Below are 56,295 nucleotides of genomic sequence, written 5' to 3' on the forward strand. Positions count from 1 at the left end.
CTACCCGCAGACATACTGGGACGAGATCATCGACACCAACCTGACCGGCGTCATGCTGACCAGCCAGGTCGTCGGCAGCCTGATGGCGGCGGAACGGCGCGGCTCGATCATCAATGTCGGCTCGATCTACGGCATGGTCTCGCCCAACCAGGCGCTCTACGCCTATCGCGAGAAGCGCGACGGCGTGCCCTTCATCAAGGCGGTCTCCTATGCCGCCTCGAAGTCGGGCCTGGTCAACCTGACCCGCTACCTCGCCACCTACTGGGCGCCCAAGAAGGTGCGCGTCAACCTGATCTCCTTCGGCGGCGTCAAGACCGCGGCCTTCGACAAGGAGTTCGTCGACGCCTTCCTGGAGCGCGTGCCGATGGGCCGGCAGGCGGAAATCGACGAATACAACGGCGTGATCCGCTTCCTTGCCGCCGACGCCTCGTCCTATATGACCGGCTCCAACGTCGTGGTCGACGGCGGCTTCACCGCCTGGTGAGCCCGCCGCGCCGCCCCGTTCCGGGGCGGCGGCCTCTCCGGCCGGGCGCGGCGTCACCAGCCCGGCCGGACGTCCGGCGAAAGGAGCGGCATGTCGACGAGCGGCCCCGCCGATGCGGCGATCGCGATCCACCCCTTCGCGCCCGGCGACCGCCAGGGCGTCATCGACGTGATCGTGCCGATCCAGCGCGAGGAATTCGGCATCGCCATCAGCGCCGAGGAGCAGCCCGACCTTGCCGCCATCCCCGACTTCTACCAGACCGGCCGCGGCGGCTTCTGGGTCGCCCGGGCCGGCGGGCGGGTGGTCGGCACCATCGGCCTGAAGGACATCGGATCGGCGCAGGCGGCGCTGCGCAAGATGTTCGTCGCCGCGCCCTTCCGCGGCCGCGAGCTCGGCGTCGCCGCACGGCTGCTGCAGCATGTCCTTGCCGAGGCACGCGGAGCCGGCGTCACCGAAATCTTCCTCGGCACCACCGCCAAGTTCCTGGCAGCCCATCGCTTCTACGAGAAGAACGGCTTTGCGGAGATCCCCAGGGGCGCCCTGCCGGCGAGCTTCCCGGTGATGGCGGTGGACACGAAGTTCTATGCGCTGCGCCTCTCCCCGCGGACGGGCGCGGCCGCCTGATCCGCCGCAGGGAGGCTCCGGACCCGTGACCGACACGCTCTATCCGCCGATCGAACCCTACGAGCACGGTCTGCTCCCGGTCGCCGGCGGGGCGGCCATCCACTGGGAAGTCTCGGGCAATCCGGCCGGCAGGCCGGCACTCTACCTGCATGGCGGCCCCGGCAGCACCCTCGGTTCCGGCAGCTATCGCCGCCGCTTCGATCCCGGGCGCTACCGGATCGTCGGCATCGACCAGCGCGGCTGCGGCGGCAGCCGTCCCCTCGCCACCGAGGCCCTCGCCACGCTGGCGCGCAACACCACAGCGACGCTGATCGAGGATATCGAGGCGGTGCGGGCTCATCTGGGCATCGGGACATGGCTGGTGTCCGGCGTGTCCTGGGGCTCGACGCTCGCCCTCGCCTACGCCCTGGAACATCCCGACAGGGTGAGCGCGCTGGTGCTGGCCGCGGTCACCACCACCAGCCGCGAGGAGGTCGACTGGATCACCGAGGGCGTCGGCCGCATCTTTCCGGAGGCCTGGCAGCGTTTCGAGCAGGCGTCCGGCCGGCGCCCCGGCGAGCGGGTGGTCGAGGCCTATGCCCGGCGGCTCGCCGCTGGCGAGGCCGCGGACCGGCGGCAGGCCGCCCGGGACTGGACGGCATGGGAGACGACCCATATCTCCCTCGATCCGAACTGGGCGCCCCTCGGCCAGCGCTTCGATGACACGCAGAGCCTGATCTTCGCCACGCTGGTCACGCATGACTGGGCCCATGACGGCTTCCTGCCGGGGAGCAAGGCGATCCTCGGCCGCATCGCCGCGATCGGTCATATCCCCGCCATGCTCATCCATGGCCGCCGCGACGTCAGCGGCCCGGCGATCACCGCCTGGCGGCTGCACGGCGCCTGGCCGACGAGCCGCCTGGTGATCATCGAATCGGAGGGCCATGGCGGCCCGCTGTCGATGGCGCGGATGCGCAGCGCCCTCGATGCCTTCGCCTCAACCGGCTGAGCGGCGCGAGGCCCGTCACCGCGGCGTGTCCGACAGCGTCCGCAGATAGTCCTCGAAGCGCCGGCCGCGCACCGGCCGGAAGCGGGTGCCGGTGAGCTCCAGCCTCTCGATCCGGTCGAGCCGGAAATTGCGAAAACCCTGCCGCAGCTCGCACCACGCCGTCAGCAGCCACACCGCGTCGTAGACGGTGAGGCCGAGCGGACGGCAGGTGCGCTCGCTCACCCGCTCCTCGGCGTCGAGATAGCGCAGGGCAACGATCGTCCGGCTGCGCAACGCCCGCCTGAGGGTCCCCAGATGGGCGGCCGCCCTGCGGCGATCCTCGCCCTCGCGCGAGACGGCCCGCAGCGGCAGCGCGGCGTAGAGCTCGCCCTGGTCGCCCTCCAGCACCGCGCCGATCTTGGCCGACACCCGTCCGGCGGCATCCGCCAGATCCGCGTCGCCGCGGGCCGCCACGAGGCGCATGCCGAGCATCACCGCCTCCAGCTCGTCCGGATCGAAGCGCAGCGGCGGCAGGAAATAGCCCTTCTCGATGCGATAGCCGATCCCCGCCTCGCCGCGCACCGGTGCGCCCATGGCCTGGAGGCTGGCCATGTCGCGATAGATCGTCCGCACCGAGACGTCGAGAACGCGCGCCAGGCTCTCGGCCGGGATCGGGTCCCGGGCGCCGCGCAGGTGGTCGAGCAGCGAGAACAGGCGGAGCGTGCGCATGGCCGCCATCCTATGCCACGCTCCTGACGGAATCTGTCAGGAGCGATGACGTATCGGATCGGCCTCGTTCCCTCCGGAGGTTTCCATGACCACCCCCGTCCACGAAATCGTCACCTACACCGTCGTCGACCCTCGGGCGGGCGATGCCGCGCGGACCGAGGCGCTGCAGCACCTGCAGTCCTTCCCCGGCTTCGTCGCCTGGACCGCTTTTGCCGGCGAATCCGATCCGGCGCTGCGGGCCGATCTCCTGACCTGGCGCAGCCTGGAGGAGGCCCGCGCCGCCGGCGAACGGGTCGGCACGGCGCCGGAGTTCTTGGGCTTCCGTGCTTCGATCGCCGGGATTTCGAGCATGGCGCATTACGAGGCCACGCTTGCCGCGGCCGATCCGCTCCAGGCCGGCCGGGGCGTCGAGATCGGCCGCTTCCGCCTGAAGCCGGGCGTCGGCGAAGAGGAGGCGCGCCGCGCCCATGCCGCCATGATCGAGGGGCATCTTGCCCGCCAGCCGGGTTGGCGGGAGCAGTACATGGTGAAGCTGGAGGACGGCGTCTTCCTCGACATCGCCTTTGCCGACGACCGCGCCCAGGCCAAGGCCATCTGCGCCGGCTGGCATGGACACGCACTGTGCGAAGCTTTCCTCGCGCTGATCGAACCGGACGGCATGGCGTTCGGCACCGTGCTGTGACGGACGCCTGCCCGCCGTCGAAAACGCAGCGCATCCGATCCGTCTTCCCGCTGTGCATCGAACAGCGCCGTCGCTGGAGCGTCTTGCGATCTGACGGATCGCGTCAGGTCGCAAAGGCGCGTCGAAACAAGGAGTTGGAGCAAAGCACGTTTCCTCCCACACGCGCTTTGCTCTAGACATGCCGGATTCGGAGGGTCTCGTGCGGAACGATTTGAACGGCACTGCGGGCGGGGTGCCTGCCTCGCAGGCCGGCCTGGCGGCGCTCATGACGGTGGGCGGGATGGTCTCGGTCCAGCTGGGCGCGGCCCTGGCCCGGCCGGTCATCGACACCTACGGCCCCGTCTCCACCAACTGGGGGCGGCTGGCCTGGGCGGCGATCATCATGGGGCTGGCGGTGCGCCCGAGCCTGCGCGCCTATCGGCGCGGGGACCTCCTGACCGCCCTGGCGCTCGGGGCGACCATCGCCCTGATGACGATCGCCTTCTTCATGGCCATCGAGCGGGTGCCGCTCGGCCTCGTCGTCGCCATCGAGTTCCTTGGGCCCCTCGGCGTGGCGGCCCTCGGCTTCGCCCGCAGCTGGCGCCTGGTCTGGCTGGTGCTGGCCCTTGCCGGCGTCCTCGCGCTGGTGCTGGATCGGAACGGCTGGAGCGTCGATCCGTTCGGCGTCGCCTGCGCGCTCGCGGCGGGCGCGGGATGGGGCGCCTACATCCTGCTGAGCAAGAGCATCGGCAAGACCTTCAAGGGGCTGGACGGCCTGGCCATCTCCTTCGTCGTCGCGGCGCTGGTCGCGGCCCCCTTCGCCCTGGCCGAAACCCGCCTGACCCTGCCGGCCGGCCTCGTCGTCCACACCGTCGGCCTGGCCGTCCTGACGCCGCTGCTGCCGTTCGCCCTGGAGATGCTGGCGCTCAAGCGACTGCCGGCGGCGACCTTCGGTATCCTGATGAGCGCCGAGCCCGGCATCGGCGCCCTCGCCGGCTACCTGATCCTCCACGAGCCGCTCAGCCTGCAGCAGGTCGCCGGCATCGCCGCAGTGATCTCGGCCAGCGCCGGCGCGGTCCTCTCGGCACGGGAGTGACGGGGCCGGACATTGTGCCGGGCGCGCGGCGAGCATGTCCCGGGGCCGGGCCGAGTCCCGCGACAAGCCGCTCGCCCCTGTCCCCGCCGGGCGGCCCGTGCCATGCTGCACGCGATGCGGCCCGGCTCCCCGGCCGCGGGGACCGAATCGATGATCTGCGCCTTCGTCGAATTGCCGGACGGGCTGGAGCCGGAAGGACCGCTCTGGGATGGGCTGCGCCGCGGCGTCGACGCCGCCCGGCCGGACATCCTCGTCGTCAACGAGATGCCGTTCGGACCCTGGCTCGCCGGCGCGGCACGCTATAACGCGGCGGCGGCCGAGCGCAGCCTCGCCCTCCATGAGCGCGGGCTCGCCGCCCTCGCCGGCCTCGGCGTTCCGGCAGTGCTCGGCTCCCGGCCGGTGCGGCACGGCGACCGCCTGGCGAACGAAGCCTTCGCGCTGGAGGGCGGCATTGCCCGGCCGCTGCACCGCAAGCAGTGCTTTCCCGAGGAGGACGGCTGGTACGAGGCGACCTGGTTCGAGGCCGACGGCAGCGGCTTCGCCGTCCACACGGTCGCCGGCCTTCAAGTCGGCGTCCTGCTCTGCACCGAGCTGATGTTCAACGAGCATGCCCGCCGCTACGGGCGCGCCGGGGCCGACCTGATCGTCGCCCCGCGGGCGACGGGGCTGGAACAGCACTCCTGGGGCGTTGCCGGCGCCATGGCCGCCCTCGTCTCCGGCGCCTATGTCGTCAGCTCGAACCGCGCCGGCAGCACGCCCGGCGCGCCGGTGTTCGGCGGCCGCGGCTTTGCCGTCGCACCGGACGGCACGCTGCTCGGCGAGACGTCGCGACAGGCCCCGCTCGCGGCCTTCGCCCTCGATCCCGACCGCGCCCGGCGGCAGAAGCGCGAATATCCCTGCTATGTCGAGGAAGCGCCGCAGCGTCGCTGACGGAGTTCATTCGGCAAAGGCGATGTCGAGCGCTCGCGCCGCCAGCACCGCCTGGGTGCGGTTCTGCACGTTCATCTTGCGCATGATCGCGGTCATGTGGCCCTTCACCGTCGCCTCGGAGATGCCGAGGTCGTAGGCGATCTGCTTGTTGAGGCGGCCGGCCAGGACCCCGACCAGCACCTTGATCTCGGCCGGCGTGAGCCGGGCGATCCGCTGGGCCATCTCGGCCACCGCCGGGTCGCGCTCGGCCTGGGGCTTGCCGTCGCGCTCGCCGGCGAGCGCCCGGCGGATCGCCGCCTCGATGCTGGACAGGTCCGCGGTCTTCGGCACGAAGCCGATCGCGCCATAGGCGCGCGCGCGGGCCGCCGCGTCCGACTGGTCGGCGGAGGAGATCACCAGGATCGGCGTCTCCGGCCGCTCCGCATGCAGCAGGGCGACGCCGGAGAAGCCCTCCGCGCCCGGCATCCTCAGGTCGAGCAGGACCAGGTCGAGCTGTGCGGCATGGCGCGCCGCATCGGCGGCCTCGCCGAGCTGGCCGGCCTCCAGAACGCGCGCGCCGGGTGCGGCCCGCATCACCGCGATCTTCAGGGCCTCGCGGAAGACCGGGTGGTCGTCGGCGACCAGGATGACGGGCGCGGTCATGGCGAACGGCCGCCGCCGCGCCACGCAGCCGGCTCCGCGTTCCCCGAGACGCTCCGATGCCCCATGCGTCCGCGCGCTCCAGACCGCGGCGGCACGGCGCCGCTCGTCCGTCCCGCCATGCCGCCCTCCCCGTTTGCGCCAGCATAGGCGTGATTCCCCCCGGCACCCAAGACGAAAGTCGGGTGGGGAGCCGACCAAGGTCGCATGGACGACGCGGCGGCCGGAGCCGATGCTGGCGCCAATCGGGAAGCCGCCGCAGCACGGCCCCGGGACCAGGGAGGGGATCGGCGACCGGCAATCGCAGGCGACGGGCACGGCCGCCGTGGCGCGGCAACGGATCGGAGCGCGGGCGCGGCCCCGGGCTCCCGTCGCCGCAGTGACGCTCCCGGCGGACAGGCCGGCCGCGAGAGCCCGACGTCGCCCCCCACCCGGCCCGGACCGGCGGCCGAGCGCCGCTTCCGGACGTCGTTCGTCATGCAACCAGGCTCCCCGCCGAAGGGAGCGGCCCGCGACAGGGCCGAAGAGGAGGAAACCATGGTCACCATACCCTCAGAGCTGCCGAGGCATCACGAGGCGACGCAGAGCGAGAAGCTCGTCATCGCCGCCTCCTCGCTCGGCACCGTGTTCGAATGGTACGACTTCTATCTCTACGGCCTCCTGGCCACGGTCATCACCGCCCAGTTCTTCTCCGGCGTCAACGAGACCACCGGCTTCATCTTCGCGCTGGCCGCCTTCGCGGCCGGCTTTGCCGTGCGGCCCTTCGGCGCCATCGTCTTCGGCCGCATCGGCGACCTGGTCGGCCGCAAGAACACCTTCCTCGTCACCATGGGCATCATGGGCCTGTCGACCTTCCTGGTCGGCATGCTGCCGAACTATGCCTCGATCGGCGTCGCGGCGCCGGTGGCGCTGGTGCTGCTGCGCCTGCTGCAGGGCCTGGCGCTGGGCGGCGAATATGGCGGCGCGGCCACCTATGTCGCCGAGCACGCCCCCAACAACAAGCGCGGCCTCTACACCAGCTTCATCCAGACCACGGCGACGCTCGGCCTGTTCGCGGCCCTGCTCGTCGTCATCGGCGTGCGCACCGCCCTGGGCGAAGAGGCCTTCGCCAGCTGGGGCTGGCGCGTGCCGTTCCTGGTCTCGATCATCCTGCTGGCGGTGTCGATGTGGATCCGCATGCAGCTCAACGAGAGCCCGGTCTTCAGGAAGATGAAGGAGGAGGGCAAGGCCTCCAAGGCGCCGCTGACCGAAGCCTTCGGCCGGTGGAGCAACCTGAAGATCGTCATCATCGCCCTGGTCGGCGCCGTCGCCGGGCAGGCCGTGGTCTGGTACACCGGCCAGTTCTACGCCCTGTTCTTCCTCGAGAAGACCCTGAAGGTCGACGGGGCCACCACCAACATCCTGACCGCGGTCGCCCTCGCCCTCGCCACCCCGGCCTTCGTGTTCTTCGGCTGGCTCTCCGACCGGATCGGCCGCAAGCCGATCATCCTGGCCGGCTGCCTGCTGGCGGCGCTGACCTACTTCCCGCTGTTCCAGGCCCTGGCGAAGGCCGCCAACCCGGCGCTCTATGCGGCGCAGCAGGCCTCGCCCGCCAGCGTCACCGCCTTCCCCGGCGAATGCTCGGTGCAGTTCGACCCGATCGGCAAGAACAAGTTCGACTCCACCTCCTGCGACATCGCCAAGGCCTACCTCGCCAAGGCCGGCATCCCCTACTCCAACATCGCGGCGCCGGCCGGCTCGGTGGCGGAGATCGAGATCGGCGGCACCAGGATCCCCGGCGTCAACCCGGCCGCGCTCGACGGCGATGCCCGCAAGGCCGCGATCAAGGCCTTCCAGGACCAGGTCAAGGCGGCGCTCACCGCGGCCGGCTACCCGGCCAAGGCCGATCCGGCGGCGATGGACAAGCCGATGGTGGTGCTGATCCTGTTCGTGCTGGTGCTCTACGTCACCATGGTCTACGGCCCGATCGCCGCCCTGCTGGTGGAGCTGTTCCCGACGAAGATCCGCTACACCTCGATGTCCCTGCCCTATCACATCGGCAATGGCTGGTTCGGCGGCTTCCTGCCCACCACCGCCTTCGCCATGGTGGCGGCCACCGGCGACATCTATTACGGCCTCTGGTACCCGATCGTCGTCGCCGTGATCACGGTGATCGCCGGCCTGCTGTTCCTGCCCGAGACCTTCAGGCGCCGCATCGACGACTGAGGCGCCCCCGGCCCGCCGATGCGCCGGCACCGGCGGGCTGTCGGGAACTTCCACGGGGTCGGGTGGCGGAGGCCGCCCGGCCCCGTGCCGTTGTCGTCATCCATCGCCATAGCCTCATTCCGGAGCGGACACCGCCTTCGACATCCTGCGGCGTTCGGGCGTCTCCGCCTCGACGACGAAACCTTCACGCCGATAAAACCTGTCGGCAGGGTTGGTGGTCAGAACGCTCAGCTTCGTAGGAAGCCCTTTGTGCGCGGCCTCATCGACCTTGCGCTTCAGCGCGACTGCCCCCAGTCCGCGCCCCTGGAAGTCAGGCCCGATATAGAGCTTCTCGATGAACAGATGGTCCGGATGCCAGACGACCGCGATGCAGCCGACCGCATCGCCATCCAACTCGATGATCTCATGCCCGGCAATGTCCAGCGTCTCAGCCGTTTCCGATGGCTCCCAACGGCCCCAGAGAGCTTCGGCGTAGCCACGCATGCAAGATTCCTCCAGTTCCAAAAGATATCTTCCATCTGAATGTCCGGCGGGGCGCAGCGTAATCGGCATGTTCGCTCATCCTTCGGTGTGCAGTGCTCGCGATGCCGACTTCTGATCGGTGATCGAAACAGCCAGGCTCCGGGCTGCAAGGTGCCGCAAAATCGGCCCGGAAGCTCAGGAGTTCTGCCATATGAGAGTCTTGAACTGCTTAAATCGTCCTTTCATCGTCAACCCATCCCGCATGGACAACCCCAGCAGGACCAGATTGACGGCCCCGGCGACGATCTCGACCGCCTGCACGGCATAGAAGATGGCGTCGAACGCAGCATTCTGCGCCTTCCAGCTCAGGAACAGGGCTGCCGGCACCAGGACGAGAAGTCCGTTCGGGGCAATGATCTTCATGCGCCGGTGTTTCTTCGCCGCAAGTCCCTTCGGCTTCCCGCCGGACAGGACGAAGCCTGTCGCTCCGACGATGATGAAGGACACGACGAGCGGAGGCAGGCGCGTCACGATCCAGCCTTTGGCCGTGGCGATCTCCGCCGCGGAACCGGCCAGCTCGGCCGCTATCGTCAACCCGAGAAAGCAGGCGATCGTGATGAACGCGACAAGGCCCGCAACGACGTGGAATATCCGTAGCACCGACCGCATCGCCATGGCATCTTGCCTCCGTGCGTCACATAGCCAACTATATAGCATACGATACAAATAGCAGACCGTGACCTCCATGTTCGATCGCACGCAATCGCCGGGATACATGACCAACTGGGCCGCGCGCCTGTTCGCGCGGGCGATCGACCGCAGGCTCCGGTCGATCGGGATTTCCTCCGGGCAACTCCCCGTGTTCTTCGCGCTGGGCAATGGCGACGCCCTGTCGCAAAAGGCGCTCACGCGCGCGGCGGCGATCGAACAGCCGACGATGGCGGCGACCTTGTCCAGGATGGAACGGGACGGGCTGATCGAACGCAGGCCCGACCCGTCGGACAAGAGAAGCGCCCTGATCTCCCTCACCCCGGCCGCGCTGGCAAAAGTCCCGGCCCTGCGCGAGGCCATCGCCGGCGTCAATTCAGCCGCCGTCGCCGGCCTCGCCCCGGACCAGCAAAGAGCTTACCTCGCGACCCTCGGGAGCATCATCGCCGCGCTGGATGCAATCGCAGAGGATGAGTAATCGCGAGAGCCCCCGACCTGCGGCACATTTTGCGATCGACCTATGGGACATGGCGTTTTGGGAGCTTCGGGGCGATCCAGAGGGATGCGGAAGGCGAGGAAGTTCGAATCTCCTCCGGCCCGCCAAACACCGCCGATTACCGCACAAATTGGTCAGTTATCTGTTTAATTATCAATTAGATAGCGCTGTATGGGGTGTTCAACCTGCTTACAGGGGTTCTCGCATGCCCTACCAGTCACATGCCCCTTCGCTATACCCGCCGATAGCACGCTATGGCGCGAACAGCGGCTCGCTCATTGGGTTCGTCCCCAACACGACAACCCAGTACCTATCAAGCGTAGTGCTTCCCCTCCAAGGCCGATACTAAGTCGTGTCCCATCTAGTCGTGGGTCTTGATTTATCCGGCCATTGGCCGTACATTGCCCTCTGATTTTGGAGGCGACTATGCCTGAAGCAGCAAAGAGACCCACGTCTGGTCGTATTCGAGGCGAGCGCCTTGAAACACGCGTAACCGTTGACCAGAAGCGCCTGATCGAACACGCCGCAGCCTTGCAGGGCCGCTCTGTGACGGATTTCGTTCTGTCGAGCCTTCAGGATGCGGCGCGGCGCGCCATCGATGAATATCAGCGTCTTGAGCTTTCGATTCGGGACAGCCAGGCCTTTGTGAAGGCCTTGATCGAGCCGCAGCCCGTCAACGAAAGGCTGAGTGATACGGTTCGCCGTTATCGTGAGAGAACAGGCGTCTGACGCGTGGGAGAGGCGGATGACATTCTGCGGGTCGAGCTTCTCGGCCCGCAACATGACCGTTCAGGGTTCGGAAGTGGTGTGGAACCACTCGACCGATATTTTCAGACGCAGGCTGGACAGGACGCCAGAAAGAAGTTGGCAGCGCCATTCGTCCTTGTGCTGAAGGACGGCAGCATTGCCGGATATTATACGCTTTCGTCAACGGCGGTGCGGCTTCCGGAGCTGCCGGAGGCCGCTGTCCGAAAGCTGCCACGCTACCCGCTTATCCCAGCGACCTTGTTGGGGCGTCTTGCTGTAGATCAGCGCTACCAGGGAAAAGGGTACGGGCGCTTTCTTCTCGCGGATGCACTCTATCGGGCTGTGCGTAGCGAGATCGCGTCCTTTGCGGTGATCGTGGACGCCAAGGACGAAAACGCCAAACACTTCTATAAGCGCGAGAGCTTTTTGCCGTTTCCGGATCAGCCGATGAAATTGTTTCGGCCGATGGTGGATATTGAAGCGTTGTTCAAATGAGCGCTACAGCTGGCTAAAGAGATTTCCAAGTATTCCGTATATTATCATGCCAGCCAGTGGCTTCTCAAACAACGCAAGCAGAGGTTACTTCGGTTATGGGCAGGACAACAACGAGCGTTGAACAGCAGCAAGCGATGCGGTCAGCATGGAAATGGCCCGTCTAAGGGTTAGGAGGGGTGGAATGGCCGGCGAGGAGCATGTATCCGTTGCGGTAAGAGATGATTTCGTCGCGCGGCAGACCAAGGCGAAGCCGGTGCCTGCTCTTGCAGAGCTGTTGTGGAACAGCCTTGACGGAGATGCCACCGAGGTATCGGTCGAGTTCGCGCACGACGATCTTGCAGGCGGGATGTCGAAAATCGTCGTCTATGATAATGGCGACGGATTCTCCCGTGGTGATGCCCGTGCTCTGTTCGGCAATCTCGGCGGCTCTTGGAAGCGCCACATCCGACAGACAAAGCGGAATCACCGCCTGATCCACGGTCAGGAAGGGCGCGGGCGTTACAAGGCATTCGCTCTCGGGCAGTCCGTCACTTGGAAGGTATGCTACGATGAGCCGTCCGGACGAAAGGCGTTCGAAGTCCGGCTCTTGGAAGCCGATCTCACCGACGTCATTATTAGCGAGGAAGTGCTAGCGCCCGAACGTTCCACAGGCGTCATCGTCGAAATTAATGACCTCCGGCGTGATTTTAGAACCTTCGAGAGCGAAGACGGCATTCAGGATCTGAATGAGATTTTCGCGCTCTATCTGATGAACTATCGGAGCGTCTCGATCTCCGTCGCTGGCCAAAGGCTGGACCCCGAGAAGGTGATCGCCAGCCATCACAAAACGTCACTGCCACCGATCGAAAAAGATGACGGCACGCTTCACGATGTCGAGCTTGAAGTTATCGAATGGCGGACAGATGCACGGCGCGTCCTCTATCTCTGCTCCGCAAGCGGCTTTCCATTCGATCAGGTCGAGACGCGCTTCCATGTTCCCGGCTTCTCTTTCTCCGCATATCTGAAATCCAGCTACGTCGATGAATTGCACAACGAGGAACGTGTTGCGCTCTCGGAGATGGACCCTTTACTGAGCGCGGCCGTCGAAAATGCCCGCACCTCGATTAAGGACTATTTTCGCGAAAAATCGGCGGAAAAGGCCCGGTCTCTAGTAGATGAGTGGATTGCCGAGGACGTTTATCCCTATCGGGGTGTACCCCAAAACGCGGTCGAAAAGGTCGAACGCCAGGTTTTCGATATCGTAGCGGTTCAGGTTCAGGAACTTGCACCCGATCTTGGTATCAGCTCGGCAAAGGCCAAAGCGCTGCACCTACGTATGTTGCGCAACGCAATTGAACGCGGACCGGAGGAGTTGCAGCTCATCCTGAAGGAAGTGCTGGACCTTCCGGCGCGCAAGCAGAAGGAACTTGCGAACCTACTCCAGGAAACGACGCTGTCAGCGATTATCACCACCGCTAAGACCGTTGCCGATCGGCTGAAATTTATATCCGCGCTAGAGTCGATCGTATTCGATCCCGAAACCAAAGGCCGCTTGAAGGAGCGCGCCCAGCTTCACAAAATCCTCGCCGAAAACACCTGGGTATTTGGCGAAGAGTATAACCTATGGGTGAGCGACAAGGATCTTCGTCGCGTCCTCGAGAAGCATCGGGACCATCTCGATCCGAACATCTCGATTGATGAGCCCGTGAAAGTGATTGGCAAAGCGCGCGGCATCATTGACCTGATGTTCTCGCGCTCAACGCGACGGCATCGCGCCAACGACATCGAGCACATGATCGTCGAACTCAAGGCGCCGAAGGTGAAGATCGGCGCTGACGAAATCACGCAAGCAAAAAAATACGCAATCGCCGTCACATCAGACGAACGGTTTTCGACCGTCGACGGTGTGCGCTGGCACTTCTGGCTGGTCTCCAACGCCTATGACGACTTCGCAAAGCATGAGATGGAAAGTGGTCCGGATCGCGAGCGCCGCCTGATCGCGCGGGGGCCGCGACATATCGTCGGCATCAAGACGTGGGGCGAACTCATCGAGGAAAATCGGGCTCGGCTTCAGTTCTTCCAAGAGCACTTGCAGCATTCCGCTGACGAGAGCACCGCGATCAAGTATTTGCAAGAAAAGCACAGCCAATTTTTGGAAGGCGTCATCGTCGAAGACGCCGACGAAAATAGTGACGAGCAGCCGGAGGCTTTGGCAGCGGCTAAAGGGCAGGCTTAGGCATGCACACCTGCCCCCCTCCAAAGGAAGCGTTGGCGCTTTGGCTGAAAGCTTACGGTTCTATCCGTAACGGCAATTACGGTCATCTGCTTCTTGAACAGCACGGCGAAGCGGCGGAACCGCTGCTCGATGCTCTCCGTCCCTATTTCGAATCTGCACATCTCGACGCTCGGGAACACTTCCACAAGAAGGTTGGGATCAACTTGCACCCCGACGCAGCCGGGACAACAGATATAACCTACCCGACTAGCCTGTCGAAAAAAGCAAAGCGTGGACTGTTCGGCGAAGTTCTGGCCGGTCTCGTGACCGAAGCTTATCAAGAGCACTATGTAGGCGGCCACGCATGGAGCGTCCCGATCTTTCTATTTCGAGAGCATGACGACGTAGAGAAGTTTCTTTGGGCACTGAAATTCGATCCCGGCCGGGTCCGCGAAATCTACGGAAGGCACGGAACCGACTTCGTAGGTATTGCCCTCGGCGAAGGCGGCGAAGTGGTCCGGGTGATCGCCGGCGAAGCGAAGTGGCGAAAAACCCTTAATGACTCAACGGTGGCCGCGCTCATGTATGGGCCCAAGGTGCGGAATAAAGAAACGCAGGAACTGGAGCATACAGATCGCGGCATCTGGTTTGAGGTCAATCGGGATACTCCGATCCCTCATGGGCTACGCCAGCTCCAGTTCCTACTCGAGCAATGCGATCCAGATAGCTATGCGGCGGCAATCTTATCGATCGATCGCGCCGTACTGGAATTGGGGGTGCCACCGCCCCGCACCGATCTTATCGTCATCGCGGGCAATGGTGCGGCCAATCGTGGCGACGCCGAGAGCGTACTCGATTGGGAGAATAGGCCCGCCGACTATAAGGCAGCGCGCGATCTCCAGGTCGTTGAAGTCATCCTGACGAAGGGGGACGCCTTGATTGACGCGCTGTATGACTCGCTTTGGAGTGATGCCTAATGGCTGAGCGGGATGGCGAGCGTCTAGCCTTGGCGCAGCAGGTTCGCGCAGCGCTGGCGATCGAGAACGAACTTACCCGGCCGCAAGCTCGCGCCTATGTGCGATGCCTACAGACGACGTGGCAGGTGCCGGCAATTGCCTGGAGTAATCGTGATTCGGCGCGGCAACTCGATGACAGTCGTCGACTTCTGCACGCGGCCCATATCTTCCGGACAATCGAAGGCGTTTCATCGACTCGCGCGATCGATTGCTATCGTCGCGTCGGGGAGATCTTGGAGTGGCTTTCGCGGGCGGACGACAACGTCCGGACCGTTGTACCGATCGAGCTATTGTCTGCGGCAGCCTATCAGCTTGGCGGCCTTCCGGCCATGGCCGCAGGACTGCTTGGTCAGGTCCAGTCCGAGTTTGACGGTGTACAACTCTATACAGCGTTTCTTCAGGCTAACTTCGACGAGGTCGTTCGACATGCAGCGCGATTCTGGGCGGAGAATGGGGAGCTGACCGGCGCAGACGGCAATCAGGCGATTCTGAGGGCATTGGCGGACGAGGATGGCGGTGCCGGTCCCACTTGGGCGGTAACCATTGAGCTTGTGCGGTGCCTTGGTCTAATTGGCGACAGCCTCCGCCGGGGTGACGAAGATCGGCTCGCTACTGCTATGACGAAACTGCACGCACTCGATGAACTGGCGAACCGAGTATTTAGCCACGATGCGGCGCTTGTCATCAACCTCATGCGCCAGGTCGCTGACCGCTATGCGGACGCTACGATCTACAAGCCACTCCGAGCACTGGCGCGCATGCGCCCCGATCGCACGGACCGGTTGCTTGCCTATGGCCGGGACCAATATAGCCGCGGTCGCGGTGTGCTATGGACTTCGCAGCTCCATGGGCTGGACCGTTTGCTGCGCGACTCCAATTTCGCGCTCTGCACGCCGACCGGGTCGGGCAAGACACTTGTCGCGAACTTGGCGCTGATCAAGGAATTGCTCCTGCGCGAGCGCGATAATGCCCTCGGGCCGATTGCGCTCTACATCGTGCCGTCCCGCGCGCTGGCTGGCGAAGTGGAGGCAAAGCTGGTGGCCGAGCTGCGTGGCGATGTGATCGTCACAGGGCTCTATGGCGGCGCCGATTGGGGCATCACGGACTATTGGCTCACGAGCGAAGAGCCTGTGGTGCTGATCGTCACGGTGGAAAAAGCAGACGCCCTGCTAAGATATTTGGGGTCATTGCTCATCGCGCGGCTCGTCCTCTTGATCATCGACGAGGCGCACCAGGTGGTACCGGAGGCGACGGAAGCTACGGCTGTGAGCTTTTCAGATCATAGCAATCGGTCGATCCGACTGGAAAATCTCGTCTCCCGGATTTTATCGCAACGACCCGATGTCATCCGTATCGCGTTGACAGCCGTTGCAGGCGGTGCGTCAGAGCCAGTCGCACGCTGGATCGAGGGGCGCGCCGATGCCGAAGCCGTGGGCGTGCGGTATCGAAGCACACGACAAGTAATTGGCGTTCTAGAGACGGCACCGGGCAGCTCTGGTCAGATTTTGCTCGACCTTATGAACGGGCGGCCCCTGTACCTCCGAAACGAAGAGGCCCCAGTCTATCTGCCGTTGCGGATAGCGCCGATGCCGGCACTTCCTGCGCAATGGCGAAACAGCCTCAACAGATTCAACTGCCTGTCTGTTCTGTGGACCGCGTTGCACCTCGCTCAGGAGGATCAGCGCATTCTGATCTCGGTGACCCAAGAGCCAGAGCAAACCATGCGCTGGTTTAAGGAAGCGATGGAGCACGGTGCTTGGCAGGAACTCGGTGCTTTCACGGTGCCCGAGGGTTATCTCGGTGCCCGTTTCATGGAAGCGCGGGCCGCCTGTCTCGATTACTGCGGTGCGGATTCGTTCGAGCTGTTCCTGCTCGAACATGGAATCGCAACGAGCCATGGCCAGATGCCGCAACGTCTCCGCCGCCTCATGGTCGAGATGATCGATCGAAAGATTTGCCCGATCACGGTCGCAACCGCTACGTTGACGGAAGGTGTAAATCTCCCGTTTGATTTAATCTTTCTGACGTCGCTCAAGCGGCGATCCTGGGACCCTGTCGCCGAAGCGCCGATCATCGCACCGCTGACGACAGCCGAATTTCGAAACCTCGCGGGCCGGGCGGGCCGGCCTGGTGCAGCCAAAGGGATAGAGGGCATGACATTGATTGCCCTGCCCACGCGGATTTCGGCGACCGCAGCGGGGCAGCGCAACGTGCAGGATCGGCAGCGAGGCGAGTTGGTCGAGGACTACGAGAGGCTGCGGCGGTCTCTCATCGTGGAGGAACAAGATGCTGACGCGGTGCCGAGTCCGCTGGCGCTCCTGCTCAACTACATTTGGCAGCAAGCGAACCGGCTTCTCGGTGTTCAACCCGACGCCTTCATGGATTGGTTGGAAAGTACTGCGCCAGCCACGGTCAGCCCGGACGTGGGAATGGGGGCGGCCCGCCCACAACCCCGACTGGCGGATGCGATGGACGAACTCGACAGTGTGTTGCTGACGGCGCTTGCGGAAAGCGAACGCACGACCGACGCGCCGATGGACGCGGCGCGGGCGGAAATGGAGTTGAAGGGGCTTTGGGCTAGGACCTTCACCGTTGTAGCCGCCGCGCAGGAGGCATGGCTTGAAGCGGCCTTTATCAAGCGGGGCACGGGCATCGTTACGCAGTTGTACCCCGACCCGGCGGAGCGACGACGCCTTTATCAATATGGATTCCCGCCAGTGGTGGGGCGCCGATTTGAACCGATCGCGAAAAAAATCCGCGCGCTTATCGCCGGGGCTGTTGGCTATGGGGCGATGGACGCCATCGCACGCATCGACGTCTTCGAGTCAATCGGAAATCTTCTCGAAACGGATCGTGGATTTGGGTTTCGTATCCGGGCGACGCAAGGTGACGAAGCTCTGCTTGAACGCTGGAACGACGTGCTCGGCTGGTGGATGAACGAACCTGGCGCCGCTGGGCCGGACGCGCAAAATCTGCGATCGTGGCAACGTTTCGTAGCCGACAACCTGGAGTTTCGACTAGGAGTCGCTATTGGTGCCGTGGTGGCGCTGGCGTGGGCGGACGGGGCACCCAATGCAACCGCGATACCGAATTTGGCGACTTGGAAAGAGACGACGGGATTGCCCTGGTTCGGCTTCTGGGCGCGAGAACTGCTTCGTTGGGGTACGCATGATCCCTTCGTCGCATTCTGTTTATCACAGGGCCTCGCGCAAACCCGCGAAGTGGCTGCTGCGCGCCGCGCCGAGTTCGAGACATGGCTTGATGATCAGTTGGTCGCTGACGATACGGACAACCTCATCGACCCACAGCTTTTCCAGCAATGGCGAGCCAGCTTGCCGAAACCGGAGTCCACGGCGACAGCACAGGTGTCATTCGACACCGATCTGACTGGCACGGATGGCCGCCGGAGCCGCTATGCTGTTATTCCCGTGCAGGCGGAAGGAGAGACGCGTTGGCTCGATCCAGCGGGTTTCGAGCTTGCCGTCTCACAAGGTGGCGGTCCAGAGGGCTACGACCCATTTCGATGTGACTACGAGCTTCGAACTGCCGGAAAGCGGGCTGGCGTCATGCGAACGTTCCGACCAAATTGAGTAAAGGCCTATTTGCGCAAGTTTTTCTGGACAATGACAATACTCTGCTTTCAAGAGGATTGTGGAGATGAGCGTTGAAGCGGGCACGCCCCAACAAAGGCACTTCGCGTAGCTTGATAGCTGACTCACCCCCCAAAAGGGCCGATATGAGCGTAGAGCAAACAGGTCCTCGTGGTCGACGGCGATAAGCAAATTCGCCGATTCCCTTGGTGACTATTTTGGAGGGGTATAGAGGGCTATGGAGTAGATATAGTTCTCATCGCTATCCCGCATGGCCCGCCATAAGCCGCCGATTGCCGCACAAATTGACCGGATATCTCTTTAATTATCAATCGGATAGCGGCTTTCGGACAGCGGCCCTATGGGCAAGGGTTCTCGCACGCCCTACCAGTTAGCATCCTCGTACCATCTAGACTGGCAACCAGCATCCGAACTGTCTCTAACCGATATGAAAACGGGCCTGTCTCAGATGAGGTTGATGTTCCGCTGGGAGCGAGGGGTGCGCAGACATTGCGGTAATGAAAGCCGAGGGCGACTTCAGATATTGTTCCAGCTTGTCTTCACGCATCAGAGAAACGAACAAAGCGCACGACTTCGCCTGACAGTTTACCGATTTACCGGGGTTAAACTCAATGTCGGTGAAACCATCATACCGCATCTCACCGTCCATTCGATTTTTCAGCCAAGTGCGGTGCGGAAAGATCGCATTGAGATAGAGCCAGTCATAGAACACAGTTGTCGGCTTCAGTGGAAAGTCAAATCCGCCAAACTTGAAGCCCGTGAGAGCGCCAGAGCCGCGAAGGCGTGGGTCGCGCTTTGCCTCCCTTGGCTCGACATCATAGAGGTCGGTATACGGACCACCGTGCTCGAAAACCTTGCTCCCCTGAAAGGCATTCTCCAGCGGCATATCCCCCACATTTGTCATGATACGAAGATGAAAGGCGCTCAGATGACGCCCAGCTACCTCATCTGACTTGCTCGAAACCTCCAGGAGAGGTTCGTATCCGGCCTGCTTTGCGGCGTCATGAAGCGCCCGAATGTTCTTCTTTTTCTGAACCTCTGCGAAACCGCCCGCCCATGGAATCTCGAAATCGACTCGCCTGACGTAGCCGTTCTCTTCGGTCGTGGGAATGAAGATCGGTCTCTCTGCCAAACTAGATGTTCCTTATGTAGGCGAGCGGGATGACGTGCGGGACAAGCACCTCGTACTTCTCCGCCTGGGCCAGACGCGCTTTGATCGCCGGCTCCCTCCAATCCGTCCAAGTGTACAGAATTTCGAAGTCGATGAGAGCTTCGGCTTCTGCAATAGCAACCGACTCGACGCCAGCCTTGTTGGCTACGTCATTTGTAAAGCGGACACCTTCGAGCTGCATGACGGAAGGGTTGATCTGCAGGAATATAGTGTCCGTAATCCGTCCTTCCTGCCGCGCGATAAACTCCATCGGATGGGTGTCTCGGAAACAGAGATGAACGTAGTTTCCCATTCCCTTCAAAGCGTCCGCGTCACGGCTCCACTCATTGCCGCCAGGTGCAGGTATTTTTACCTTCTTCTGATCAAGCTGTGACAGCGGATGGAGACCTCCCATTTCCTTGATCACCGAAAGGTTCCGCCGATCCGTGAAGTGATAGAGTAGTGGCACCTTTTCCAGTTTATCGATTGCCATGTTGCCCCCCAAGTAGACGTAGTTCTCCGTTTTGTCGGCTTCGGCCCGCCAAACACCGCCAATTGCCCTCCACGGCGCGATTTCCCCGCCGATCACCGCATCGTCCCCAAGCGGTACTGAGAACCGCCGATTGTACGGTACAGCCCGATATATCTTGAAGCAAGCGACCTAATCTTACTGAGTCAGAAAGCCGCGGATTGGATCGGTATTTTGGGGCGAGCCGCCGGCGTATGGTGTTGGACTGATTTGGCCGGCATCATCGGAGGGTGGGATGGACGGTTTGGCGAGCCGGGAGAGTGAAGCGCGCTTTTCGAGCTATGTCGAGGGTCTTGTCGGGGTGATCGGCCACCCAGATCTGATCGATCCCGGTGGGGATGAGCGAGCGGATGAGGTTGGGCGCGATGCGAAAGCCGTGATTGCTGTCGGTGGTTCGGGGCACGAAGGCCCTGGTGCGCAGGACGAGCAGATTGTCCTCGCGCATCAGGCGCAGCACCCGTTTGGCGTTCACCTCGATGCCCTGGCGTTTGAGCTCCCTGGTCATGGGGCGATAGCCGTAGTGCTTGTGCTGGAGGGCGATGCGGTGAATGGCATCGCGCAGATCGGTGTCGGCTCTGGCCGGGGCCTTGCGCTCGAGAAAGCGATAGTAGCCGGCGCGCGACACGCCGGCGAGGCGGCAGAGCTGGTCGACGGCGGGGGCGCCTTGCAGGGTGCCGCTCCCGGTCATCGCTTGGACGACCGCGTAGAGCCGGGCACGGACGGATCGGGCGTCTTGCCCGCGTCCAAGGCCTGCAAGGCACGTTGAAAAAAATCGAGGCCCGCCTGCTGGCGGCCGATGATGCGTTCGAGTTCGCCGATCCGCACCTCGGCCTTGGCCAGGGCCTCGGCCGGATCCGGTGCGGCCGGCTCCGGCGGTGGCGCCAGAGCCGCCGCCAGGCGCCGCTCGCGCAGGCCCGGCTTCGGGCCGCGCTTGTGGCAGAGCCCGGCGGCTCCTTCCGCCCGCCAGAGCGCGCGCCAGCCATAGAGCACCTTGCGGCTGATACCGAGGTCGCGGGCAACCGCCGCCAGCACCGCGCCGGCGTCCAGGCGCGCCATCGCCGCCTGCTTGAATGAGGGGGAGAAACTCCGGGGCGGAGTCCTGGGCTTGTCGGACATTCTGCCTCCGATAAGCCCTGTCACCCTAATTCCTGTGTCTCACAAGAGGGGGGCAGTCCACTGCGAGTTGGTGAAGACCTGCCACCGTATCATCGCCATCCCAATCCGGCTCAGGTCAACGGTCGCATTGGTAAGACGGCGGCCTCTTGAACAGCCGATTGACTGAACTAAATCGTATTTTGCCGGGCGCCCATTTGGGACCGGCATGCCGAGCGGATGCAACAGCATCCGGCGGCAGGAAAGCTTGTATCCATGTTGCTCAAAGGAGGATGTGGCTATGAGAACCACTTTCGACTTTTCTCCCCTGTTTCGGTCGAGCATCGGTTTCGACCGAATGCTGAACGCGCTCGAAGCTGCGAGCCGCGTCGAGACCAGCGACAACTGGCCTCCCTATGACATCGCCAGGACCGGCGAGGACGACTACCGCATCACCATGGCGGTGGCCGGCTTCAGCCAGGACGCGTTGAGCATCACCCAGAAGCAGAGCATGCTCATGGTGTCCGGTCAGAAGGCTGGCGACGACAAGGCTGAATACCTGCATCGCGGCATCGCCGGGCACGCTTTCCAGCGCCGCTTCGAGCTGGCCGACCATGTGAAGGTCGTCAATGCCAGCCTCGTCAACGGTCTGCTGACGATCGATCTCAAGCGCGAGATTCCCGAGGAGATGAAACCGCGCAAGATCGAGATCGCGGCCGGCAGGGCGCTGCCCAAGGTCGAGACGAAGCAGATCGAAACCGGGAAGCAGGTCGCCTGACCTTTCCCGCGAGCGCGCTTCGCGTATGGCGTCGGCCCTGTCCGGCGCCACCGGGAAAGTATTGCCAATCGAACGAAAGGAGGAGAACGATGAGTGTCCGTGATCTGATTCCGTGGGGCCGCAGCAACGGCAACCAGATTCCGACTGTCTTCCGCGACAGCGATCGTGATCCGTTTCTGTCGCTGCATCGCGAGGTGAACCGGCTGTTCGACGACGTCTTACGTGGCTTCGGTTCGCACCTGCCTTCTTTCAATGGCGCTTCCGCCTTCGGCGGCGGCTGGCCGAGCGTCGAGATTTCCGACGGCGAGAAGGCGGTCAAGGTGACGGCCGAGGTGCCCGGTCTTGAGGAGAAGGACGTCGAGGTCCTGCTCGATGACGGCGTGCTGACGCTGAAGGGCGAGAAGCGTTCCGAGACGGAGGATAAAGACAAGCAGTTCTCCGAGCGCTTCTATGGCCGCTTCGAGCGCCGCATTCCACTCGGCTACGAGGTCAAGGGAGACGAGGTCGACGCGCGCTGCAAGAACGGCGTGCTGACCGTGACCTTGCCCAAGAGCGAGAAGGCGCAGTCGCAGGTCAAGCGCATTGCCATCAAGAGCTGACGCATAGCAGGCGCCGGCGACGGGCGATCCGGCCGCCGCCGGCAGCATCCTTCGCCGAACAGGGGAAAATGCCCTTCTCGACCGGGATGCGTGTGCATCTCGTGCAGAAAGTAAGATAAAGGAGCGCGATCACCTTATTCTCTCAATTACTGGCAGATCGTCGTGCCACCGCTCCCGTGGCAGGCTACTCGTAGCGATCGTGGCGGCGCACCCAATCCATTTCCTCGGCCTCGTTGCGGCCCTTCGGAGCGAGATCGAGCATGTTGTAGGTGCCCATCTGAAGTGGCTCCCGGGCTTGGGACCAGGGCTCGCAGTTCACCTCGACCGCCTTCACCGGCACGCTCGCCGCCGGCGGCATCCGGATCTCGATGGACGGGCGCGGGCGCTGGATGGACAACGTGTTCATCGAGCGGCTGTGGCGCTCGCTCAAGTATGAGGACATCCACCTGAAGGGCTGTGCCGACGGCCGCGAAGCCAAGGCGGGGATCGCCAGCTGGATCAGCTTTTATCATGGGCGGCGCCCGCACCAGGCGCTGGGCAACCGCACGCCGATGACGGTCTTGCGCGACGGCGTGACCGGCGCCCTCGACGACAAAGCTGCGGACATGGCGCTTCGCCACGGGCGAAGCTTGGACAACGCTCACGCGTTGCCCACAGGCCCACAGCCGCAACAGCAACAGACAGGTCTCGTGGCGCGATGGGACAAAGGATCGGAGACGGCCGAGCTTCCAACGAAGAAACCGGCCCCGCTGGTCCATATCATCGGGTCCACTTCACGGCTTCCCGAGTCTTGATACCCGTTTGGAAGGCGCGAAGCGGACATCTGATGCTGTCAGGCAACTCCACCCCCTATGTCTATTTTGGAGGGGCATAGAGGGCTATAGAGTAGATATAGTTCTCATCGGTATCCTGCACGTCCCGCCGATTGCCGCTGTCCACGCGCTGCGGCGCGACGTTCTCCCCGGGCGGATCAAGCCGGAAGGCTGGCTTCAATCCGGAATCGCGGCGGCCTCGGATTCGGATTGCAAAGTGTTGCAAATGTCCGCCGCGAAATGCCGATTTTTGCAAGCGCGTTTTGCGACGGAAAGTGTTGAGCAGTTTCAGCCCAGTGGAATCCGGGCTCAAAACTTAGGCGTTCTGCGACGGTCGGGTTCCACCCCGACCCATCGACCAACGGCATCTTCGCGGAACTACAAAGGCTCGAAGCTGAAACTCCCTGCTGTCCGGGAAATACGGCCGACCCCCGGCGAATCAAGATGCGCTCCCGCGATATAGGACGCACTGTCGGCGGCGAGGGCCATCATTTGCAGCCGACTTCGCCGCGCCATCTCCTGGTCGGCATCGAATTCCCACGCGACCTCCGGCCGCTCGAATTGGAGCGATGGCACATGCACGATGTCCCCCCAGATCAGGAGGGTTTCGCCACCATTCGTCACGCGAAAGCAGGTATGGCCGACTTCATGGCCGGGGGCGGCGACCGCCTCCATGTCTGCGCTCAGGCGCTGCCCTGCGTCAAAAGGCTCTGCGCGGTCATGGAAACGCTCCAGCCTCGCCTCCGCGCGGAACATCTCGAGCTCAAGCCGGGGAACGAGCAGGCGAGACAGTCGGGAAAAGCCGTCCCGGCCGTCCGGGAGGACAAGCCCGTTGACATGGTCGATGTGCGTATGAGTGAAAGCGATGGTCCGAACCCGATCGGCTGCGATCCCAGCCTCGCTCAAGGCGTCAGGCAGAAACCCCATTGTCGGGTACCACGCATTCGAAGCTCCCGTGTCGATCAGCATGACTTCGGAGCCGTCATCGATCGCAAAAGCGTTGACCGACAGCCTGAGCGCGCCGTCCGTAAGGCGCACTTGCGCTGGGAGGCTGTCGCTGAACGTCTTGTTTCCCGGCTGGCGCAACCTGCCAGGTGGCATATCGACATAGCCGTCACGCAAGGACGTAACAGTGATATGTCCGAGTCTGTAGGCTGCGTAATGCTGCCCGGACGAAATTCGTTTCAAATGGTCACTCTCCAATTCCCTTGCATCAATCCCGATTTTCGTTCGAGTTTCGTGCACCTTCCGCACATCAACCTGTAATATATCCGGTAAACAGTAGGGAGCAAGGCTGCGATGGCGGCTGTCATGCCACGTGCATCCGCCCCGGACGCGCCCGGTCGATCCGCACAACTGTGCCGCAACTGTTTTCAGCTGGCGGCCGGCATAGGCGGATCCCCACTCTTCGGCCTATTCCCACGACCAGGACGATGTCCGCCATCCGGCTCGGTTCCCGGCGGCCTTCCCGCAGCGGAATTCGGTCCTCGCGCTTTGGAACGAACGACGTGCGAGACCGTTCATCCATGACTTCGATACGTCGCCGCCGCTCCCGGCCGGCTGGGCAAGCGGCGCTCCCGAGGAGCCTCTCGCCATGACGATCTCATCCAGATGTCGTTCGGTCGCAGTCGCCGCCATCGCCGCCGCGGGAGTCGGCTTTGGCGGCGCCGCGCATGCTGACAGCGGCGCGATCCGCTTCACCGTCTACAAGGCGGCCTTCTTCATCGGTGGCTCCGGAGGCGATGGCACGCTGACCTTTCATGGTCGCCATTATCCCATCTCGATCGGCGGCCTCTCGGGCGGCCTGGCCTTCGGTGCCTCGAAGACCGATTTCCGAGGTACGGTGCGCCACATACGCCGCGCCCAGGATGTGACGGGGGTGTACGGCGCAGCGGGCGGCGGCGGCGCGCTCGTCAAAGGGGCCCAGGTCATCGTCATGAGCAACGACAGGGGCGCCCAGCTCGAACTCTCGGGCAGGCAGGTCGGCGTGCAGATCAACGTCGATCTCAGCGGCATGAGCATCACGGTGCGGTAAGGGCCGTCCAGAACTCCGCCACCTTTCCAGTCAAGCACCGGCGATATCGAAGGAAACGGTTCTGTGGCGTGGCTTACCCCCCATTCGCCCTGTCGTGCCGGCTGCGCGTCATCCAAAGAGCTCCCACCAGGCCGGCGAGACGAAGCGCGCGACCTTGGGGTCGTAGTAGCGGGCGTTGAGGTAGAGCAGACCGGTCTCGTCCTGGCGTTCGCCGATGAAAGCCTTGTCCTCCCGCGTGCTGCCGCTGGCCGAGGCCGGCGTGCCGCGCTGGAAGCCGTTAGCTCACGCTGCTGACCAGTAGCCCGCCCGCGTTGCCGACGATGGTGCGGATCGACCCGAGGTGATCCTTGAGCAGGATATAGGTCTGCGTCGCCTTGCCCGGCACGGCCTCCCGCTTCGTGCCCGACGTCGGATAGCTGATCCAGGTCGGCACGCAGGCATCGGTCGAGGCCGCATAGGTGACGCGCTCGTCGCCGAACACGGTGAGCGTCGTCTCCATCTGCAGCGGGCTGGGCGCGCTCGCGCAAAATCTCCAGCAGCGATCCTTGCATCCGACAACCTCCGATTCAGGCTGTCGGCCATGGATCCACACATTCGGGCCGGGCGAAATCCCAAAACCTCGTCAAAAATTCAGAGAACTGAACAGCCCCGGCGTTGAACAGCCTGGTTCAATTGGGCCGCATAAGGCTGAACTGTAATCTAAAGCCAGCGCCCTCTATGGCGATTCGCGCCTTCCTGAAGAAAGAATCGGCCTTTTTACTTAGCGGAAATTTTCCAACCAAATCTATAACTATATTATCACTCTTAGCATCTGACATTTTTTTAAAAACCTCACCACTCTCGATAAAGCGCAAATATGCGTTAAGTTTGTTTTGAAGCATGACGAGATGGTCGTCTTCATTTTCATCCCAAGGTAGATGATCACTGATCGTGAGCCATAGATCACCAGAAACCTTATCGATGGTAGCGAAGTCGACTGTATCTACCTGATCGACCGACATAATCAAGGTCCTCGAAAAAGTTGGACGGTTGTAGGAGGAAGTTGCATTCAACCAGGGAAACCAGGCTTACCCGCGCCAACGATCGTGCCGCCTGTTTGGCCGATCTCTGGGAAAGCCAAGATCTGATTTGGTGTTAAAGGTGCGGTAGACGAGGCATTGCATTCAATACAACCGATCTTGCCAGTCAACGGGTCTTGAGTAAGAAAGTCCAAACGGGTTCTCGCGCCGCTTTGGGTTTCAATCGTGATTTGCCGGCCAACGTTGAGACCACTTTGCTCCAATCTAGGGTATCTAGCCACTTTCCGTAATCGCCATTCAGTTGCAGCGCAGTGCGACTGAACTCTCGATAACTTTCGTACACTTTTAGAGCGCTGAGCCGATAATTCTCATCGTCGATCGACAGAGAGACCTGCAGATTTTCTTTGAAACGAGTGGCGCTATCGCGGGATGATAATCCACCCTTCCGAATTCAGAGCGACGGCAACGCCCTTTGTCTCCAGGGAAGGAATGAGGTGAGGGAATGTGCCGGTAAGAACGCCGTCATGGTTTGCACGGTCGCAGCTTCTGCACACCATTTCGTCCCAGCCCTGAACGCGCCGCCCGTCGTAGACGTGCTGCCCGAACTGGAACGCCCGCCGGCAAAGAAAGCACCTGATCATTGCGCGAGGCTCGGTGCTCGCGTTTCGGCCACTCCGCCTCGGCATTCGAATCACTCCCGTTTCCGAGAGGAACATACCAGCAACTCGCGCCGAAAAATCGAAAGGCTGCTTCCTTCCGATCCTTTCACACTCTGGTGGGAAGCGCACGACGTGCTGCGTAGTGCAGCAGGTAACGATCGTGTCTCTGGGAGTGGTGTAGCTGCCGGCGTTAGTCGCCGCGCTCTCCGGCGTTGGGCCGGGAGGATCAGCGCGCCACGGCTGGCAGGCTGATGAGTGGATCATCGCTCATCTGGCTGATGGTTTCCAGTGTCATGTAGCGGGCGCGCTGCACCGCCCATTTGTCATTCTGCTCGAGCAGCAATGCACCGACGAGGCGGACGATGGCGTCGTCGCTGGGAAAGCTGCCGACGACCTCGGTCCTGCGCGTGATCTCGCCGTTGAGCCGCTCGATCGGGTTTGTCGAGTGCAGCCTGGTGCGGTGCTCCTTGGGGAGACGCCGCTCGCGCCCATCGCCTTGACCAAGTCGTCGACCGAGCGTGTCGAGATGCCTTGCAAATAGGCCTCCTGGATCACCGCGGTGAGCGCCTTCTCGGCCATGCGTCGCGGCTCCAGGAAGCTCGGGAAGTAGGACCCCTTCCTAAGCCTGGGGATGCGCAGCTCCACCGTGCCGGCCCGCGTCTCCCGGTCCCGGTCGCGATGGCCGTTGCGCTGGGCCGTCCGCAGCGGGTTCTTCTCGCCATAGGCAGCGCCGCAGGTCGCCCCTACCTCCATCTCCATCAACCGCTCGGCCGCACAGCCTCACGCCCTACGCCCTGGCCAAGGCCATCGGCGTGCCACGCACGCGCATCGAGCGCGTGGCGCGGGAGGAGATCGGCGTCAGCGGCGACACCGCCTTGCGGCTCGGCCGCTACTTCGGGACCACGCCGGCCTTCTGGATGAACCTCCAGACGGCCCACGACCTGGCCACCGTGCCGGCCGAAGTGCAGGCCGCGATCGAGGCCATCCAGCCGCTCGAAACGGCGACCTGATCGTCCACGCGCGGCCCAGGCGTTGGGGTGATTGTTGGGGTGGTGCTGCGAGGCGCCGCCCACTGCGGCGTGAAAGTCGAGCTACATCAATCGAATAGACGAACCACAACGGCGGACACCGTCCGCCATGTCTTGAGCGGGCCGATCTGTCGAGCCGGGCTGATCGGCGCGCAATGGCGGGCCCGCGCCGCGGCCGGACGACGACCATTCGCCGCGCCGGCCCTGCGCATCCGCCCGGCGGCCTCACGCAGGCCTTCGCGCATGGCCCCGCCGGCGCGCCGGAGGCAGCCGGGCGCCGGCTGCCTCTCCCCGTGCCGGCCGGCGGCGCTCAGGCGCTGCGGTTCTTGCGGAAGGAGCTCTTGATGTGGACCTTGCCGTCGCGCAGCTCCAGCACGTCGAGGCCGAGCACCTCCACCCGCCGGCCGTCGCGGGCGGTGCCGACGAAGGTCCATTCCGACAGGGCCCTGCCGTCCATCACCGTGACGCGCCCCTTGGTCCACTGCCCGTCCGGGAAGGTGTCGAAGATCGCCCGATAGGCCTGCGCCACCGCCTCGGGGCCGACGATGCGGGCGCCCTCGGCGTCCGGGCCGGCCGAGGCCCAGAACTCGCAGTCGGGCGTCGACAGCGCCATGATCGTCTCCAGGTCGTGGCGGTTCCAGGCGGCGGAGAACGCCGTCAGCATCTCCAGGGTGGCATCGGCCATCGCGTTTCTTCCTCTACGGGCGGTTGGGAACGGGTCAGCCCTGCGCGCCGCCGGCGCACGCGAGGCTGAGGAACTCGTGGAAGGCCCGGGTCGCGGGGCCGGGCTCGGCGTCGGGGCGCCAGGCCAGGCCGACGTCCATGGAGGGAACGTCGTCCTCCAGGAAGCGCGTCTCCAGGCGCTGCCCCTCCAGCGACCAGGGACGGTAGACCATGTCGGACAGGACCGTGATGCCCATGCCGGCGGCGACCATGCTGCGCACCGCCTCCACCGACGAGGTGCGGAAGACGACGTTCGGCCGATAGGGCGTGCGCGCCCAGTAGCGGCCGGCGGTCTCGCCCGCCTCGTCGACCGTCAGCATGATGTAGGGGTGGCCGGCGACGTCGCGCAGCCCGACCCGCTCCTGCTTGAGCAGCGGATGCTCGGCCGGCACCCACAGCCGGCGGCGCGAGCGGATCAGCGTCTCGGACCGCAGCCTGTCGCGCGCCTCCAGGTTGGAGACCAGCATCACGGCGATGTCGAGGTCGCCGTCGACGAGGCCCCGCTCGATCGCGTCGCGCGGCGCCTCCCTCAGCTCCACCGTCACGTTCGGAAAGTTGCCTGCGAAGCGGGCGTGATGGCGCGGCAGGAAATAGCCGGCGACCGTGTAGGTCACGCCGACGCGCACCGTGCCGGCCACCTTGGCGCTGGCCGCCCGGGGCTCGCGCACCGCCTCGGCCACGGCCGCCATGACGTTGCGCCCGTGCAGCAGGAAGCGGTTGCCCTCGCGCGTCATCGACACGCCGCTCGGATTGCGGTCGAACAGGCGCACGCCCAGCGTGTTCTCCAGCTGCTGCACCGCCGCCGTCACCGCCGACTGCGAGACGTTGAGCTCGACCGCGGCCTGGGAGATCTGCCCCGCCTCCGCCGCGGCGATGAAGTAGCGGATCTGCTTGAGGGAAACCGACACCCCTATCTCCCGAACGCGTATCGCCCGCCACTATATCTGGTTTTTCGATGACGCCAGGAAATTCCGCCCGCCCGCGCTCCGCCCGGCCGGGCCATCCAGCCATATCTGAATTGTTGATACGGAACAGTCCTATTTCCGATTTTACAATAGGGCCGACACCTGCAACTCTGTCGCGATCGGCCTTTGCAACCGGGGGAGAGCGGCGCGATGGTGCTGATCAACTGCGACATGGGCGAGAGCTTCGGCATCTGGCGGATGGGCGACGATGCCGGCATCATGCCGTCCATCCACATCGCCAACGTCGCCTGCGGCTTCCACGGCTCCGACTTCAACCACATGCGCGCCACCGTGCGGCTGGCCAGGCGGCACGGCGTCAAGGTCGGCGCCCATCCCTCCCTGCCCGACCTGCAGGGCTTCGGCCGGCGCGAGATGAAGATCGGCCGCGAGGAGCTCGCCAACTGCCTGATCTACCAGATCGGCGCGCTCAAGGGCTTCCTCGACGCCGAGGGCATGAGCCTCAACCACATCAAGCCGCACGGCTCGCTCTACGGCATGGCGGCGCGCCAGCCCGACATCGCCCACGCCGTCTGCGACGCCGCCGACGTGTTCAAGGTGCCGATCCTCGGCATGGTCGGCACGCTGCACGCCACCGTCTATCCCGAGCGCGGCCACGGCTTCATCCCGGAATTCTACGCCGACCTCGATTATGCCGACGACGGCGCGCTGATCATCACCCGCGAGCACCCGCCGGTCGATGCCGAGGCCGCGGCGCAGCGCTGCGTGCGCGCGGTGCGCGAGGGGCTGGTGCGCTCGGTCGGCGGGCGCGACATCAGCGTCGGCTCCGACACGATCTGCGTCCATTCCGACACGCCCGGCGCCGACGAGCTGGCGCGGGTGCTGCGCGACAGGCTGGTCGCCGAAGGCATCGTGCCGGCCGCGGCGCACTGAGCAGCATTCCGATCCGCCAGGAGAGAACCATGGCCGTCAAGACTATCCAGGCCCCCCTTCCCGGGACCTTCTACCGCTCCTCGGGCCCCGGGCAGCCGGTCTTCAAGACCGAGGGCGACGCGGTCGCGGTCGGCGACACGGTCGGGCTGATCGAGGTGATGAAGACCTTCACCCCGGTCGTCGCCGAGGAGGCCGGCCGGCTCGCCGCCTTCCATGTCGACAACGAGGACGCCGTCATGGCCGGCCAGCCGCTCTACGACCTCGAGGACTGACCGCCCGATGGCCATCCGCAGGATCTTCGTCGCCAACCGCGGGGAGATCGCGGTGCGGATCATCCGCGCCGCCCGCGAGCTCGGCATCGCCACGGTGCAGGCGGTCAGCGCCGCCGACCGCGACATGCTCGCCGCCCGCCTCGCCGACGCAGTGGCGCCGGTCGGCCCCGCCCATGCCGCCAAGTCCTACCTGAACAAGGACGCCATGCTGCAGGCCGCCCTCGACAGCGGCTGCGACGCGGTACATCCGGGCTACGGCTTCCTGTCGGAGAATGCCGACTTCGCCGAGATGGTCGAGCGCGCCGGCCTCGTCTTCATCGGACCGAGGCCCGAGACCATCCGCGCCATGGGCGACAAGGCGACGGCGCGCAGCATGGCGGCGCGGGCCGGCGTGCCGACCGTGCCCGGCAGCGAGGGGCGGGTCGAGGGCCTGGAGGAAGCCCGGCGCGTCGCCGAGGGCATCGGCTATCCCGTCATGATCAAGGCCTCGGCCGGCGGCGGCGGCCGAGGCATCCGCGTCGCGGCGACGCCGGAGGACCTCGACACCCTGATCCCGCAGGCCAGCACCGAGGCCCGGGCCGCCTTCGGCGACGGCGGCCTCTATCTCGAGCGCTTCGTCGCCCGCGCCCGCCATGTCGAGGTCCAGATCCTCGGCGACGGCGAACGGGCGATCCACGCCTATGAGCGCGAATGCTCGCTGCAGCGCCGCCGCCAGAAGGTGTGGGAGGAGGCGCCCGCCGCCTGCCTGGCGCCGGCGGTGCGCGAGGCGCTCTGCGCCTCGGCCGTGCGCCTGGCCGCCTCGGTCGGCTATCGCGGCGCCGGCACGCTTGAATATCTCTACGACGAGGCCGGCGGCGAGTTCTTCTTCATCGAGATGAACACCCGCATCCAGGTCGAGCATCCCGTGACCGAGATGATCACCGGCATCGACCTCGTCCGCGAGATGATCCGGGTGGCGTCCGGCGAAAGGCTGTCGATCACCCAGGACCAGGTGCGCCTGTCCGGCCATGCCGTCGAGGTGCGCATCAACGCCGAGGATCCGGCCCGCGGCTTCATGCCCGCCCCGGGCACGGTGACGGCGCTCGCCGTGCCGGGCGGCATGGGCGTGCGCTTCGACACCATGCTCTATCCCGGCTACGTCGTGCCGCCCTTCTACGATTCCCTGCTCGGCAAGCTGGTCGTCTGGGACGTCTCCCGCGAGGCGGCGATCGCCCGGCTGGCGCGCGCGCTCGGCGAGCTCGCCGTCGAGGGCGTGCCGACCACGGCGCCCCTGCACAAGGCGCTCGCCGCCGACCCGCAGGTGCGGGCCGGCGCCGTGCACACGCGCTGGCTGGAAGGCTGGCTCGAGGCCCATCCGCCGGCGCCGGCCGGCGCCCCGCCCACCGCCTGAAGGAGAGGTCCATGACGATGCGCTATTCGTTCGGCGGCGATGAGCACATCTTCGTCGAGGTCGACGAGGAGATGTCGCTGGAGGCCTTCTTCAAGAGCCTGTCGATCACCAATGCGGTGCGCGAGGCCCGCATCCGCGGCGTCACCGAGATCTGCCCGGCCAATGCCTCGTTCCAGATCAGGTTCGATCCCGACCGGATCGCGCCCGACGACCTGATGCGCGAGCTCAAGGACCTGAAGGGCGCGGCGAACGGCGCCGGCGGCGAGCTCAAGACCCGGATCATCGAGATCCCCGTCTTCTACGGCGATCCCTGGACGCACGAGACGCTGATGCGCTTTCGCGAGCGCCACCAGGACCCGACCGGCACCGACCTCGACTATGCCGCCCGCGTCAACGGCCATGCCGACGTCGACAGCTTCATCGCCGCCCATGCCGGCTCGCCCTGGTTCGTCTCGATGGTCGGCTTCGTCGCCGGCCTGCCCTTCATGTACCAGATGGTCGAGCGCGCCCGGCAGATCGAGGTGCCGAAATATCTGCGCCCGCGCACCGACACGCCCAGACTGACCGTCGGCCATGGCGGCTGCTTCGGCTGCATCTATTCCGTGCGCGGCGCCGGCGGCTACCAGATGTTCGGCATCACGCCGATGCCGATCTACGATCCGCGCCAGGAGATCAGCTATCTCCGCGAGTTCATGATCTTCTTCAAGCCCGGCGACATCGTGAAGTTCAAGCCGGTGGACCGCGACGCGTATGACGCCGCCGTCGAGGCCGTCGACAAGGGCCGCTTCGATCCCTTGATCCGCAAGGTCGACTTCTCGCTGGCGGCCTTCCAGGCCGACCCCGCCGCCACCAATGCCGGGCTTCTGGAGGTGCTTCATGGCTGAGCTCGCCATCGTCAAACCCGGCCTCTCCACCACGGTGCAGGATCTCGGCCGGCCGGGCTACTACCACCTCGGCATCCCGCTCTCGGGCGCGATGGACCGCTACGCCCTGGTTGCGGCCAACCGTCTCGTCGGCAACGACGAGGGCGACGCCGCCCTGGAGGTGGTGTTCATGGGCCCGGAGATCCGCTTCGAGGCCGATGCCCTGGTGGCGGTGGCCGGCGGCGAGCTGCCGCCCAAGGTCGACGGCGAGGAGCACCCGACCTGGACGGCCTTCACCGTCAGGGCCGGCCAGACCCTGTCCTTCGGCTTCCTCAAGGCCGGCGCCCGCGCCTATGTCGCCGTCGCCGGCGGCATCGACGTGCCGGTCGTCCTCGGCTCGCGCTCCACCTACGCCCTCGGCGGCCTCGGCGGGCACGAGGGCCGGGCGCTCAAGGCCGGCGACGTGCTCAAGGCCGGCACCGCCCGGCCCTCCTCCGCCCGAGACGGCCGCGCCGTTCCGCCCGAGCTCAGGCGCGGCCCGCCCGCCGGCTCGGAGACGGTGCTGCGCGTGCTGCCCGGCCTCTACTGGCACCGGCTGACCGGGGAAGCGGGCGAGCGCTTCTTCGAGGACCACTGGAAGGTGGCACCGGAGGCCGACCGCATCGGCTACCGTTTCCGCGGCGGCCGGCCGCTGGAGTTCGTGCCGCGCCGGCAGCCCTTCGGCGCCGGCTCCGACCCCTCCAACATCGTCGACAGCTGCTATCCCTACGGCTCGGTGCAGGTGCCCGGCGGCACCGAGCCGATCGTGCTGCATCGCGACGCCGTGTCCGGCGGCGGCTATTTCATGATCGGCACGGTGATCTCAGCCGACATGGACCTGATCGGCCAGTTGCAGCCGCACCAGAAGGCCCGTTTCGCCCCGGTCGACATGGCCGGCGCCCTGGCCGCGCGCCGGGAGCGCGACCAGGCGCTCGCGACGCTGGCGGCCGCCCTGGCCTGACGCGAATTCGGGCAGGCGCGGGCACCGGTCGCGCTCTCGAACAAGGATCCGCGCTCTCGGCGACAAGAGCGCGGCGGATGGACGACGTCTACTGGAGGACAACTCCCTCGCAGCCTGGACCGGCACCGGCACAGGGGTGTTCCCGGCGGCGAGGCGTCAAAGCGGGAGAGCACCATGTGCGTTGCATGCGCCGTCGACGAAGCGACCCGGCAGAAGATCATCGCCTACAGCGCCGCCTTCCACGAGGTGACCAGGAGCCCCTACGGGCGCGACGACGAGATCGGCATGCTCAATCTCATCGACGCCCGTTCGCGCTCGGCGATCCTGAGCCGCGCCGACGCCTCCAGGGTGTTCGATCTCTCCGTCGACCATTTCGTCGGCATGCCCGGCTGGTTCGGGGCCGGCGACCAGCCTTACCAGATCTGGATGACGCATACGCCCGGAGGCGAGGTTGTCGCCAACACCATGGGTGCAACGCTGGAGGCCAACCAGCTGGTCGGCTATTCCGGCGACAGCATCTCGATGTACACCCATTGCGGCACGCACATCGATACGTTCAACCACTTCGGCTATTACGGCAAGATTTTCAACGAGTTCAACACGGCCGAGCACCTGGGCAGCCGGGCCTGGACCAAGTGCGGCCCGGAAAAACATCCGCCGGTGTTCGCGCGCGGCGTGCTGCTGGACGTCGCCGCCCTGCACGGCGTGCCGGTGCTGCCGCCGAGCCATGCCGTCGGCGAGGACGACCTCGAGGCCTGCCTGAAGCGCCAGGGCCTCAAGCTCGAACCCGGCGACGTCGTGCTGATCCGCACCGGCCAGATGACGCTCTGGCCCGACATGGCCTTCGTCGCCAACACGCCGGGGCTCAACCGCCAGGGCGCTGAATTCCTCGCCAAGGCCGGCGCCGTCATGATCGGCGCCGACAATCTCACGCTGGAACAGACGCCCTCGGCCGAACCGGTGAACTTCTTCCCCGTGCACACCTACCTGCTGGCCGAGGCGGGCATCCCCATCCTGGAAATGGCCAACCTGGAAGAGCTGGCCGGGGAAGGCGTGCACGAGTTTGCATTCTTCGGCGCCTGCATCAAACTGCGCGGGGCGACCGGCGCGCCGATGCGTCCGGTGGCGATGCCGCTGCAATAGCCGTCTTCGCCCAAACGCAACATCCAGTGCGCTGGGCGACAAGCGCCGGGGGCGGGCGGAGGGTTGAATGACTGCAAAGGCGGGGGAAGGGCGCGCAGTCGCCTGCCCTGCCGACGGAACGGGATGGCCGGCGAAGGCGCCGCGGGGACGGGAACCCCGCGCGGCGCGCCTTCTTCGCCGGGCCGGCGAAACGGGAGATTGCGAATGCGCGTCACCTATTCGACCGTGCGGGCCGCGCCGGCGGCGCGCAAGCGCTTCTGGGACCAGGCGGTCTCGCAGACCTATTTTCCGCTGGAACTGGTTTTCCGCAATGCGCCCGGCTTCTCCGGCGAACTGGACGTGTGGACCCTCGGCGGCCTGTCGATCTCGCGCAACGTCTCGGACGGGCTGGTCTATCGCCGCCATGAGCGCCACCTCCTGCATGAGCGCGAGGAGAGCTACCTGATCACCGTTCCCGAGCGCTCCGAACTCAGCTTCTCCCAGGACGGCAGGGAAGTGCGTTGCCGGCCGGGCTCCTTCCTGGTCGAGCGCAGCCACCTGCCCTACGAGTTCAGCCATGCCGAGCCCAACGCCCTGTGGGTGCTGAAGGTGCCGAGCGCGGTGCTGCGCTCGCGCGTCGGCCAGCCCGAGCGCCTTTCCACCCTCAGCTTCGATTCCACCCGCGGCGTCGGCGCCCTGTTCGTCGACCTGATCCGCCTCACCGCGCCGCGCCTCGACGAGATGGACGACGTGGCGCGCGACGTCGCCGGCAAGCACCTGGTCGACCTGCTGGCCCTGTCGATCGAGGCCGACGAGCGCGTGCTCGGCGGCGGCGCCTCCTCGGTGCAGGCCGCGCATCTGCGCCGGGCCGAGCGCTTCATCCGCAGCCATCTCGGCCACGGCGAATTGTCGCCGCAGATGATCGCGGAGGGTTGCGGCGTCTCGGTGCGCTATCTGCACCAGCTCTTCGCCACCCAGGACACCACGGTCTGCGGCTGGATCCGGTCCCACCGCCTGCTGATGTGCGACGAGGCGCTGCGCGACCCCGCCAGCCGCAAGTCGATCTCCGAGATCGCCTATCAATGGGGCTTCGGCGACCAGGCCCAGTTCAGCCGCCATTATCGCAGCCATTTCGGCCGCACGCCGAGCGACGCGCGCGAGGCCGCCCGCGCCGAGGCGCCGCTGCCGCAGCCGCGCCGACGAGCCTGAGCCGGCGGCCTCCGCCGGCACATCTTCCCAACGAACGAGGAACACCCGGTTTCCGGGCGAGGCGGAGCCTTGCCCGCGGGCCGGCGTCCAGGACAGGAGAGCCTCCTTGCAAAATCTGCGCGTGGCCGTCGACGTCGGCGGCACCTTCACCGACATCTGCATCATGGACGAGGCCACCGGCCTCATCCGCATCGAGAAGACCGCCTCCTCCGCCGACCCGATCGACGGCATCATGGCCGGCGTCGACAAGGCGGCGATCGACCTCGGCAAGGTGGCGCTGTTCTCGCACGGCACGACGGTGGCGACCAACGCGCTGATCACCCGCCGCCTGCCGCGCACCGCCATGGTCTGCACCCAGGGCTTCCGCGACGTGATCGAGATCCGCCGCGCCAACAAGGAGGACCTCTGGGACACCTACAAGGACGTGGTGCGCCCCTACGTGCCGCGGCGCGACCGGCTGGTCGTGCCCGAGCGAGTCGACGCCCAGGGCGAGGTGATCCAGCCGCTGGACGAGGCGGCAGCGCGCGAGGTCGCCCGCATCCTCCGGCGCCGCCAGGTCGCCGCCGTCGCCGTCTGCTTCATGAACGCCTATGTCAACGGCGCCAACGAGCGGCGGATGAAGGCGATCCTGGAGGAGGAGCTGCCGGGCGTGCCGATCTCGACCTCCTCCGGCGTGCTGCCGGAGATCTTCGAGCATGAGCGCTTCTCCACCACGGTGGTCAACGCCGCCCTGAGCCCGGTGGTGGTCGACTACACCAGCCGCCTCGGCGAGCGGCTGAAAGCGGAAGGCTATACCCGCGACCTCCTGCTGCTGCACACCGGCGGCGGCGTGATGACGCCGAACTCGGTCAAGGACTTCGCCGCCCGCCTCGCCGGCTCCGGCATCGCCGCCGGCGCCATCGCCAGCCGGCACATCGCCATGCTCTGCGGCTTCAGGAACTCCATCGGCCTCGACATGGGCGGCACCTCCACCGACGTGTCGCTGGCCTATGAGGGCCAGTCGCGCGTCACCAAGGACTGGCACATCGAGTTCGGCTACCCCATCCGCTTCTCCTCCATCGAGGTGCTGACCATCGGCGCCGGCGGCGGCTCGCTCGCCTGGACGGACGAGGCCGGCTCGCTGCGCAACGGCCCGCAATCGGCCGGCGCCAATCCGGGCCCGGCCTGCTACGGCAACGGCAACCGCCAGCCGACCAACACCGACGCCAACGTGGTGCTGGGCCGGCTCGGCACCAGCCTGGCCGGCGGCAAGATCATGCTCGACCCGGCCCTGGCGGCGGCGGCCGTCGACGAGGGCGTGGCCCGGCCCTTCGGCCTCACCCGCGAGGCGGCGGCGGACGCGATCATCCGCGTCGCCAACGCCAACATGTCGGACGCGGTGCGGCTGATCTCGATCAGCCGCGGCTACGACCCGCGCGACTTCGCCCTGGTCGCCTTCGGCGGGGCCGGCGCCCTGCACGGCGCCGCGGTGGCGCGCGACCTCTCCATCCCGGTGGTGATCGTGCCGCCCAATCCGGGCGTCACCTCGGCGCTCGGCTGCCTGCTCGTCGACGTGCAGCACGACTTCTCCGAAAGCTACCTCGCCGGCGCCGCCGACGCCGACCCGACCGCGATCGAGGCCGAGTTCGGCCGGCTGGAGGGCGAGGCGCTGGAGCGCCTGGCGCATGAGGGCGTGGCGCCGGCCGACATCGTGCTGCAGCGCTCGATCGACATGATGTACCAGGGCCAGTGGCGCTCGCTCGCCGTCGCCGCGCCGAGCCCGATCCGCACCATGGCCGAGCTGATCGAGGCGTTCCACCGCCAGCACGAACGCGAATACAATTTCCGCCGCGACGAGGCGCCGGTCGGCCTGTTCCGGCTCAACCTCAAGGCGACCGGCGTGGTGCCCAAGGCCGAGCTGGCCGTGCACGAGCCCACCGGCGTCACGCCGCAGCCGGCCGGCCGCCGGCCGGTCTGGTTCGACGGCGAGGCCCGCGACACGCCGGTCTACGAGCGCTCGGACCTGCCGGCGGGCTTCCGCATCGCCGGGCCGGCCGTGGTCGAGCAGGTCGATTCCACCGTGCTGATCCCGCCGGGCACCACGGCCGAAGTCGACAAGTACCTCAACATCCTGATCCGCGTGAAGGACTGACCGCGATGGCCGCCAAGCCCACCCTCGACCCCGTCACCTTCGAGGTGCTGAAGAACTCCTTCATCACCAGCGTCGACCAGATGGCCGAGCAGATCCTGCGGACCTGCTACTCCTTCGTCATCTACAACCGCGACTTCTCCAGCGCCCTGCACGATGCCGAGGGCAACGCCGCGGCGCAGGGCAACCAGGACATCGCCGTCCATGTCGGCACGCTGCACTTCACCTGCAAGGACGTGATGCGCGCCTTCGAGGGCGACATGCATCCCGGCGACGTCTACGCCATCAACGACCCCTATGCCGGCGGCACCCATTTCTCCGACGTGCGCCTGATCCGGCCGGTCTTCTCGCAAGGCAGGATCATCGCCTTCAGCCAGTCGAACGGCCACTGGTCGGACGTCGGCGGTAGCGTGCCCGGCTCCTTCGACGTCTCGGCCCGCGACATGTTCCGCGAAGGCCTGCGCATCACGCCGGTGCGCCTGTTCGACAAGGGCCGCTTCTGCAAGGACGTGGCCGGGCTCATCGCCGCCAACACCCGCGACCCCGCCTCGATCATCGGCGACATCCATGCCCAGGCCCAGGCCACGCAGGTGTGCGAGCGCGAGATCCTGCGCCTCGTCGACAAGTACGGCCACGACACCGTGGCGACCGGCCTGTCGGAAGTCCAGGACTATGTCGAGCGCGCCGTGCGCCAGCGCATCGCCGCCCTGCCGGACGGGGAGTGGGAGACCCAGGACTTCATCGACCGCGACCCCGCCGGCTCGGAGGGGCTGATCCCGATCAAGGTCAAGCTGACCATCAAGGGCGACCGGGCGATCTACGACTTCACCGGCAGCCACCCGACCATCGCCTCGATCTACAACTCCGCCTTCGGCGCCACCTTCTCGGCCGTCGCCGCCGGCATGAAGACCTTCTTCCCCGACCTGCCGCTCAACAGCGGCTTCTACCGCGTCTTCGAGATCGTCGCGCCGGAAGGCAGCATCGTCGATGCCAAGTGGCCGGTCGCCGTCACCGGCTTCCTGATGCCGTTCGAGAAGATCATGAACGCCATCTACGAGATGTGGTCGAAGATCATGCCGGAGCGGGCCATCGCCTGCGCCTTCAACCTCGAATATCTCCTGACCGGCGGCCTCGACGGGCGGCGGGCGGAGAAGCCGATCTTCATGTTCTACGACTGGCTGCCCGGCGGCTGGGGCGGGCGCAACGGCAAGGACGGCTGCAACGTCACCACCGCCTGCTTCGGCACCGGGCTGATGGCCCAGCCGGTCGAGGGCCAGGAGCGGGCCAACCCGATCCTGACCACCGAGTTCGAGATCCTGACGGACTCGGCCGGGCCGGGCAAATGGCGCGGCGGCGCCGGCGTGCGCAAGACCTCGCGCATGCTGGAAGCGGACAAGACCGTGATCTCTTACATCTGCGACCGCGAGCGCGCCGTGGTCTGGGGCATCGAGGGCGGCCTGCCGTCCATGCCGCACGGCCTCAGCCTGACGCGGGCCGACACCGGCCGGGAGGAATGGCTCGGATCGATCTTCTCCGACGTGGCGATCGGCCCCGGCGACCTGTTCAGCCGGCCCACGGCCGGCGGGGGCGGCTTCGGCGACCCGCTGGAGCGAGACCCGGCCCTGGTGCTGCAGGACGTCATCGACGACTATGTCTCGCTCGAGCGCGCCGCCAGGGACTACGGCGTGGTGATCCGCGCCGTCGATCCCGAGATCTGCGACTACGCCGTCGACGAGGCGGCGACGCGGGCCGAGCGCGCCGCGATCCGCGGCCAGCGCGCCGCCTGGCTCGCCACCGACCCGGAGGAGGCCGCGGCCGCCTACCGGGCCGGGAAGATCGACAAGCTCGACCTGGTGCGCCGCTACGCCGTGGTGCTCGACTGGGACACCGGCGCCCTCCTGCCGAAATCCACCGCCCAGTTCCGCGAGATGTTCCACAAGCGCACGGCCGCCCGATGGGCGGAGGACGCCGCCCGATGACGCCCGCCCGGTCCGGACTCGCGGCGCGGACGCCGGCACGAGCCGAGCGCCTGCCCCGCGCCGGGCCGGGCGCGGCGGTCGCCCGCCGGCACGCCATCCGCGCGGCCTCGACGGCCGGGCCGGATCCCGAAATCGCGGGCATGGCGCGGGATGGCCATGGTCGAAGGCGAGATTGTGGGCAGGAACCTGCCCAACATTGCCGCAGCCGGAGCATTGACTCCGGAGGACATTCTCCTAATCTGTCCACAGTCTGCAGTTTGAACATTCTGCCATCGGCCCAGAGGTCGCCACGCGGCCGGGCCATCCCCGAACCTGCAGGAAGCATGCGGTTCATGGTCTTTTCACCGGAAGAAGGCGCGGCGCAGCGGCTGATCGAGACGCTCAGTCTCACCGACCAGATGCGCAACCTGCTCCTGGAGGCTCTGACATCGGGCCGCCTGCGGCCGGGCGACCGCATCAACGAGGCCGAGCTCGCGCGCAGCCTCGGCATCAGCCGCAACCCGATCCGCGAGGCCATCTCCGGGCTGGCGCAACGCGGCTTCCTGGTCGCCTCGCCCCGGCGCGGCCATTTCATGCCGCTCTACACGCCGCAGGACGTCAACGACGTCTTCTCCTTCCGCATCTGCGTGGAATCCTTCGCCATCCGCCAGGCCCTGCCGCAGATGACCGACGCGGACCATGCCGAGCTGCGCCGCATCGTCGATCGCATGATCGCCGCCGCGCAGGCCCGGCGCCTGACGGAGCTGCGCCAGGCGGATCTGGCGCTGCACCGGCGCATCTGCGAATTGTCGCGCAACCGCCAGACCCTGCGCGCCCATGAGGGCATCGACACCGAGGTGCAGATGCTGGTCGCCTCGGTCGATCTCGACCATGAATCGCCGCTGGATTCGGCCCTGGCCCATGTGCCGATCGTCGAGACCCTCGCCACGGGCGACATCGACCGCTCCGTCGCCGTCATGGAGGACCACCTCAGGACCACCTGGGCCCATGTCCTCCGGATCTACGAGGAGGCCGGCCTCGCCGAAGCCGCCCAGCCCGCCCGCAGGGCCGGCCGGGCGGCAAGGAGCGCCGGCTGATGCGCGGCCCCCGTTCCATCTCCAACCAGAACAACAACAAGCCTTCATCGCCATCACGAGGATCGAACCCATGAAGTTCGCTCAGAACCGGATGTATATCGAGAGCTACAACAAGTGCCCGAATTGCGGGATTCTTCTCTATGAGAAGCCCGCCAATTCCGGCGCCGGCACGGTCGTGTCCGCCGGCAAGACCTATTGCTCCGACTGGTGCGTGAAATGGGAAGCGGACCGCAACCGCCGGCGCCAGGCGGAGGCCTCGGCCTGACCATGCCCTGAGCCGGCCGGCTGCGGCCGCGCCTGCCTCGTGCCCCGAGAACGACACGCCGCGCGCCCGATCGCCGCGGCGGACGATGTGCCATGCCCGCCAGCGGTCGGGCGGTTCGATCACGTCCATCACGCAGGCCGCGACCGCGCGCCTGCCGCTTCCACCGGGAGGGGACCTTGAAAGCGAGATATTGGATCGGAGCATTGCTGGGCGGCGCCATCGCCGTCGCGCCGGCCGGCAGGGCCGCCGCCGAGGACGGCATCACCATCGGGATGGCCCTGGCCTATTCCGGCTGGATGGAGGCCTATGACGGCGAGGGAGCGAAGATGGCCGAGCTCTGGGTCGAGCAGACCAACGCCAAGGGCGGCCTGCTCGGCAAGCCGATCAAGGTCATCACCGCAGACACCAAGACCGACCGGGTCGAGGGTGCCAAGGTCGGCAAGCAATTGATCGACCAGGGCGCCGGCCTGCTGCTGGTCTCGGCCGACTACGACTACGGCGCGCCGGCCGCGCTGCAGGCCCAGAAGGCCGGCGTGATCTCCGCCTTCATCGGCGCTTCCGACCCCAAGGCGGGCGTCCTCGGCGTCGGTCCGCTCTCCTTCACGGCCAACAATGCCGGCCAGCTCGAAGGCGCCGTCATGGGCGACTGGGGGTATGAGAAGAAGGGCTTCCGCAAGGGCTACATGCTGATCGACGAGACGATCGAGTACAACAAGTCGGTCTGCGCCGGCTATGAGTGGATCGTCCCGCTCAAGGGCGGCACCATCGTCGGCAAGGACACCTTCAAGGGCCTCGACCCGACCATCAGCTCGCAGATCACCCGCCTCAGCGACGCCATCCGCACCGGCGGCGTCGACAGCATCATGCTGTGCTCGACCAATCCCGGCGCCGCATCCTCCGTGCGCCAGCTGCGCGCCGCCGGCATCACCCTGCCGATCATGAGCGCCACGGCGATGGACGGCACCTACTGGCTGAACTCGACGCCGGGCCTCAAGGACTTCTACCTGCCGGTGCAGGCCCTCACTGTCGACGATCCGCGGCCTGCCGTGAACGAGCTCACCGCCGCCTACGCCAAGAAATACGGCAAGCCGCCGACCACCCAGTACGCCTACCCGATCTATGCCTTCCTGGAGCTGTGGGCCAGGGCCGTGACCGCGACCGGCACGGCCGAGGGAGCCAAGGTCGTCGCCGAGCTGAACAAGAGCGACAACGCTCCCACCATCCTCGGCCCGCGCACCTTCACCCCCAAGCTGCACGTCCAGACCACCGAACCGATGATCGTCGTCTCCTATGGCGACGACAAGCGCGTGCCTGTCGAGGAGTGGCGCATCAAGGATACCATCCCCGACGCCGTCCTCTATCGCCTGAAGAAGTGAGCCTCCCGACCCGGCCGGCCGAACCATCGGCCGGCCCCAACCCCGGACCGGCGCGATGACCCAGCCTGCAGCCGCCTCCCAAGCCCGCACCGCCGCCGACGCGCTTGCCGTCGACCGGCTCTGCGTGCGCTTCCAGGGACTCGCCGCCATCTCCGAGGTGAGCCTCGCCGTGCGCCGCCGCGAGGTGTTCGGCCTGATCGGCCCGAACGGCGCCGGCAAGACCACCCTGGTCAACTGCATGACCGGGTTCCAGCGCCCGACCGAGGGCCGCGTGCTGCTCGGCGGCCGCGACACCGCCGGCTGGCCGGCGGCACGCTTTCGCGAGCAGGGCATCGCCCGCACCTTCCAGGCCGGCCGCCTGTTCAAGGACATGACCGTGGCCGAGAATGTCGAGGTCACCGCCGCGGGGCTCGGTCTCGGCCTGCGCGCCGCGCGCGGCGAGGCCCGGTCGATGCTCGCCTGGATCGGCCTCGCCGACAAGGCGGCCTGGCACGCCGGCGCCCTCGCCTACACCGACCAGCGCCGCCTCGGCATCGCCCGGGCGCTGGTGCTCTCCCCGGCCTTCGTGCTGCTCGACGAGCCGGCGGCCGGCATGTCCGACGCCGAATGCGAGGATCTCATGGTCCTGGTCGCCTCGATCCCCGAAACCTTCGACTGCGGCGTGCTGCTGATCGAGCACAACATGCGGGTGGTGATGGGCATCAGCCAGCGCATCCACGTGCTCGACGGCGGCCGCACCATCGCCGAGGACACGCCCGGCGAGATCCAGCGCCACCAGGCCGTGCTCTCGGCCTATCTCGGCATGGAGGCATGATGGGCACGCTGCTCGAGGTCGACGGCATCCATGTGCGCTACGGCGATCTCGCCGCCCTGCGCGGCGTCTCCCTGCAGGTGGCGGAGGGCGAGGTCGTCTGCATCATCGGCCCGAACGGCGCCGGCAAGTCCACCACCCTTGCCGCCATCGCCGGCGGCGTGGCCCCCCATGCCGGCGACATCCGCCTGGAGGGCAGCAGCATCCTTGGCCGCCGGCCGGAGCAGATCGCCCGGCTCGGGCTGTCGCTGGTGCCGGAGGGACGCCACATCTTCGGCACCCTGACGGTGGAGGAGAACCTGGGCATCGGCGCCGCCATGCATGGCGACCGGGCCGGCGCCAGGGCCGACATGGACAGGCTGCTGACGCTGCTGCCGCGCCTCGCCGAGCGGCGCCGCTATCCGGCCGGACGGCTCTCCGGCGGCGAGCAGCAGATGCTGGCGGTGGCGCGCGCGGTGATGACGCGCCCGCGCCTCCTGATGGTCGACGAGCCTTCTCTCGGCCTGGCGCCGCTGATCATCGACCAGATCTACCAGATCCTGCTCGACCTGCGCCGCAGCGTGAAGCTGACGCTGCTGATCAACGAGCAGAGCTCCAACCGCATCCTCAAGCATGCCGACCGCATCTATGTGCTGCGCGGCGGCCGGGTGCAGCTGGAAGGACGAGCCGCCGACCTCCGGGACGGCGAGGCCATCGGGCACGCCTATTTCGGCTTCGGCGACAGCCACTCCCCCCGCACGGAGGCGCCGGCATGATCCCGTTCCTGCAGAACCTCATCGACGCCGTCGCCCTCGGCAGCATCTATGCCCTGGTGGCGCTCGGCATCGGCCTCCTGTTCGGCATCCTGCGCCTGATCAACTTCGCCCATGGCGACTTCATCACCATCGGCGCCTATGCCCTGATCGTGCCCTCGGCCGACGTCACGGCCAGGTTGCTGATCGGCGGCTGGACCTGGCCGGCGATGATCCCGGCGATCTGCCTGATCGTCGTCGTCGCCGCCCTGCTCACCGACGCGCTGGTGTTCCGGCCGCTGAGGCGCGCCTCCTCGCCGACGCTGATGATCGCCTCCTTCGCGGTGAGCTACATCATCCAGAACGGCGTGCTGATGGCCTACGGCTCGCGCCCCAAGGCGGTGGATCTGTGGAGCGGCGCCAACAGCCAGGTGATGATCGGCGACCTGCGCGTGCCGATGCTGCAGCTCATCACCCTCGTGGCGACGCTGGTCCTGATGACGGCGGTGTCGCTGTTCCTGCGCTGGACGAAATACGGCGTGCAGATGCGCGCCGCGGCGGAGGATTTCCGCATGGCGCAATATCTCGGCGTGCGCGGCGACGTGGTGATCGGCATCGCCTTCGCCATCAGCGGCATCCTCGCCGCCGCGGTGTCGCTGCTCTACACCACCCAGTCCGGCTCGCTCAGCCACACCATGGGCGTGCCGCTCGCCCTCTTCGCGTTCGTGGCCGTGGTGGTCGGCGGCATGGGCAGCCTGGCCGGGGCCGTGGCCGGCGGCTTCACCATCGGCATCGTCGTCACCATGCTGCAGGCCTATCTGCCGCCGGATCTGCGCGCCTTCCGCGACGCCTTCGCCTTCGCCTTCGTCATCCTGGTGCTGCTGGTCAGGCCCGCCGGCCTGATACCGGCGCGCAGCACCTTCGAGCGCGTCTGAGGGAAGAGCCATGCGCGCCGCCATCGCCCGACACCAGACGCCGCTCCTGCTGATCGTCCTGCTCGCCCTGGTCGCCGGCGCCACGTCGCTCGGCGACGGCGATGCGCTGCAGGTGACGCTGACGGAGATGTTCATCCGCATCATCGTCGTGGTCGGCCTCTACGTCTTCATCGGCAATTCCGGCATCATCTCCTTCGGCCAGATCGGCTTCATGTGCATCGGCGCCTATGCCGCGGCCTGGGCCACGGCCGAGCCCTCGTTCAAGCAGATCATGCTCTCGGGCCTGCCGCTCTTCCTGCAGGAGGCGCAATATCCCTTCCCCGTGGCGATCCTCGGGGCGCTGTTGCTGCCGGCGGCGGTGGCCTTCCTGCTCGGCCTGGCGATCATGCGCCTGTCCGGCACGGCGGCCTCGATCGCCACCTTCGCCTTCCTGATCATCGTCAACAGCGTCTATTCCAACTGGGATTCGGTGACCGCCGGCGTCAGCTCCATCGTCGGCATCCCGACCGTGGTCGGCCCCTGGACCGCCTATCTCTTCGCCGCGCTGGCGATCCTGGCCGCCTACCTCTTCCAGATCTCGCGCTTCGGCCTGATGCTGCGGGCCTCGCGCGACGACGAGGTGGCGGCGCGCGCCTGCGCGGTGAAGGTCCTGCGCATGCGCCTTGCCGCCTTCGTGCTCAGCGCCGCCCTGGTGGGTGTCGGCGGCGGGCTCTACGCCCAGTTCCTCGGCATCCTCACCGTCGATCCGTTCTACCTCAACCTCTCCTTCATCACCATCGCCATGCTGGTGGTCGGCGGCATGGCGAGCCTCACCGGCGCGGTGAGCGGCGTGGTCGCGGTGACGGCGATCGTCGAGGCGCTGCGCTTTCTCGAGCGCGGCGTGCCGGTGGGCGAGACCACCCTGGCCCTGCCCCAGGGCAGCCAGGAGATCGGCCTCGGCCTCGTCATGGCCCTGATCCTGATCTTCCGGCCGAACGGCCTCAGCCGCGGGCGTGAGCTCGCCCCCCTTTCGATCGCGCCCCCGGCCGGGGCCGCGCCCGAGCCGTTGCCGCTGTCCGGCGAAGCCGAGACGCCGGCCTGACCCCCGAGTGAATGCCATGACCCAGACCACCTCCCCCTATGCCGCCGGCGCCGCCTATATCGACGGGCGCTACATGCCGATCGCCGAGGCGGCGATCCCGATCACCGACTGGGGCTACCGCCGCTCCGACGTGACCTATGACGTGGTCGGCGTCTGGCAGGGCCGGTTCTTCCGGCTGGACGAGCACATCGCCCGTTTCCGCGCCTCGATGGAGGCCTTCCGCTTCCGCCCGCGCGAGAGCGACGCGGAGATCAAGGCGGTCCTCAACCGCTGCGTCGCCCTGGCCGGCCTGCGTGACGCCTATGTGGCGATGGACTGCCTGCGCGGCCGGCCCCCCGCCGGCATGCCCTACCACCCCGCTTATGCCCGCAACTACATCACCGCCTTCGCCGTGCCGTGGATCTCGCTGCTGAAGCCGGACGTGATGGCGCGCGGCGCCCATCTGGTCGTGGCCGAGACCGTGCGCATCCCGGCGCGCTCGGTCGACCCGACGGCCAAGAACTTCCATTGGGCCGACCTGACGCGCGGCCAGTTCGAGGCGGCCGACCGCGGCGCCGACTTCTGCGTCCTGCTCGGCGAGGACGGCAGCGTCACCGAGGGGCCGGGCTTCAACATCTTCGTGGTTGCGAACGGCCGCATCGCCACGCCCGACGCCGGCGTGCTCGAAGGCATCACCCGCCGCTCGGTGCTCGAGCTCTGCGGCGAGCTCGGCCTGCCGGTGGAGGTGCGGCCGGTGAGCGTCGCCGAGCTGCGCGAGGCCGACGAGATCTTCCTGTCCACCACGGCCGGCGGCGTCATGCCCGCCTCCCGCATCGACGGGCGGATCATGGGCAACGACCGCCCCGGGCCGATCTCCGAACGGATCCGCGAGGCCTTCTGGGCTCGCCGCGCCGAAGGCTGGCATGCGACCGAGGTCGACTATGCCGCTGCGGCACCTTCGCCAACACAGACACGCTAGGGAGGCCTGACCATGGGCTACAGACTGGGCATCGACATCGGCGGGACCTTCACCGACTTCGTCGCCTACGACGAATCCAACCGGGCGCTGAAGGCCTGGAAGAACCTCTCCACGCCACATGACCCGATCGAGGGGATCATGACCGGCCTGCGCGCCTTCGGCGAGATCGAGGCCATCGCCGGCATCCGCCTCGGCACCACGGTGGCGACCAACACGCTGCTGGAGGCCAAGGGCGCGCGCACCGCCTACGTCACCACCCGCGGCTTCCGCGACGTGCCGTTCATCGGCCGCGGCAACCGCCGTCATCATTACGACCTCGCCTGGGTCAAGCCCAGGCCCTTCGTCAAGCGCCGCGACGCCTATGAGGTCGACGAGCGCGTCGGCCCCTCCGGCGCCGTGATCGAGGCGCTGGACGAGGCGCAGGTCGCGGCCCTGGCCGACAGGCTCGCGGCCGAGGGCGAGATCGAGGCGGTCGCGGTGGTGCTGCTGCACTCCTACCTCACCCCGGCGCACGAGCAGCGCATCAAGGCGATCTTCAGGGAGCGGCTGTCCGGCGTGCCGGTGTCGATCTCCTACGAGGTGCTGCCGAAGTGGAAGGAGCATTTTCGCTCTTCCACCACCATCTGCGACGCCTTCATCAAGCCGGTGGTGACCCGGCAGCTCGGCTCGATGCGCCGCGAGCTCGACGACCAGGGCGTCAAGGCGCCGGTGGTGGTGATGCGCTCCAACGGCGGCGAGATGAGCCTCGACGCCGCCGTGGAGGGACCGATCCAGATCGCCGTCTCCGGCCCGACCGGCGGCGTCATCGCCGCCAAGCGCACCGCCGAGATGCTCGGCCTGCCCAACCTCGTCACGCTCGACATGGGAGGCACCTCCACCGACGTGTCGACCGTGGTCGACGGCAAGGAGAAGTTCACCACCGACTTCGAGATCGAATGGGGCCGGCCGATCCAGATCCCGATGATCGACATCCGCACCATCGGCGCCGGCGGCGGCTCGATCGCCCGGATCGACAGCGGCGGCATGCTGGTGGTCGGCCCAGAGAGCGCCGGCGCCAATCCCGGCCCGGCCTGCTACGGCCGCGGCGGCACGCTGCCCACCGTCACCGACGCCAATGTCGTGCTCGGGCGCATCAGCGCCGCCAACTTCCTCGGCGGCTCGATGAGCCTCGACGCCGATGCGGCGCGCCGGGCGATCGAGCCGATCGCCGCCGCCCTCGGCTATTCCGTCGAGCAGGCGGCGCTCGCCATCGTGCGCATCGCCAACAACAACATGGTGGGCGCCCTGCACACGGTGCTGACCGAGCAAGGGCTCGACCCGCGCGACTTCGTGCTCGTCGCCTTCGGCGGCGCCGGTCCGCCGCATGTCAGCGACCTGATGACCGAGGCCTCGATCCCCAAGGGGCTGGTGCCGAACTTCCCCGGCCAGTTCTCCGCCTTCGGCTTCACCATGGCCGACGCCCGGGTCGACCGCTACCGCACGGTCCAGCTCAACTCGCGCTTCTTCGACCGCGAGCGCGCCGCCTCGGCCATGGCCGCGCTGGTCGGCGAATGCCGGGCGGATCTGGCGGCGCAGGGCCACCATGACGCCGACATCGTCCGCAGCGTCGAGATGCGCTATCTCGGCCAGAACTACGAGCTGGAGATCCCGGTCGAGGCCGAGGCCTTCACCGAGGAGGAGGTCGCGGCGCTGCTGGAGAGCTTCCACAGCCAGCACGAAGCCCGCTTCGGCTTCCGCCTCGCCGACCACATGGAGATCGTCAACTTCCTGGTCACCGGCATCGCCCGCACCGGCCACCTGGAATTCCCCGTCATCGCCGACGCCGAAGGGCCTGCCGCGCCGGCCTCGCATCGGCCGGTCTGGTTCGGCGAGGGCTGGCTGGAGACCCCGGTCTATGCTCGCGACGACCTCAGATGCGGGCATGCGATAAAGGGGCCGGCCCTTGTGGAGGAGAACGCCTCCGTCACCGTGCTCGACCCCGGCAAGTCCCTGACGGTCGACCGCCACGGCAACCTGATGATCTCCGCCTGAAGGAACGCTCCCATGGACATGGTATCCCTCAACATCGTCGGCGGCATCCTGGTCTCGATCTGCCGGGACATGGGCGTGACGCTGATGCGCACCTCCTATTCGACTATCTTCTCCGAGTCGCTCGACTTCACCTGCGGCCTCGCCCTGCCGAACGGGGAACTGGTCGCCACCGGCGACTTCTGCCCGTCGATGATCGGCGGCATGCCGCTGCTGCTGCGCTCCTGCGTCCAGGAGATCGCCCTGGACGACCTGGAAGAAGGCGACGTCATCCTGCACAACGACCCCTATCGCGGCGGCCTGCACACCCCCGAGCATACCTTCTTCAAGCCGGTCTTCGTCGACGGCACCCTGATCGGCTTCGCGGTGGCGATCGGCCATGTCTGCGAGGTCGGCGGCATGGCTCCGGCCGGCTTCGCCGGCGAGGCGACGGAGGTCTTCCACGAAGGCCTGCGCGTGCCGCCGGTTAAGATCAAGCGCGCCGGCAAGGACGTAGACGACATCTGGCGCCTGCTGCTCGCCAATGTGCGCACGCCCCGTTACAATTACGGCGATTTCCGCGCCCTGATCGCCGCCATCGACCTCGGCGAGCGGCGCATGGCCGACCTCGTGCGCAAGCACGGCATCGCCGCCTTCCGCGAGAACGTCACCGCCCTGATGGACTATTCGGAGCGGCGCATGCGGGCCGAGATCGAGAAGATCCCGGACGGGCGCTATGCCTTCGAGGACTGCATGGAGGACGACGGCATCGAGGACAAGGTGTTCACCATCCGCGCCGAGGTGACGGTCTCCGGCAGCGACCTCATCGTCGACTACCACGGCTCCTCGCGCCAGGCGAAGGGGCCGATCAACGGCACCCTCGGCGTCGCCCACGGCGCGGCCTACAATGCGGTGCTGCAGCTCACCGATTCCACCATCCCGAAGAATTCCGGCTGCTTCCGGCCGATCCGGGTGCTGGCCGAGCCCGGCACGGTGGTCAACGTCAACTTCCCCGGCCCCTCGGTCGGCGGCAACACCGAAACCCATTGCCGCATCGCCAATGTGGTGATGGGCGCGCTGGCCCCGGGGCTCAAGCCGCGCTCCGCCGCCACCGACGGCGCCACCCACTCCAACTTCCTGTTCGGCGGCACCGACCTCAAGACCGGCGAGTTCTTCTGCTGCTACGACCTGACGCCGGTCGGCTGGGGCGGGCGCAGCTTCGCCGACGGCAACGACGCAGTCGGCGGCATCAACGGCAACTGCCCGCACATCCCGGTCGAGGTGTTCGAGTATCGCTTCCCCTGGCACGTGGAGGAGTTCAGGCTGGTCGACGGCTCCGGCGGGCCGGGCACGTTCCGCGGCGGGCTGTCGCTCTCCAAGACCGTGCGCTGCACCGACACGCCCATGACCTTCAGCTACATGAGCGACCGCCAGAAGGTCAGCCCCTGGGGCATCCATGGCGGCCAGGAGGGCGGCCGGGCCGAGCTTTTCATCCAGCATGCCGACGGCGAGGACTGGCAGACGATCACCGAGGCCTTCGGCAAGGTCTCGCCGAGCAAGTTCGCCAACGTGCCGATCCGCCCCGGCGACCGCATCCGCATCACCTCGCCCGCCGGCGGCGGCTGGGGCCCGCCCGGCGACCGCGACCCTGCGCTGGTCCGCGAGGATCTGCTCGACGGTTTCATCACGCCCGAGCAGGCCGAGACGGTCTACGCGAAGGGCGGATAGACGCTCCACCGGCCGCGCCCTTCCGGGAGAGGGGTGCAGCCGGCGTCGCCCCCCATCCCCTGTTCACCCGAGGATCCGCCCATGACCGTCCTGCCCAACTCGCTGCACGCCCGCGACGTCGCCTACCAGATCCACCCCTACACCAATGCCCGCCGGCACGAGCGCGTCGGCCCGGTGGTGATCGACCGCGGTTCGGGCATCCATGTCTATGACGACCAGGGGCGCGAATATATCGAGGCGCTGGCCGGGCTGTGGAGCGTCGCCGTCGGCTTCGGCGAGAATCGGCTGGTGGAGGCCGCAGCCCGGCAGATGAGCCGGCTGCCCTACTACCACACCTTCTCGCACAAATCGCACGAGCCCTCGATCGAGCTGGCCGAGAAGCTGGTCAAGATGTCGCCGCCCGGGCTCGACCATGTCTTCTTCACCAACTCCGGCTCGGAAGCCAACGACACCGTGGTGAAGCTGGTCTGGTACTACAACAATGCGCTGGGCCGGCCGGAGAAGAAGAAGTTCATCGCCCGCAACGGCGGCTATCACGGCATCACCGTCGCCTCCGGCAGCCTGACCGGCCTGCAGGTGAACCAGCGCGGCTTCGACCTGCCGCTGCCCTTCGTCCGCCACGTCACCTGCCCGCACCATTACCGCTTCGCCCTGGAGGGCGAGAGCGAGGAGGCCTTCGCCGACCGCCTGGCCGCCGAGCTGGAGGCGACCATCCTGGCCGAGGGACCGGAGACCGTCGCCGCCTTCATCGGCGAGCCGGTGATGGGCGCCGGCGGCGTGCTGACGCCGCCGCGCACCTATTGGGAGAAGGTCCAGGCGGTCTGCCGCCGCCACGACGTGCTCGTGGTGGCCGACGAGGTCATCAACGGCTTCGGCCGGGTGGGAACGCTGTTCGCCTGCGAGCATTTCGGCATCCGGCCCGACCTCCTGGTGGTGTCGAAGCAGATCACCTCCTCCTACCAGCCGCTCGCCGCCGTGCTGGTCAGCGACGCGGTCTACCAGGGCATCGCCGACCAGACCGAGGCGCTCGGCAATTTCGGCCATGGCTTCACCGCCAGCGGCCATCCGGTGGCGACCGCGGTCGCGCTGGAGAACCTCGCCATCATCGAGGAACGCGGCCTCGTCGCCAACGCCGCGCGGGTCGGCGCCCATCTGCAGGAGCGGCTGCGCCGCTTCGCCGACCACCCGCTGGTCGGCGAGGTGCGCGGCGTCGGCCTGATCGCCGCGGTCGAGCTGGTGGCGGACAAGGCGACCCGGGCGCGGTTCGACCCGATCGGCAAGGTCGGCCTCCATGTCTTCGAGAAGGGACACGAGCACGGGCTGATCATCCGCGCCATCCAGGATTCCATCGCCTTCTGCCCGCCCCTGATCATCACCGAGGCCGAGGTCGACGAGATGCTGGCGCGTTTCGCCCGGACGCTCGAAGATACGCAGGCCTGGGTCGCGGCCGGCATGCCCGCCGCCTGACCGCCCGGGGCGGGAGGAAGCATGCCGGACACCGGATCGCCCGTCGCCGTGCTGGGCTGCGGGCTCATCGGCGCAAGCTGGGCGGCGCTGCTGGTCGCGCACGGCCATGACGTCGTCGCCTGGGATCCGTCCGGGGCGGCGCGCGCCGGCTTCGCCGGCCGCATCGCCCTCCCGCGGGCGCAGCTCACCGAGCTCATGCCCGGACGCGAGGGCGGCGACGGCCGGCTCGCCGTCGCGGGGACGCTGGCGGACGCGGTGGGCGCGGCCGGCTGGATCCTGGAGAACGCGCCGGAATCGGTGCCGCTCAAGCGCGCGCTCTATGCCGAGGTCGAGGCCGCCGCGCCGCCGGGCGCCGTCATCGCCAGCAGCACCTCGTCCCTCACCTGGACCGATCTCGCCGCCGGCATGGCCCGGCCGCAGCGCTTCGTCACCGCCCATCCCTTCAACCCGCCACACCTGATGCCGCTGGTCGAGCTCTACGGCCGCGACGCGGACACGGTGGAGCGGGCCGAGCGCTTCTTTCGCGGGCTCGGCCGCGTCGTGGTGCGGCTGCGGAAAGATGCGGTCGGCCACATCGCCAACCGCCTCGCCTCGGCGCTGTGGCGCGAGGCGGTGCATATCGTCGCCGACGGCATCGCCGACGTCGCCGATGTCGATGCGGCGCTGGTGAACGGGCCGGGCCTGCGCTGGTCGGTGGTCGGCGCCCACATGGCCTATCATCTCGGCGGCGGCCCGGGCGGCCTGCAGCATTATCTCGACCATCTCGGGCCGAGCCAGGAACGGCGCTGGGCCAGCCTCGGCACGCCGAGCCTGACGCCGGAGGTGCGGGCGCAACTGGTCGAGGGCATCGCCGCCGAGGCGGACGGGCGCTCCGTTGCCGAGCTGGAAGCCGAGCGCGACCGGGCCCTCATCGCCGCCCTGCGCCGGCGCGGCGAGGGGTAGGGAGGCCGGACCGGCGCGCGCCTCCCGCGCCGTCCGTCGCGTGTCGTGCGACACAAGGTCCGCGGACCGACGATCATCCGGGCGACGCAGCGCCGATGTGGTAGGACAGTCCCGCCCGCCCGGGCGTCTCCGGGCTGTCGCTCACCAGTCAGCGGCAGCCCGGCGGCCGAGCGGGTCCTTGCCGAACCGCAGGAGGGACCGGAATGTTCGGATTGACGGCTCTGGAGCTTGCCCGCATCCAGTTCGGCTTCACCATTTCGTTCCACATCATCTTCCCGGCCATCACGATCGGGCTCGCCAGCTATCTGGCGGTGCTGGAGGGTCTGTGGCTGTGGAAGAAGGACACGGTCTATCGCGACCTCTACCATTTCTGGTCGAAGATCTTCGCCGTCAACTTCGCCATGGGCGTCGTCTCCGGCCTGGTCATGGCCTACCAGTTCGGCACCAACTGGAGCTACTTCTCCGCCTTTGCCGGCAGCATCACCGGGCCGCTGCTCGCCTATGAGGTGCTGACCGCCTTCTTCCTTGAGGCCGGCTTTCTCGGCGTCATGCTGTTCGGCTGGAACAAGGTCGGGCCGGGCCTGCACTTCTTCGCCACCCTGATGGTCGCCGCCGGCACCCTGGTCTCGGCGACCTGGATCCTCGCCTCCAACAGCTGGATGCAGACGCCGCAGGGCTTCGAGGTCATCGACGGCCGCGTCGTGCCGGTCGACTGGCTGAAGGTGATCTTCAATCCTTCCTTCCCCTACCGGCTCGCGCACATGACCATCGCGGCCTACCTGTCCACCGCCCTGTTCGTCGGCGCCTCGGGCGCCTGGCACCTCCTGCGCGGGCGGGCGACGCCGGCCGTCCGCACCATGGTGTCGATGGCGATGTGGATGGTGCTGGTGGTGGCACCGATCCAGATCTATGTCGGCGACGCCCACGGCCTCAACACGCTCGAGCACCAGCCGGCCAAGATCGCTGCCATGGAGGGGCACTGGCGCAACGAGCCCGGCCAGGGCGTGCCGCTCATCCTGTTCGGCTGGCCGGACATGGCCGAGCAGACCACGCGCTACGCCGTCGAGATCCCGCGCCTCGGCAGCCTCATCCTGACCCACAGCCTCGACGGCCAGTTCCCGGGGCTGAGCGAGTATCCGGCCGCCGACCGGCCCAATTCCACCGTGGTGTTCTGGTCGTTCCGGGTGATGGTCGGGCTCGGCCTGCTGATGCTCCTGCTCGGCCTGTGGGGAGCATGGCTGCGGTGGCGCGGACGCCTGTATGACAGCCCCCTGTTCCTGCGCTTCGCCATGCTGATGGGACCGAGCGGCCTCGTCGCCATCCTCGCCGGCTGGTTCACCACGGAGATCGGCCGGCAGCCCTGGGTGGTCTACGGCGTGATGCGGACCGAGCACGCCGTGTCGAACCATTCGGCCCTGGCGCTCTCGGCCACGCTGGTCATGTTCGTGGTCATGTACTGCATCGTGTTCGGGACCGGCATCGGCTACATGCTGAAGCTGGTCGCCAAGGGCCCCGGCGGAGGCGGGGAGCCCGGACATGCGGCGGACCTCGGGCCGGCGCAGCGCCCGGCGCGGCCGCTCTCCGCGGCGCCCGACGACATCGATCCGGCATTCGGCTGAGGAGACGCGACCATGGGCATCGACCTTCCTCTCCTGTGGGCCGTCATCATCGGCTTCGGACTGATGATGTACGTCGTCATGGACGGCTTCGACCTCGGCATCGGCATCCTCTTTCCCTTCGTGCGCGACCGCACCGACCGGGACACGATGATCAACACCGTGGCGCCGGTCTGGGACGGCAACGAGACCTGGCTGGTGCTGGGCGGCGCGGCCATGCTCGCCGCCTTCCCCATGGCCTATGCGGTGATCCTCAGCGCGCTCTACCTGCCGCTGATGCTGATGCTCGCCGGCCTGATCTGGCGCGGCGTCGCCTTCGAGTTCCGCTTCAAGGCCGACGAGGGGCACAAGTGGTTCTGGGACCACGCCTTCATCTGGGGCTCCTACATCGCGACCCTGTCGCAGGGCATCGCGCTCGGCGCCTTCATCGGCGGCTTCGAGGTGCGGGACGGGGCCTATGCCGGTGGCTTGTTCGACTGGCTCACCCCGTTCAGCCTGTTCACCGGCCTCGGCCTGCTGGTGGCCTATGCCCTGCTCGGCGCGACCTGGCTGGTGATGAAGACCGAGGGCGCGCTGCAGCAGCGCATGCGCGACCTCGGCCGGCCGATCACGCTGGTCCTGCTGGTGGCGATCGGCATCGTCAGCCTGTGGACGCCCTTCGCCCATGCCGATGTCGCGACCCGCTGGTTCTCCCTGCCCAACCTCGTCTTCTTCGCCCCGGTGCCGGTGCTCGTGCTGCTGGCGACCTGGGCGCTGCTGCAGGCGCTCGCCCGCGACAGCCACGCCGCCCCGTTCCTGCTGGTGCTGGCGCTGCTGTTCCTGGGCTATACGGGCCTGGCCATCAGCCTGTGGCCCAACATCATCCCGCCCGCCGTCTCGATCTGGGACGCGGCCGCGCCGCCGCAGAGCATGGGCTTCGCGCTGGTCGGCGCGCTGTTCATCATCCCCTTCATCCTCGCCTACACCGCCTGGTCCTATTACATCTTCCGCGGCAA

Annotated in this window: 53 protein-coding genes and 4 pseudogenes (2 of these 57 cut by a window edge); 41 read left to right on the top strand and 16 right to left on the bottom strand. The window is 66.7% G+C overall.

Translation table 11 applies throughout. The features are described 5' to 3' along the window. The 3 genes from AC27L4_RS13970 to pip all read left to right on the top strand — a co-directional run. Positions 1-484 carry the 3' portion of an SDR family oxidoreductase gene (locus AC27L4_RS13970; protein ID WP_487142809.1) on the top strand. The gene continues 335 nt to the left of window position 1, outside the view, so the window shows 484 of its 819 coding nt (coding positions 336-819); its start codon lies off the left edge, out of view; the stop codon is at positions 482-484. A 90-nt stretch (positions 485-574) separates the two neighbouring features. Next, on the top strand, positions 575-1,108 hold the full coding sequence (locus AC27L4_RS13975; protein WP_487142810.1) for a GNAT family N-acetyltransferase: 534 nt from the start codon (positions 575-577) through the stop codon (positions 1,106-1,108). Positions 1,109-1,133: 25 nt separating this feature from the next. Next, positions 1,134-2,096, top strand: coding sequence for a prolyl aminopeptidase (gene pip, locus AC27L4_RS13980; RefSeq protein WP_487142811.1), 963 nt, complete (start codon positions 1,134-1,136; stop codon positions 2,094-2,096). 15 nt (positions 2,097-2,111) lie between these two features. Here the strand turns inward: pip and AC27L4_RS13985 are convergent, their stop codons facing one another. Next, positions 2,112-2,804, bottom strand: coding sequence for a helix-turn-helix transcriptional regulator (locus tag AC27L4_RS13985; RefSeq protein ID WP_487142812.1), 693 nt, complete (start codon positions 2,802-2,804; stop codon positions 2,112-2,114). An 85-nt stretch (positions 2,805-2,889) separates the two neighbouring features. On the opposite strand from AC27L4_RS13985, the gene AC27L4_RS13990 reads away from it, so the two are divergent. The 3 genes from AC27L4_RS13990 (at position 2,890) to AC27L4_RS14000 (ending at position 5,491) form a co-directional block, all read left to right on the top strand. Then, entirely contained in the window at positions 2,890-3,486 is a 597-nt protein-coding gene (locus tag AC27L4_RS13990; RefSeq protein ID WP_487142813.1) for a hypothetical protein, read from the top strand. A 178-nt stretch (positions 3,487-3,664) separates the two neighbouring features. Continuing rightward, positions 3,665-4,561: an EamA family transporter gene (locus AC27L4_RS13995; RefSeq protein WP_487142814.1), complete on the top strand. Its 897-nt coding sequence runs from the start codon at positions 3,665-3,667 to the stop codon at positions 4,559-4,561. A 150-nt stretch (positions 4,562-4,711) separates the two neighbouring features. Next, complete coding sequence (locus tag AC27L4_RS14000) at positions 4,712-5,491, top strand: carbon-nitrogen hydrolase family protein (RefSeq protein WP_487142815.1); 780 nt, start codon at positions 4,712-4,714, stop codon at positions 5,489-5,491. A gap of 6 nt (positions 5,492-5,497) precedes the next feature. Here the strand turns inward: AC27L4_RS14000 and AC27L4_RS14005 are convergent, their stop codons facing one another. Beyond that, entirely contained in the window at positions 5,498-6,133 is a 636-nt protein-coding gene (locus AC27L4_RS14005; RefSeq protein ID WP_487142816.1) for a response regulator, read from the bottom strand. A 534-nt stretch (positions 6,134-6,667) separates the two neighbouring features. Between AC27L4_RS14005 and AC27L4_RS14010 the strand changes: the two genes are divergently transcribed. Beyond that, a complete protein-coding gene (locus AC27L4_RS14010) occupies positions 6,668-8,335 on the top strand; it encodes an MFS transporter (protein ID WP_487142817.1) in 1,668 nt (555 codons plus the stop codon). 114 nt (positions 8,336-8,449) lie between these two features. On the opposite strand, the gene AC27L4_RS14015 is transcribed toward AC27L4_RS14010, so the two are convergent. Beyond that, positions 8,450-8,887, bottom strand: a complete 438-nt coding sequence (locus AC27L4_RS14015; protein ID WP_487142818.1) for a GNAT family N-acetyltransferase — start codon at positions 8,885-8,887, stop codon at positions 8,450-8,452. Between the two features lie 105 nt (positions 8,888-8,992). After that, positions 8,993-9,472, bottom strand: a complete 480-nt coding sequence (locus tag AC27L4_RS14020) for a hypothetical protein (RefSeq protein WP_487142819.1) — start codon at positions 9,470-9,472, stop codon at positions 8,993-8,995. A gap of 70 nt (positions 9,473-9,542) precedes the next feature. Between AC27L4_RS14020 and AC27L4_RS14025 the strand changes: the two genes are divergently transcribed. From AC27L4_RS14025 to AC27L4_RS14050, 6 genes are all read left to right on the top strand, one after another. Next, positions 9,543-9,983 (top strand): MarR family winged helix-turn-helix transcriptional regulator, encoded by a 441-nt coding sequence (locus tag AC27L4_RS14025; RefSeq protein ID WP_487142820.1) that lies wholly within the window; start codon positions 9,543-9,545, stop codon positions 9,981-9,983. A 444-nt stretch (positions 9,984-10,427) separates the two neighbouring features. Further along, positions 10,428-10,730 carry a type II toxin-antitoxin system TacA family antitoxin gene (locus AC27L4_RS14030; protein WP_487142821.1) on the top strand — a complete coding sequence of 101 codons (303 nt, stop codon included), beginning with the start codon at positions 10,428-10,430 and terminating at the stop codon, positions 10,728-10,730. Positions 10,731-10,733: 3 nt separating this feature from the next. Next, the gene (locus tag AC27L4_RS14035) at positions 10,734-11,243 is read left to right on the top strand and encodes a GNAT family N-acetyltransferase (protein WP_487142822.1); all 510 of its coding nucleotides are present in this window, start codon (positions 10,734-10,736) and stop codon (positions 11,241-11,243) included. A gap of 181 nt (positions 11,244-11,424) precedes the next feature. Further along, positions 11,425-13,458 (top strand): ATP-binding protein, encoded by a 2,034-nt coding sequence (locus AC27L4_RS14040; RefSeq protein ID WP_487142823.1) that lies wholly within the window; start codon positions 11,425-11,427, stop codon positions 13,456-13,458. Positions 13,459-13,460: 2 nt separating this feature from the next. Further along, positions 13,461-14,414: an aminotransferase gene (locus AC27L4_RS14045; protein ID WP_487142824.1), complete on the top strand. Its 954-nt coding sequence runs from the start codon at positions 13,461-13,463 to the stop codon at positions 14,412-14,414. Further along, entirely contained in the window at positions 14,414-18,043 is a 3,630-nt protein-coding gene (locus tag AC27L4_RS14050) for a DEAD/DEAH box helicase (protein WP_487142825.1), read from the top strand. The genes AC27L4_RS14045 and AC27L4_RS14050 overlap by 1 nt, the downstream gene beginning before the upstream one ends. A gap of 439 nt (positions 18,044-18,482) precedes the next feature. On the opposite strand, the gene AC27L4_RS14055 is transcribed toward AC27L4_RS14050, so the two are convergent. The 4 genes from AC27L4_RS14055 to AC27L4_RS14070 all read right to left on the bottom strand — a co-directional run bounded on the left by AC27L4_RS14055 (position 18,483) and on the right by AC27L4_RS14070 (position 20,859). After that, entirely contained in the window at positions 18,483-19,196 is a 714-nt protein-coding gene (locus AC27L4_RS14055; protein ID WP_487142826.1) for a DarT1-associated NADAR antitoxin family protein, read from the bottom strand. Position 19,197: 1 nt separating this feature from the next. Beyond that, complete coding sequence (locus tag AC27L4_RS14060; protein ID WP_487142827.1) at positions 19,198-19,803, bottom strand: DarT ssDNA thymidine ADP-ribosyltransferase family protein; 606 nt, start codon at positions 19,801-19,803, stop codon at positions 19,198-19,200. A 160-nt stretch (positions 19,804-19,963) separates the two neighbouring features. After that, positions 19,964-20,431, bottom strand: coding sequence for an IS3 family transposase (locus AC27L4_RS14065; RefSeq protein WP_487142828.1), 468 nt, complete (start codon positions 20,429-20,431; stop codon positions 19,964-19,966). Further along, positions 20,428-20,859 (bottom strand): transposase, encoded by a 432-nt coding sequence (locus AC27L4_RS14070; RefSeq protein ID WP_487142829.1) that lies wholly within the window; start codon positions 20,857-20,859, stop codon positions 20,428-20,430. The genes AC27L4_RS14065 and AC27L4_RS14070 overlap by 4 nt, the downstream gene beginning before the upstream one ends. A 277-nt stretch (positions 20,860-21,136) precedes the next feature. On the opposite strand from AC27L4_RS14070, the gene AC27L4_RS14075 reads away from it, so the two are divergent. Next, positions 21,137-21,613 carry an Hsp20 family protein gene (locus AC27L4_RS14075; protein WP_487142830.1) on the top strand — a complete coding sequence of 159 codons (477 nt, stop codon included), beginning with the start codon at positions 21,137-21,139 and terminating at the stop codon, positions 21,611-21,613. An 89-nt stretch (positions 21,614-21,702) separates the two neighbouring features. Then, a complete protein-coding gene (locus AC27L4_RS14080; RefSeq protein ID WP_487142831.1) occupies positions 21,703-22,212 on the top strand; it encodes an Hsp20/alpha crystallin family protein in 510 nt (169 codons plus the stop codon). Between the two features lie 184 nt (positions 22,213-22,396). Here the strand turns inward: AC27L4_RS14080 and AC27L4_RS14085 are convergent. Beyond that, positions 22,397-22,489: pseudogene (locus AC27L4_RS14085) on the bottom strand (DUF899 family protein); the annotation flags it as partial. Positions 22,490-22,511: 22 nt separating this feature from the next. Here AC27L4_RS14085 and AC27L4_RS14090 point away from each other — a divergent pair. Then, positions 22,512-22,763: pseudogene (locus tag AC27L4_RS14090) on the top strand (integrase core domain-containing protein); the annotation flags it as partial. Positions 22,764-23,402: 639 nt separating this feature from the next. On the opposite strand, the gene AC27L4_RS14095 reads toward AC27L4_RS14090, so the two are convergent. After that, the gene (locus AC27L4_RS14095) at positions 23,403-24,212 is read right to left on the bottom strand and encodes an MBL fold metallo-hydrolase (RefSeq protein WP_487142832.1); all 810 of its coding nucleotides are present in this window, start codon (positions 24,210-24,212) and stop codon (positions 23,403-23,405) included. 406 nt (positions 24,213-24,618) lie between these two features. On the opposite strand from AC27L4_RS14095, the gene AC27L4_RS14100 reads away from it, so the two are divergent. Continuing rightward, a complete protein-coding gene (locus AC27L4_RS14100; RefSeq protein ID WP_487142833.1) occupies positions 24,619-25,059 on the top strand; it encodes a hypothetical protein in 441 nt (146 codons plus the stop codon). A gap of 108 nt (positions 25,060-25,167) precedes the next feature. Here AC27L4_RS14100 and AC27L4_RS14105 read toward each other — a convergent pair. From AC27L4_RS14105 to AC27L4_RS14120, 4 genes and pseudogenes are all read right to left on the bottom strand, one after another. Continuing rightward, positions 25,168-25,284 (bottom strand): annotated as a pseudogene (locus AC27L4_RS14105) (RHS repeat-associated core domain-containing protein); the annotation flags it as partial. A gap of 52 nt (positions 25,285-25,336) precedes the next feature. After that, positions 25,337-25,558 (bottom strand): hypothetical protein, encoded by a 222-nt coding sequence (locus AC27L4_RS14110; protein ID WP_487142834.1) that lies wholly within the window; start codon positions 25,556-25,558, stop codon positions 25,337-25,339. Positions 25,559-25,727: 169 nt separating this feature from the next. Further along, on the bottom strand, positions 25,728-26,060 hold the full coding sequence (locus AC27L4_RS14115; protein WP_487142835.1) for a DUF6572 domain-containing protein: 333 nt from the start codon (positions 26,058-26,060) through the stop codon (positions 25,728-25,730). Between the two features lie 903 nt (positions 26,061-26,963). After that, a pseudogene (locus tag AC27L4_RS14120) lies at positions 26,964-27,517 on the bottom strand (transposase); the annotation flags it as partial. Between the two features lie 32 nt (positions 27,518-27,549). Between AC27L4_RS14120 and AC27L4_RS14125 the strand changes: the two are divergent. Then, positions 27,550-27,747 (top strand): HigA family addiction module antitoxin, encoded by a 198-nt coding sequence (locus AC27L4_RS14125; RefSeq protein ID WP_487142836.1) that lies wholly within the window; start codon positions 27,550-27,552, stop codon positions 27,745-27,747. A gap of 328 nt (positions 27,748-28,075) precedes the next feature. Here AC27L4_RS14125 and AC27L4_RS14130 read toward each other — a convergent pair whose 3' ends face one another. Beyond that, a complete protein-coding gene (locus AC27L4_RS14130) occupies positions 28,076-28,450 on the bottom strand; it encodes a nuclear transport factor 2 family protein (protein WP_487142837.1) in 375 nt (124 codons plus the stop codon). 34 nt (positions 28,451-28,484) lie between these two features. Continuing rightward, positions 28,485-29,396, bottom strand: a complete 912-nt coding sequence (locus tag AC27L4_RS14135) for a LysR family transcriptional regulator (protein ID WP_487142838.1) — start codon at positions 29,394-29,396, stop codon at positions 28,485-28,487. Positions 29,397-29,603: 207 nt separating this feature from the next. On the opposite strand from AC27L4_RS14135, the gene AC27L4_RS14140 reads away from it, so the two are divergent. From AC27L4_RS14140 to cydB, 23 genes are all read left to right on the top strand, one after another. Next, positions 29,604-30,344 carry a LamB/YcsF family protein gene (locus AC27L4_RS14140; protein WP_487142839.1) on the top strand — a complete coding sequence of 247 codons (741 nt, stop codon included), beginning with the start codon at positions 29,604-29,606 and terminating at the stop codon, positions 30,342-30,344. A gap of 29 nt (positions 30,345-30,373) precedes the next feature. After that, on the top strand, positions 30,374-30,616 hold the full coding sequence (locus AC27L4_RS14145) for an acetyl-CoA carboxylase (RefSeq protein ID WP_487142840.1): 243 nt from the start codon (positions 30,374-30,376) through the stop codon (positions 30,614-30,616). A gap of 7 nt (positions 30,617-30,623) precedes the next feature. After that, positions 30,624-32,006, top strand: coding sequence for an acetyl-CoA carboxylase biotin carboxylase subunit (locus AC27L4_RS14150; protein ID WP_487142841.1), 1,383 nt, complete (start codon positions 30,624-30,626; stop codon positions 32,004-32,006). Between the two features lie 11 nt (positions 32,007-32,017). Beyond that, entirely contained in the window at positions 32,018-32,890 is an 873-nt protein-coding gene (locus AC27L4_RS14155; RefSeq protein WP_487142842.1) for a 5-oxoprolinase subunit B family protein, read from the top strand. Further along, entirely contained in the window at positions 32,883-33,869 is a 987-nt protein-coding gene (locus AC27L4_RS14160) for a 5-oxoprolinase subunit C family protein (RefSeq protein ID WP_487142843.1), read from the top strand. The genes AC27L4_RS14155 and AC27L4_RS14160 overlap by 8 nt, the downstream gene beginning before the upstream one ends. 174 nt (positions 33,870-34,043) lie before the next feature. Next, a complete protein-coding gene (locus AC27L4_RS14165; protein ID WP_487142844.1) occupies positions 34,044-35,012 on the top strand; it encodes a cyclase family protein in 969 nt (322 codons plus the stop codon). 204 nt (positions 35,013-35,216) lie between these two features. After that, positions 35,217-36,200, top strand: coding sequence for an AraC-like ligand-binding domain-containing protein (locus tag AC27L4_RS14170; protein ID WP_487142845.1), 984 nt, complete (start codon positions 35,217-35,219; stop codon positions 36,198-36,200). A gap of 106 nt (positions 36,201-36,306) precedes the next feature. Then, complete coding sequence (locus AC27L4_RS14175) at positions 36,307-38,331, top strand: hydantoinase/oxoprolinase family protein (RefSeq protein WP_487142846.1); 2,025 nt, start codon at positions 36,307-36,309, stop codon at positions 38,329-38,331. A gap of 5 nt (positions 38,332-38,336) precedes the next feature. Then, the gene (locus AC27L4_RS14180) at positions 38,337-40,307 is read left to right on the top strand and encodes a hydantoinase B/oxoprolinase family protein (RefSeq protein ID WP_487142847.1); all 1,971 of its coding nucleotides are present in this window, start codon (positions 38,337-38,339) and stop codon (positions 40,305-40,307) included. Between the two features lie 332 nt (positions 40,308-40,639). Then, positions 40,640-41,383, top strand: a complete 744-nt coding sequence (locus AC27L4_RS14185; RefSeq protein ID WP_487142848.1) for a GntR family transcriptional regulator — start codon at positions 40,640-40,642, stop codon at positions 41,381-41,383. 70 nt (positions 41,384-41,453) lie between these two features. Beyond that, positions 41,454-41,648 carry a hypothetical protein gene (locus AC27L4_RS14190; protein WP_487142849.1) on the top strand — a complete coding sequence of 65 codons (195 nt, stop codon included), beginning with the start codon at positions 41,454-41,456 and terminating at the stop codon, positions 41,646-41,648. A 176-nt stretch (positions 41,649-41,824) separates the two neighbouring features. Then, positions 41,825-43,024: an ABC transporter substrate-binding protein gene (locus AC27L4_RS14195; RefSeq protein ID WP_487142850.1), complete on the top strand. Its 1,200-nt coding sequence runs from the start codon at positions 41,825-41,827 to the stop codon at positions 43,022-43,024. Positions 43,025-43,079: 55 nt separating this feature from the next. Beyond that, positions 43,080-43,838, top strand: a complete 759-nt coding sequence (locus AC27L4_RS14200; RefSeq protein WP_487142851.1) for an ABC transporter ATP-binding protein — start codon at positions 43,080-43,082, stop codon at positions 43,836-43,838. Continuing rightward, positions 43,838-44,590 carry an ABC transporter ATP-binding protein gene (locus AC27L4_RS14205; RefSeq protein WP_487142852.1) on the top strand — a complete coding sequence of 251 codons (753 nt, stop codon included), beginning with the start codon at positions 43,838-43,840 and terminating at the stop codon, positions 44,588-44,590. The genes AC27L4_RS14200 and AC27L4_RS14205 overlap by 1 nt, the downstream gene beginning before the upstream one ends. Continuing rightward, a complete protein-coding gene (locus tag AC27L4_RS14210) occupies positions 44,587-45,501 on the top strand; it encodes a branched-chain amino acid ABC transporter permease (RefSeq protein WP_487142853.1) in 915 nt (304 codons plus the stop codon). The genes AC27L4_RS14205 and AC27L4_RS14210 overlap by 4 nt, the downstream gene beginning before the upstream one ends. A gap of 10 nt (positions 45,502-45,511) precedes the next feature. Beyond that, a complete protein-coding gene (locus tag AC27L4_RS14215; RefSeq protein ID WP_487142854.1) occupies positions 45,512-46,582 on the top strand; it encodes a branched-chain amino acid ABC transporter permease in 1,071 nt (356 codons plus the stop codon). Positions 46,583-46,598: 16 nt separating this feature from the next. After that, the gene (locus AC27L4_RS14220) at positions 46,599-47,540 is read left to right on the top strand and encodes an aminotransferase class IV (RefSeq protein WP_487142855.1); all 942 of its coding nucleotides are present in this window, start codon (positions 46,599-46,601) and stop codon (positions 47,538-47,540) included. Positions 47,541-47,552: 12 nt separating this feature from the next. Further along, a complete protein-coding gene (locus AC27L4_RS14225; protein ID WP_487142856.1) occupies positions 47,553-49,571 on the top strand; it encodes a hydantoinase/oxoprolinase family protein in 2,019 nt (672 codons plus the stop codon). 12 nt (positions 49,572-49,583) lie between these two features. Beyond that, a complete protein-coding gene (locus AC27L4_RS14230) occupies positions 49,584-51,275 on the top strand; it encodes a hydantoinase B/oxoprolinase family protein (RefSeq protein ID WP_487142857.1) in 1,692 nt (563 codons plus the stop codon). A gap of 81 nt (positions 51,276-51,356) precedes the next feature. Next, positions 51,357-52,742 (top strand): aspartate aminotransferase family protein, encoded by a 1,386-nt coding sequence (locus AC27L4_RS14235; RefSeq protein ID WP_487142858.1) that lies wholly within the window; start codon positions 51,357-51,359, stop codon positions 52,740-52,742. Positions 52,743-52,763: 21 nt separating this feature from the next. Then, positions 52,764-53,684: a 3-hydroxyacyl-CoA dehydrogenase NAD-binding domain-containing protein gene (locus tag AC27L4_RS14240; RefSeq protein ID WP_487142859.1), complete on the top strand. Its 921-nt coding sequence runs from the start codon at positions 52,764-52,766 to the stop codon at positions 53,682-53,684. A gap of 203 nt (positions 53,685-53,887) precedes the next feature. After that, positions 53,888-55,303: a cytochrome ubiquinol oxidase subunit I gene (locus AC27L4_RS14245; protein WP_487142860.1), complete on the top strand. Its 1,416-nt coding sequence runs from the start codon at positions 53,888-53,890 to the stop codon at positions 55,301-55,303. Positions 55,304-55,315: 12 nt separating this feature from the next. After that, on the top strand, positions 55,316-56,295 hold the 5' portion of the coding sequence (gene cydB / locus AC27L4_RS14250) for a cytochrome d ubiquinol oxidase subunit II (RefSeq protein ID WP_487142861.1). The gene runs 28 nt beyond the window's last position; 980 of the gene's 1,008 nt are visible here — the first part of the coding sequence; it begins with the start codon at positions 55,316-55,318; its stop codon lies beyond the right edge, outside the window.

This window comes from Labrys sp. Lb11 (genome assembly GCF_057554225.1).

Coding starts and splice junctions, on each gene's coding strand:
- AC27L4_RS14220 (WP_487142855.1), top strand. CDS start 46,599: ATGACCCAGACCACCTCCCCCTATGCCGCCGGCGCCGCCTATATCGAC.
- AC27L4_RS13990 (WP_487142813.1), top strand. CDS start 2,890: ATGACCACCCCCGTCCACGAAATCGTCACCTACACCGTCGTCGACCCT.
- AC27L4_RS14075 (WP_487142830.1), top strand. CDS start 21,137: ATGAGAACCACTTTCGACTTTTCTCCCCTGTTTCGGTCGAGCATCGGT.
- AC27L4_RS14190 (WP_487142849.1), top strand. CDS start 41,454: ATGAAGTTCGCTCAGAACCGGATGTATATCGAGAGCTACAACAAGTGC.
- AC27L4_RS14050 (WP_487142825.1), top strand. CDS start 14,414: ATGGCTGAGCGGGATGGCGAGCGTCTAGCCTTGGCGCAGCAGGTTCGC.
- AC27L4_RS14140 (WP_487142839.1), top strand. CDS start 29,604: ATGGTGCTGATCAACTGCGACATGGGCGAGAGCTTCGGCATCTGGCGG.
- AC27L4_RS14150 (WP_487142841.1), top strand. CDS start 30,624: ATGGCCATCCGCAGGATCTTCGTCGCCAACCGCGGGGAGATCGCGGTG.
- AC27L4_RS14020 (WP_487142819.1), bottom strand. CDS start 9,472: ATGGCGATGCGGTCGGTGCTACGGATATTCCACGTCGTTGCGGGCCTT.
- AC27L4_RS14045 (WP_487142824.1), top strand. CDS start 13,461: ATGCACACCTGCCCCCCTCCAAAGGAAGCGTTGGCGCTTTGGCTGAAA.
- AC27L4_RS14235 (WP_487142858.1), top strand. CDS start 51,357: ATGACCGTCCTGCCCAACTCGCTGCACGCCCGCGACGTCGCCTACCAG.
- AC27L4_RS14185 (WP_487142848.1), top strand. CDS start 40,640: ATGGTCTTTTCACCGGAAGAAGGCGCGGCGCAGCGGCTGATCGAGACG.
- AC27L4_RS14130 (WP_487142837.1), bottom strand. CDS start 28,450: ATGGCCGATGCCACCCTGGAGATGCTGACGGCGTTCTCCGCCGCCTGG.
- AC27L4_RS14245 (WP_487142860.1), top strand. CDS start 53,888: ATGTTCGGATTGACGGCTCTGGAGCTTGCCCGCATCCAGTTCGGCTTC.
- AC27L4_RS13985 (WP_487142812.1), bottom strand. CDS start 2,804: ATGCGCACGCTCCGCCTGTTCTCGCTGCTCGACCACCTGCGCGGCGCC.
- AC27L4_RS14030 (WP_487142821.1), top strand. CDS start 10,428: ATGCCTGAAGCAGCAAAGAGACCCACGTCTGGTCGTATTCGAGGCGAG.
- AC27L4_RS14000 (WP_487142815.1), top strand. CDS start 4,712: ATGATCTGCGCCTTCGTCGAATTGCCGGACGGGCTGGAGCCGGAAGGA.
- AC27L4_RS14080 (WP_487142831.1), top strand. CDS start 21,703: ATGAGTGTCCGTGATCTGATTCCGTGGGGCCGCAGCAACGGCAACCAG.
- AC27L4_RS14165 (WP_487142844.1), top strand. CDS start 34,044: ATGTGCGTTGCATGCGCCGTCGACGAAGCGACCCGGCAGAAGATCATC.
- AC27L4_RS14230 (WP_487142857.1), top strand. CDS start 49,584: ATGGACATGGTATCCCTCAACATCGTCGGCGGCATCCTGGTCTCGATC.
- AC27L4_RS14210 (WP_487142853.1), top strand. CDS start 44,587: ATGATCCCGTTCCTGCAGAACCTCATCGACGCCGTCGCCCTCGGCAGC.
- AC27L4_RS14070 (WP_487142829.1), bottom strand. CDS start 20,859: ATGTCCGACAAGCCCAGGACTCCGCCCCGGAGTTTCTCCCCCTCATTC.
- AC27L4_RS13975 (WP_487142810.1), top strand. CDS start 575: ATGTCGACGAGCGGCCCCGCCGATGCGGCGATCGCGATCCACCCCTTC.
- AC27L4_RS14005 (WP_487142816.1), bottom strand. CDS start 6,133: ATGACCGCGCCCGTCATCCTGGTCGCCGACGACCACCCGGTCTTCCGC.
- AC27L4_RS14065 (WP_487142828.1), bottom strand. CDS start 20,431: ATGACCGGGAGCGGCACCCTGCAAGGCGCCCCCGCCGTCGACCAGCTC.
- AC27L4_RS14155 (WP_487142842.1), top strand. CDS start 32,018: ATGACGATGCGCTATTCGTTCGGCGGCGATGAGCACATCTTCGTCGAG.
- AC27L4_RS14040 (WP_487142823.1), top strand. CDS start 11,425: ATGGCCGGCGAGGAGCATGTATCCGTTGCGGTAAGAGATGATTTCGTC.
- AC27L4_RS14180 (WP_487142847.1), top strand. CDS start 38,337: ATGGCCGCCAAGCCCACCCTCGACCCCGTCACCTTCGAGGTGCTGAAG.
- AC27L4_RS14170 (WP_487142845.1), top strand. CDS start 35,217: ATGCGCGTCACCTATTCGACCGTGCGGGCCGCGCCGGCGGCGCGCAAG.
- AC27L4_RS14100 (WP_487142833.1), top strand. CDS start 24,619: ATGACGATCTCATCCAGATGTCGTTCGGTCGCAGTCGCCGCCATCGCC.
- AC27L4_RS14200 (WP_487142851.1), top strand. CDS start 43,080: ATGACCCAGCCTGCAGCCGCCTCCCAAGCCCGCACCGCCGCCGACGCG.
- AC27L4_RS14160 (WP_487142843.1), top strand. CDS start 32,883: ATGGCTGAGCTCGCCATCGTCAAACCCGGCCTCTCCACCACGGTGCAG.
- AC27L4_RS14015 (WP_487142818.1), bottom strand. CDS start 8,887: ATGCCGATTACGCTGCGCCCCGCCGGACATTCAGATGGAAGATATCTT.
- AC27L4_RS13995 (WP_487142814.1), top strand. CDS start 3,665: ATGCCGGATTCGGAGGGTCTCGTGCGGAACGATTTGAACGGCACTGCG.
- AC27L4_RS14205 (WP_487142852.1), top strand. CDS start 43,838: ATGGGCACGCTGCTCGAGGTCGACGGCATCCATGTGCGCTACGGCGAT.
- AC27L4_RS14025 (WP_487142820.1), top strand. CDS start 9,543: ATGTTCGATCGCACGCAATCGCCGGGATACATGACCAACTGGGCCGCG.
- AC27L4_RS14225 (WP_487142856.1), top strand. CDS start 47,553: ATGGGCTACAGACTGGGCATCGACATCGGCGGGACCTTCACCGACTTC.
- AC27L4_RS14240 (WP_487142859.1), top strand. CDS start 52,764: ATGCCGGACACCGGATCGCCCGTCGCCGTGCTGGGCTGCGGGCTCATC.
- AC27L4_RS14215 (WP_487142854.1), top strand. CDS start 45,512: ATGCGCGCCGCCATCGCCCGACACCAGACGCCGCTCCTGCTGATCGTC.
- AC27L4_RS14115 (WP_487142835.1), bottom strand. CDS start 26,060: ATGTCGGTCGATCAGGTAGATACAGTCGACTTCGCTACCATCGATAAG.
- AC27L4_RS14110 (WP_487142834.1), bottom strand. CDS start 25,558: ATGGAGACGACGCTCACCGTGTTCGGCGACGAGCGCGTCACCTATGCG.
- AC27L4_RS14010 (WP_487142817.1), top strand. CDS start 6,668: ATGGTCACCATACCCTCAGAGCTGCCGAGGCATCACGAGGCGACGCAG.
- AC27L4_RS14145 (WP_487142840.1), top strand. CDS start 30,374: ATGGCCGTCAAGACTATCCAGGCCCCCCTTCCCGGGACCTTCTACCGC.